The 56,887-nt window shown below is 56.5% G+C and carries 56 protein-coding genes, 1 other RNA gene, 3 pseudogenes and 1 other annotated feature (1 of these 61 only partly in view); of the genes and pseudogenes, 7 read left to right on the top strand and 53 right to left on the bottom strand.

What is annotated here, in order from left to right; translation table 11 throughout:
• Positions 1-111 precede the first annotated feature (111 nt).
• Positions 112-939, bottom strand: a complete 828-nt coding sequence (gene pdaA, locus DXB00_RS01495) for a delta-lactam-biosynthetic de-N-acetylase (protein WP_118728917.1) — start codon at positions 937-939, stop codon at positions 112-114.
• 145 nt (positions 940-1,084) lie between these two features.
• Between pdaA and DXB00_RS01490 the strand changes: the two genes are divergently transcribed.
• On the top strand, positions 1,085-2,833 hold the full coding sequence (locus tag DXB00_RS01490; RefSeq protein WP_118728916.1) for a copper amine oxidase N-terminal domain-containing protein: 1,749 nt from the start codon (positions 1,085-1,087) through the stop codon (positions 2,831-2,833).
• Positions 2,834-2,901: 68 nt separating this feature from the next.
• Here DXB00_RS01490 and pheT read toward each other — a convergent pair whose 3' ends face one another.
• The 28 genes and pseudogenes from pheT to DXB00_RS01350 all read right to left on the bottom strand — a co-directional run bounded on the left by pheT (position 2,902) and on the right by DXB00_RS01350 (position 27,104).
• On the bottom strand, positions 2,902-5,310 hold the full coding sequence (pheT, locus tag DXB00_RS01485; RefSeq protein ID WP_118728915.1) for a phenylalanine--tRNA ligase subunit beta: 2,409 nt from the start codon (positions 5,308-5,310) through the stop codon (positions 2,902-2,904).
• Between the two features lie 187 nt (positions 5,311-5,497).
• Positions 5,498-6,516: pseudogene (gene pheS / locus DXB00_RS01480) on the bottom strand (phenylalanine--tRNA ligase subunit alpha).
• A 102-nt stretch (positions 6,517-6,618) separates the two neighbouring features.
• Positions 6,619-6,853, bottom strand: a binding site (T-box leader).
• Positions 6,854-7,583: 730 nt separating this feature from the next.
• Positions 7,584-7,769, bottom strand: coding sequence for a type Z 30S ribosomal protein S14 (locus tag DXB00_RS01475; protein WP_110435201.1), 186 nt, complete (start codon positions 7,767-7,769; stop codon positions 7,584-7,586).
• Between the two features lie 14 nt (positions 7,770-7,783).
• On the bottom strand, positions 7,784-8,329 hold the full coding sequence (gene rplE, locus DXB00_RS01470) for a 50S ribosomal protein L5 (protein ID WP_117555184.1): 546 nt from the start codon (positions 8,327-8,329) through the stop codon (positions 7,784-7,786).
• A gap of 19 nt (positions 8,330-8,348) precedes the next feature.
• On the bottom strand, positions 8,349-8,666 hold the full coding sequence (rplX, locus tag DXB00_RS01465) for a 50S ribosomal protein L24 (RefSeq protein ID WP_110435203.1): 318 nt from the start codon (positions 8,664-8,666) through the stop codon (positions 8,349-8,351).
• Positions 8,667-8,681: 15 nt separating this feature from the next.
• A complete protein-coding gene (gene rplN / locus DXB00_RS01460; RefSeq protein WP_116704662.1) occupies positions 8,682-9,050 on the bottom strand; it encodes a 50S ribosomal protein L14 in 369 nt (122 codons plus the stop codon).
• A gap of 12 nt (positions 9,051-9,062) precedes the next feature.
• Positions 9,063-9,320 carry a 30S ribosomal protein S17 gene (gene rpsQ / locus DXB00_RS01455; RefSeq protein WP_054326963.1) on the bottom strand — a complete coding sequence of 86 codons (258 nt, stop codon included), beginning with the start codon at positions 9,318-9,320 and terminating at the stop codon, positions 9,063-9,065.
• An 18-nt stretch (positions 9,321-9,338) separates the two neighbouring features.
• A complete protein-coding gene (rpmC, locus tag DXB00_RS01450) occupies positions 9,339-9,539 on the bottom strand; it encodes a 50S ribosomal protein L29 (protein WP_110435205.1) in 201 nt (66 codons plus the stop codon).
• Positions 9,539-9,964 (bottom strand): 50S ribosomal protein L16, encoded by a 426-nt coding sequence (gene rplP / locus DXB00_RS01445; RefSeq protein ID WP_110435206.1) that lies wholly within the window; start codon positions 9,962-9,964, stop codon positions 9,539-9,541. The genes rpmC and rplP overlap by 1 nt, the downstream gene beginning before the upstream one ends.
• The gene (gene rpsC / locus DXB00_RS01440) at positions 9,964-10,731 is read right to left on the bottom strand and encodes a 30S ribosomal protein S3 (protein ID WP_116704663.1); all 768 of its coding nucleotides are present in this window, start codon (positions 10,729-10,731) and stop codon (positions 9,964-9,966) included. Before rpsC ends, rplP begins: the two co-directional genes overlap by 1 nt.
• Before the next feature lie 13 nt (positions 10,732-10,744).
• Positions 10,745-11,080: a 50S ribosomal protein L22 gene (gene rplV / locus DXB00_RS01435; protein WP_110435208.1), complete on the bottom strand. Its 336-nt coding sequence runs from the start codon at positions 11,078-11,080 to the stop codon at positions 10,745-10,747.
• 17 nt (positions 11,081-11,097) lie between these two features.
• The gene (rpsS, locus tag DXB00_RS01430) at positions 11,098-11,379 is read right to left on the bottom strand and encodes a 30S ribosomal protein S19 (RefSeq protein ID WP_110435209.1); all 282 of its coding nucleotides are present in this window, start codon (positions 11,377-11,379) and stop codon (positions 11,098-11,100) included.
• An 18-nt stretch (positions 11,380-11,397) separates the two neighbouring features.
• Positions 11,398-12,231, bottom strand: coding sequence for a 50S ribosomal protein L2 (gene rplB, locus DXB00_RS01425; protein ID WP_116704664.1), 834 nt, complete (start codon positions 12,229-12,231; stop codon positions 11,398-11,400).
• A gap of 260 nt (positions 12,232-12,491) precedes the next feature.
• Positions 12,492-12,784, bottom strand: a pseudogene (gene rplW, locus DXB00_RS01420) (50S ribosomal protein L23).
• Positions 12,784-13,407, bottom strand: a complete 624-nt coding sequence (gene rplD, locus DXB00_RS01415; protein WP_110435212.1) for a 50S ribosomal protein L4 — start codon at positions 13,405-13,407, stop codon at positions 12,784-12,786. Before rplD ends, rplW begins: the two are co-directional and overlap by 1 nt.
• Positions 13,408-13,425: 18 nt before the next feature.
• Positions 13,426-14,121, bottom strand: coding sequence for a 50S ribosomal protein L3 (gene rplC, locus DXB00_RS01410; RefSeq protein WP_117491440.1), 696 nt, complete (start codon positions 14,119-14,121; stop codon positions 13,426-13,428).
• A gap of 126 nt (positions 14,122-14,247) precedes the next feature.
• Complete coding sequence (gene rpsJ, locus DXB00_RS01405) at positions 14,248-14,559, bottom strand: 30S ribosomal protein S10 (protein ID WP_054326972.1); 312 nt, start codon at positions 14,557-14,559, stop codon at positions 14,248-14,250.
• Positions 14,560-15,060: 501 nt separating this feature from the next.
• Entirely contained in the window at positions 15,061-16,020 is a 960-nt protein-coding gene (locus DXB00_RS01400; protein WP_119214419.1) for an anti-sigma factor family protein, read from the bottom strand.
• The gene (locus DXB00_RS01395; protein WP_110435214.1) at positions 16,013-16,627 is read right to left on the bottom strand and encodes an RNA polymerase sigma factor; all 615 of its coding nucleotides are present in this window, start codon (positions 16,625-16,627) and stop codon (positions 16,013-16,015) included. Before DXB00_RS01395 ends, DXB00_RS01400 begins: the two co-directional genes overlap by 8 nt.
• A gap of 46 nt (positions 16,628-16,673) precedes the next feature.
• The gene (gene dusB / locus DXB00_RS01390) at positions 16,674-17,642 is read right to left on the bottom strand and encodes a tRNA dihydrouridine synthase DusB (RefSeq protein WP_119214418.1); all 969 of its coding nucleotides are present in this window, start codon (positions 17,640-17,642) and stop codon (positions 16,674-16,676) included.
• A 150-nt stretch (positions 17,643-17,792) separates the two neighbouring features.
• Complete coding sequence (locus tag DXB00_RS01385) at positions 17,793-18,302, bottom strand: DedA family protein (RefSeq protein WP_158574603.1); 510 nt, start codon at positions 18,300-18,302, stop codon at positions 17,793-17,795.
• 117 nt (positions 18,303-18,419) lie between these two features.
• Positions 18,420-18,680, bottom strand: coding sequence for a hypothetical protein (locus DXB00_RS01380; protein ID WP_118647868.1), 261 nt, complete (start codon positions 18,678-18,680; stop codon positions 18,420-18,422).
• Positions 18,681-18,737: 57 nt separating this feature from the next.
• A complete protein-coding gene (locus tag DXB00_RS01375) occupies positions 18,738-21,092 on the bottom strand; it encodes a SpoIIE family protein phosphatase (protein ID WP_118728912.1) in 2,355 nt (784 codons plus the stop codon).
• A gap of 274 nt (positions 21,093-21,366) precedes the next feature.
• Positions 21,367-23,250: an ABC transporter ATP-binding protein gene (locus DXB00_RS01370; protein WP_243022612.1), complete on the bottom strand. Its 1,884-nt coding sequence runs from the start codon at positions 23,248-23,250 to the stop codon at positions 21,367-21,369.
• Between the two features lie 41 nt (positions 23,251-23,291).
• A complete protein-coding gene (locus tag DXB00_RS01365; RefSeq protein WP_118728910.1) occupies positions 23,292-25,022 on the bottom strand; it encodes an ABC transporter ATP-binding protein in 1,731 nt (576 codons plus the stop codon).
• Complete coding sequence (locus tag DXB00_RS01360; RefSeq protein WP_118728909.1) at positions 25,022-25,528, bottom strand: MarR family winged helix-turn-helix transcriptional regulator; 507 nt, start codon at positions 25,526-25,528, stop codon at positions 25,022-25,024. Before DXB00_RS01360 ends, DXB00_RS01365 begins: the two co-directional genes overlap by 1 nt.
• Positions 25,529-26,173: 645 nt before the next feature.
• The gene (locus DXB00_RS01355; protein ID WP_243107126.1) at positions 26,174-26,578 is read right to left on the bottom strand and encodes an HD domain-containing protein; all 405 of its coding nucleotides are present in this window, start codon (positions 26,576-26,578) and stop codon (positions 26,174-26,176) included.
• 211 nt (positions 26,579-26,789) lie between these two features.
• Positions 26,790-27,104, bottom strand: coding sequence for an MGMT family protein (locus DXB00_RS01350; RefSeq protein ID WP_118728907.1), 315 nt, complete (start codon positions 27,102-27,104; stop codon positions 26,790-26,792).
• A gap of 217 nt (positions 27,105-27,321) precedes the next feature.
• On the opposite strand from DXB00_RS01350, the gene gdhA reads away from it, so the two are divergent.
• Positions 27,322-28,665 carry an NADP-specific glutamate dehydrogenase gene (gene gdhA / locus DXB00_RS01345; protein WP_118728906.1) on the top strand — a complete coding sequence of 448 codons (1,344 nt, stop codon included), beginning with the start codon at positions 27,322-27,324 and terminating at the stop codon, positions 28,663-28,665.
• A gap of 401 nt (positions 28,666-29,066) precedes the next feature.
• Here the strand turns inward: gdhA and DXB00_RS01340 are convergent, their stop codons facing one another.
• The 6 genes from DXB00_RS01340 to DXB00_RS01315 form a co-directional block, all read right to left on the bottom strand.
• A complete protein-coding gene (locus DXB00_RS01340) occupies positions 29,067-30,662 on the bottom strand; it encodes a peptide chain release factor 3 (protein WP_117491423.1) in 1,596 nt (531 codons plus the stop codon).
• A gap of 504 nt (positions 30,663-31,166) precedes the next feature.
• Complete coding sequence (recR, locus tag DXB00_RS01335; RefSeq protein WP_110435225.1) at positions 31,167-31,766, bottom strand: recombination mediator RecR; 600 nt, start codon at positions 31,764-31,766, stop codon at positions 31,167-31,169.
• Positions 31,766-32,119: a YbaB/EbfC family nucleoid-associated protein gene (locus DXB00_RS01330; RefSeq protein WP_118728905.1), complete on the bottom strand. Its 354-nt coding sequence runs from the start codon at positions 32,117-32,119 to the stop codon at positions 31,766-31,768. The genes recR and DXB00_RS01330 overlap by 1 nt, the downstream gene beginning before the upstream one ends.
• Before the next feature lie 14 nt (positions 32,120-32,133).
• Positions 32,134-33,759, bottom strand: coding sequence for a DNA polymerase III subunit gamma/tau (gene dnaX / locus DXB00_RS01325; RefSeq protein WP_118728904.1), 1,626 nt, complete (start codon positions 33,757-33,759; stop codon positions 32,134-32,136).
• 281 nt (positions 33,760-34,040) lie between these two features.
• Positions 34,041-34,307, bottom strand: an RNA gene (gene ffs, locus DXB00_RS01320) — signal recognition particle sRNA large type.
• A 55-nt stretch (positions 34,308-34,362) separates the two neighbouring features.
• Positions 34,363-36,753, bottom strand: a complete 2,391-nt coding sequence (locus DXB00_RS01315; protein ID WP_118728903.1) for a transglycosylase domain-containing protein — start codon at positions 36,751-36,753, stop codon at positions 34,363-34,365.
• Positions 36,754-37,102: 349 nt separating this feature from the next.
• Between DXB00_RS01315 and DXB00_RS01310 the strand changes: the two genes are divergently transcribed.
• From DXB00_RS01310 to DXB00_RS01290, 5 genes are all read left to right on the top strand, one after another.
• The gene (locus DXB00_RS01310; RefSeq protein WP_118728902.1) at positions 37,103-37,432 is read left to right on the top strand and encodes a BofC C-terminal domain-containing protein; all 330 of its coding nucleotides are present in this window, start codon (positions 37,103-37,105) and stop codon (positions 37,430-37,432) included.
• A gap of 159 nt (positions 37,433-37,591) precedes the next feature.
• Positions 37,592-37,837, top strand: coding sequence for an IreB family regulatory phosphoprotein (locus DXB00_RS01305; RefSeq protein WP_110435230.1), 246 nt, complete (start codon positions 37,592-37,594; stop codon positions 37,835-37,837).
• 405 nt (positions 37,838-38,242) lie between these two features.
• Positions 38,243-40,246, top strand: coding sequence for a YgiQ family radical SAM protein (locus tag DXB00_RS01300; RefSeq protein ID WP_119214416.1), 2,004 nt, complete (start codon positions 38,243-38,245; stop codon positions 40,244-40,246).
• A 67-nt stretch (positions 40,247-40,313) separates the two neighbouring features.
• Positions 40,314-40,967, top strand: coding sequence for a hypothetical protein (locus DXB00_RS01295; protein WP_119214415.1), 654 nt, complete (start codon positions 40,314-40,316; stop codon positions 40,965-40,967).
• A 139-nt stretch (positions 40,968-41,106) separates the two neighbouring features.
• On the top strand, positions 41,107-41,538 hold the full coding sequence (locus tag DXB00_RS01290; RefSeq protein ID WP_119214414.1) for an Lrp/AsnC family transcriptional regulator: 432 nt from the start codon (positions 41,107-41,109) through the stop codon (positions 41,536-41,538).
• Positions 41,539-42,052: 514 nt separating this feature from the next.
• On the opposite strand, the gene rsmA is transcribed toward DXB00_RS01290, so the two are convergent.
• From rsmA to DXB00_RS18055, 18 genes and pseudogenes are all read right to left on the bottom strand, one after another.
• Positions 42,053-42,919 carry a 16S rRNA (adenine(1518)-N(6)/adenine(1519)-N(6))-dimethyltransferase RsmA gene (rsmA, locus tag DXB00_RS01285; protein WP_119214413.1) on the bottom strand — a complete coding sequence of 289 codons (867 nt, stop codon included), beginning with the start codon at positions 42,917-42,919 and terminating at the stop codon, positions 42,053-42,055.
• A gap of 88 nt (positions 42,920-43,007) precedes the next feature.
• Entirely contained in the window at positions 43,008-43,535 is a 528-nt protein-coding gene (gene hpf, locus DXB00_RS01280; RefSeq protein WP_118359735.1) for a ribosome hibernation-promoting factor, HPF/YfiA family, read from the bottom strand.
• A gap of 195 nt (positions 43,536-43,730) precedes the next feature.
• Positions 43,731-44,573 carry a fumarate hydratase gene (locus tag DXB00_RS01275; RefSeq protein WP_118728899.1) on the bottom strand — a complete coding sequence of 281 codons (843 nt, stop codon included), beginning with the start codon at positions 44,571-44,573 and terminating at the stop codon, positions 43,731-43,733.
• A gap of 28 nt (positions 44,574-44,601) precedes the next feature.
• Positions 44,602-45,741: an amidohydrolase gene (locus DXB00_RS01270; protein ID WP_243107125.1), complete on the bottom strand. Its 1,140-nt coding sequence runs from the start codon at positions 45,739-45,741 to the stop codon at positions 44,602-44,604.
• Positions 45,742-46,101: 360 nt separating this feature from the next.
• Positions 46,102-46,566: a S1 RNA-binding domain-containing protein gene (locus tag DXB00_RS01260; RefSeq protein WP_118728896.1), complete on the bottom strand. Its 465-nt coding sequence runs from the start codon at positions 46,564-46,566 to the stop codon at positions 46,102-46,104.
• A 33-nt stretch (positions 46,567-46,599) separates the two neighbouring features.
• A complete protein-coding gene (locus DXB00_RS01255; RefSeq protein WP_110435240.1) occupies positions 46,600-46,881 on the bottom strand; it encodes an FtsB family cell division protein in 282 nt (93 codons plus the stop codon).
• A gap of 46 nt (positions 46,882-46,927) precedes the next feature.
• The gene (yabQ, locus tag DXB00_RS01250; protein WP_118728895.1) at positions 46,928-47,386 is read right to left on the bottom strand and encodes a spore cortex biosynthesis protein YabQ; all 459 of its coding nucleotides are present in this window, start codon (positions 47,384-47,386) and stop codon (positions 46,928-46,930) included.
• A gap of 6 nt (positions 47,387-47,392) precedes the next feature.
• A complete protein-coding gene (gene yabP / locus DXB00_RS01245) occupies positions 47,393-47,677 on the bottom strand; it encodes a sporulation protein YabP (RefSeq protein ID WP_110435242.1) in 285 nt (94 codons plus the stop codon).
• Positions 47,678-47,751: 74 nt separating this feature from the next.
• Positions 47,752-47,991 (bottom strand): RNA-binding S4 domain-containing protein, encoded by a 240-nt coding sequence (locus DXB00_RS01240; RefSeq protein ID WP_116704678.1) that lies wholly within the window; start codon positions 47,989-47,991, stop codon positions 47,752-47,754.
• Positions 47,988-48,269, bottom strand: coding sequence for an HU family DNA-binding protein (locus tag DXB00_RS01235; RefSeq protein ID WP_110435244.1), 282 nt, complete (start codon positions 48,267-48,269; stop codon positions 47,988-47,990). Before DXB00_RS01235 ends, DXB00_RS01240 begins: the two co-directional genes overlap by 4 nt.
• A gap of 11 nt (positions 48,270-48,280) precedes the next feature.
• Positions 48,281-49,078: a nucleoside triphosphate pyrophosphohydrolase gene (gene mazG, locus DXB00_RS01230; protein WP_110435245.1), complete on the bottom strand. Its 798-nt coding sequence runs from the start codon at positions 49,076-49,078 to the stop codon at positions 48,281-48,283.
• Positions 49,079-49,093: 15 nt separating this feature from the next.
• On the bottom strand, positions 49,094-50,719 hold the full coding sequence (locus DXB00_RS01225; RefSeq protein WP_158578258.1) for a putative polysaccharide biosynthesis protein: 1,626 nt from the start codon (positions 50,717-50,719) through the stop codon (positions 49,094-49,096).
• Between the two features lie 84 nt (positions 50,720-50,803).
• Entirely contained in the window at positions 50,804-51,196 is a 393-nt protein-coding gene (locus tag DXB00_RS01220) for a zinc ribbon domain-containing protein (protein ID WP_117751371.1), read from the bottom strand.
• 170 nt (positions 51,197-51,366) lie between these two features.
• The gene (locus DXB00_RS01215; RefSeq protein ID WP_118728893.1) at positions 51,367-52,290 is read right to left on the bottom strand and encodes a uridine kinase family protein; all 924 of its coding nucleotides are present in this window, start codon (positions 52,288-52,290) and stop codon (positions 51,367-51,369) included.
• A gap of 46 nt (positions 52,291-52,336) precedes the next feature.
• A complete protein-coding gene (hemZ, locus tag DXB00_RS01210) occupies positions 52,337-53,806 on the bottom strand; it encodes a coproporphyrinogen dehydrogenase HemZ (protein WP_118728892.1) in 1,470 nt (489 codons plus the stop codon).
• Entirely contained in the window at positions 53,803-54,435 is a 633-nt protein-coding gene (locus DXB00_RS01205; protein WP_118728891.1) for an MBL fold metallo-hydrolase, read from the bottom strand. The genes hemZ and DXB00_RS01205 overlap by 4 nt, the downstream gene beginning before the upstream one ends.
• 111 nt (positions 54,436-54,546) lie before the next feature.
• Entirely contained in the window at positions 54,547-54,999 is a 453-nt protein-coding gene (dtd, locus tag DXB00_RS01200) for a D-aminoacyl-tRNA deacylase (RefSeq protein WP_118285477.1), read from the bottom strand.
• Positions 55,000-55,462: 463 nt separating this feature from the next.
• Positions 55,463-56,887: pseudogene (locus DXB00_RS18055) on the bottom strand (RelA/SpoT family protein) (it continues 761 nt past the right edge of the window).

Below are 56,887 nucleotides of genomic sequence, written 5' to 3'. Positions count from 1 at the left end.
GTGCTCCCCTACGGGATAACGCATACCAATCGTTACATGCGGTGCGCCGAGTCGTACCCCATGGCACCTTCTCTTGCCCTTCGGGCAATTCACCTTGTCACACCCTACGGTTTAGCCGGATGTAAGGTCTGTCAACGAGCCAAAGGCATAACCCGCACTCTCCCACTTGGTCAGCAATTCATCGAGAATCCTCGCATTGGTCTCACTGGTGGAATGCAGCAGCACGATGGCCCCGTTATGTATCCGCGGAAGCAGCTTGGAGAATGCCTGCTCATCGGTCGGCTGATTATCCGTATACCAGTCCACATACGCGAGCGACCAGAAAACCGTGGTATACCCCAGCTCCTGCGCCTGCCGGAGATTCTCCTCACTGAACTTGCCCTGCGGCGGACGATAAAATTTCTGCATCGGCTGACCGGTCAGCGCGGTGTATTTCTCCTCAAGACCGTTCAGCTCCGCCGTAAACGCGCTCTTATCCGCAATGCCGGACATATCCGGATGGTGCAGCGTATGGTTGCCCACAATATGCCCTTCTGCGGCCATGCGCTTTACGAGATCCGGTGCGGTATCAATAAAGTTTCCCACCACGAAAAAGCAGGCAGGCGCGTTATGCTTTTTGAGCGCATCCAGAATAGCAGGCGTGCAGCCGTTCTCGTAGCCCGCGTCGAATGTCAGGTAGATGGTCTTTTTGCTCGTATCACCGACGTAAAACGCGTTGTACTGCCGCAGTTCCTCGGCGGAGACATTGCCGACCGGCGGCTGTCCCTCGGTCTGGAACGATAATCCCCAGTCACTGACAGACGCGGGAACCGCCTGTTCGGCGGCTGTTGGCTCAGTATTTTCGCGCGGAAACAGAATGAAAACCGCAGTCAGAACCGCAAAAGCGCTAAGTCCCACACCGATTCGGCGCAGACCCGTGCGTGTGATCGTGATAAACATAGCAGTGCCCTCCCTTGCTCTACCCTATGCGGCTGCATGGGCAATATGCCGATTTTTCTCTGCCAATTTGCGTCAGGTTACAGGTAGACAACCCCTACCGATTTCCTGTACAATGGTAGTAACACCAACATGAGGGGGTTACGACATGAAAAAGATGAAACGATTTGCCTCTGCGGCACTGGCGGCACTGCTGCTGGCAGGCTCTGCGCCGAGCGCGCTTGCGCTGGACACCACCCCGCCGATGTACAAGCAGTTCGGGTGTGACAGCGCTGAGGAGTACATGGATGAGGGACCGGGCTACGGCATTTTCGATTATGATACGCTCAGCGACCATTATCGACAGCACTGGGAAGCCATCCTCAAGGATCCCAATATCGCAGTCGATTACTGGGGTTATGGCAGTCTGGAGGATATGTCCCTTGGGTGGAATGATGACTTAGAGGAATGCTATCGTGCAACGGCGTACAACATGACAATCGCCGAGGAATACAAACTCCGCTGTCAGCCTTCCGTGCAGCTCAACGGCGCGTATGTCCACTTTGCGGACGCACAGCCGGAAAAGGTAAACGGGCGCGTGATGGTTCCCTTCCGCGCCATTGCCGAAGTGCTCGGCGCCGAGGTCACATATGACGCCGGAAAAATCACCGCGAAAAAGGACGGCGAAACGCTGTCGTTCGCGCTCGACGGCAAGCAGCTTACCGTCACGGACAGCGCGGGCAAAACCGTCAAAATCGTGCAGCTTGATACCGCGCCGTACAAAAAAGGCGGACGCACCTATGTTCCGGTGCGCTTTTTCGCGGAAGCGTTCGGACTGACCGTGCAGTGGGATCAGGATATGCAGACCGCCGTGCTGTATGACCGCGCGGCGCTTGTAAACGACATTGACAGCAAGTTTACCGTACTCAACAAGTGGATCAAGGCACAGCCGTCCACCGAAAACGCCAAGACACTGCGCACGGTGGCGACGATCGGCGCGGCGTATACCGCCTTCGACACCATCGACGGCAACAAGGATTACAAGGTCGATGTCAAAGCCGAAATTCTGGCGAACGGACAAGCCATTGAGGCGACCGTGACGGTCGATCTGCGCGTGCTGGCGTCTTATTTCCTCGGCGATTCGCAGGCGGATGACGTACTCACCGCCGCACAGGCAGCGCTCCTGCGCAGTGCGCTGAGCAATGTCAAGCTCGAGCTCCTATGCAGCGCAGACAGCGGCGACCTGTATTTGAAGTGCCCTGCCGTGGCGAAGATTCTGGCGATGGACGAAACGGGCGACGCCAATCTCAAGGCGCTGTCGAACGGCGCGTGGCTGCACATCAACTGGGCGGACAGCACATTCGGCGCTCTGTTCAGCGAAAATCTGAAGATTTTGAAGAACAATACCTTTACCTCGGTGGGCGAAAGCATCGTTGCCTCGAACGAATCCAACGTGACCGCATATGAGCTTGGCTGGGAGGATTTTTATCGCAACATAAAGAATAACGTAAACCGCCTGAACGACCTGCTGGGCGATGAACAATTCACCGCAAGCGGCTCGCGCTGCACGGCAAAGCTCGACAAACAGAATGACGACTACGGGCAAACCATGACCGGCAGCTACACGCTGAACACGGCGGACGGCTCGTTCTCGGGCACGCTTGAAAGCCGCTCCGATAGCTGGAACACCACCAAAACCGTTCTGACGTTCTCCGGCAGTGTGCAGAACTGCAAATTGAACGTGACCTACCACACCAAGAACACCGGCATTCTGTCGCTCGATATCACACTGACCACGACCGAATCCAGTGTCGAGCCGAAGAACACGCCGCCTGCAGGCGACAAAATCGTCGAATGGACGCAGCATGATTATTCCAATGACTGGGATTCTGTCAATCCGGACGGTTCTCTCGGATAACGCATTATAAAACCATAAAGAAAGAGCAGATACTTTCGTATCTGCTCTTTTTGTACTTTTTCGGAAACTTAACCGCGCAGCTGAGCGCCGAACTCGGTCTCAAGTGCCGAGATAGCGGCACGCATTGCCTTGTCGCACTCCTCGTCGGTGAGGGTACGGTCGGGTGCGCGCAGGGACAGCGAATATGCCACGGACTTCTTGCCCTCCGGGATGCCCTTGCCCTTGTAAACGTCAAACAGCTTGACGGATTCGAGCAGCTTGCCCGCCGCCTTCTCAACAGCGGCCTGCATGGAAGCCGCCGGAACGGCATCGTCAACCAGAACCGCGATATCGCGGGTGGATGCCGGGAACTTGGGCAGCGGATGATACAGCTTCTCCGGGTCGATGGCGGCCAGCAGCGCGTCCATCTGCAGCTCGGCAGCGAGCACCTCGCCGGACAGACCGTAGCGTGCGGCAACGGTCGGATGAATGGTGCCGAATACGCCGATCTCTTTGCCGTCAATGAGCACCTTGGCACAGCGGCCCGGGTGGTAGGACAGGTTGGCCTTCTCGGGAGCAAAGGACGCGCCCTTAATGTTCAGCTCACGCAGCAGCGCCTCGATTACGCCCTTGAACTGGAAGAAGGACAGGCGGCCGTAGCTGCCGAGGGTCAGGATCTTCTCCTCGTGCGGCAGTACGTCCGGGTCAGCCTTGCCGTCCTTGACGGTCGGGGTGTAGATGGTGCCCAGCTCGTACAGCGAAGCGGTCGGGTTGCGGTGTGCGTGGTTGTGCGCCAGATTATCCAGCATGGACGGCAGCACGGTGGTACGCATTACGCTGAAATCCTCACCAAGCGGATTGAGGATGGTGGTGGAGATACGGCGCGGGTCGTTCTCGTCCCAGCCGATCATGTCGTAGAACTTCGGAGAGATGAACGAGTGGCTCATGGACTCGTCAAAGCCCGCCTCGCGGCAAACCAGCGCGGCAGCGCGCTCCGCCTGCTGAGCCGGCGTGAACTCACCCTGTACCATCTCACCGGCATACAGCGTGGTCGGAATCTTGTCGTAGCCGTACATGCGGGCAACCTCCTCGGCTACGTCGCACATACGGTTGATGTCGGTGCGGAAGAACGGCACAACGACCTCGTTGTTCTCGATCTTGAAGCCCAGTTTCTCGAGCAGCTTTACCTGCTCCTCCGTGGACAGCTCCAGACCGAGCAGCGCGTTCATCTTGTCCGGCTCAAACGGCAGACGCTTGTGGTTCGGGTCGGAGTTGTCAACGTCGATAATGCCGTCAACGACCTCGCCTGCGCCGAGCATCTCGATCAGTTCGCACGCACGGTTGACCGCATCGAGGGTCATGCGCGGGTCAAGGCCCTTTTCAAAGCGGCCGGAAGCCTCGGTACGCATACCGAGCGCCTTTGCGGTGATACGAACGGTAGCGCCGTGGAAGTTTGCGGACTCGAAAACGACGGTCTTGGTGTCGTCCATAATCTCGGAGTTTGCGCCGCCCATAACGCCTGCAACAGCAACCGGCTTGTCGTTGTCGCAGATGGCGAGCATCTTATCGCTCAGGTCGTGATCCACGCCGTCCAGAGTCTGGATGGACTCACCGTTGCGGGCACGGCGGACAACAATGCGGCCATCGGACAGGCACTTGTAGTCGAACGCATGCATCGGCTGGCCGTACTCGAGCATAACATAGTTGGTGATATCAACGATATTGTTGATCGGACGAACGCCGCAGGCGTGCAGACGCTCGCGCATCCACGCCGGAGACGGCTCGATCTTGATATTCTTGACAATGCGGGCGGTGTAGCGCGGGCACAGGTCGGTATCCTTGACCTCAACCGACATATACTCGTTGATATCGCCGCCAACGCCCTTTACCTCCGGGGTCTTGACACTGAACGGACGGTCGAAGGTAGCCGCAGTCTCGCGGGCCAGACCGATCACGCTCAGGCAGTCCGGGCGGTTGGACGTAATCTCGAAATCGGAAACCCAGTCGTCCAGACCGAGCACCTTCTTGATGTCCTCGCCAACCGGGGTGCCGGCCGGCAGGAACAGGATGCCGTTCTCGCACGCATACGGTACGCAGCCGTGGGACAGACCCAGCTCCTGGAACGAGCACATCATGCCGTTGGACGGCACGCCGCGCAGCTTGCCCTTGGTGATCTTCACGCCGCCCGGCAGGGTGGACTTGTGCAGGCAGACCGGGCAGATCTCGCCAACGGACGCAGGCGTTACATTGGGTGCGCCGGTGACGATCTGCACCGGCTCCTCCTTGCCGACATCGAGCTGGCAGATCTTCAGATGGTCGGAATCCGGGTGATCGACAACCTCGAGGATCTTGCCGGTCACAACGTTGTCGATCTCCGCGCCGAGATAGTAAACCTCCTCGACCTTGGAGCCGGACATAGTCAGCTTGGCATCATACTCCTTCGGGGTGATGCCGTTCATATCGGTATAATCCGAAAGCCAGGATAATGGCAGTTTCATTGATAGGAACACTCCTTTTGGTGTTATTGTTGTCCGTAGGGCGCGACGACTCAGCGCGCCGTATTTGCCGCCTGCATATACTTACGAGCGGCGCGCCGGGGTCGTCGCGCCCTACGATAATACGTATCGCTTGTAACATGCGGGAGAGTGCGGCGGGATGAGGTCATCCCGCCCTACGGGTGCAGGTTTAGAACTGGTGCAGGAATCGAACGTCGTTCTCATAGAACAGACGGATATCGTCGATCTTGAAGCGGCCCATAACCATACGCTCCAGACCGATGCCGAAGGCGTAGCCGGAGTATTCATTCGGGTCGATACCACTCATCTCAAGCACCTTGGGGTGAACCATGCCGCAGCCGAGGATCTCGATCCAGCCCTCGCCCTTGCAGAGCGGGCAGCCTTCACCGTGGCAGCGGTAGCACTGGATATCCATCTCCGCAGACGGCTCGGTGAACGGGAAGTGATGCGGACGGAAACGAACAACCGTGTCCTCGCCGTACAGCTTCTTTGCGAACAGCTCGAGAATGCCCTTCAGGTCGCTCATGCGGATGCCCTTATCGACAACCAGACCCTCGATCTGATGGAACAGCGGAGAGTGGGTTGCATCAACGGCGTCCGAACGGTAAACACGGCCCGGCGCGATAATGCGGATCGGCGGCTTGCGCTTTTCCATCGTGCGGACCTGCATCGGAGAGGTCTGCGTGCGGAGCACAACATTATCCGAAATATAGAAGGTATCCTGCGTGTCGCGTGCCGGATGATCCTTCGGAATGTTTAGCGCCTCAAAGTTGTAGTGATCCAGCTCAACCTCCGGACCCTCAGCGATCGAGAAGCCCAGACCGAGGAAAATCTCCTTGAACTCGTCGAGCACGATGTTCAGCGGATGCTTCTTGCCGATGACAACGTCCTCACCCGGCAGGTAACGTCGATAGTCTCCGCCTCCAGCTTCTTCTCGAGCGCAGCCTGCTCGATCAGCTTCTTCTGCTTGTCAATGATGGTTTCGATCTCCGCACGAACGTCGTTGATCAGCTGACCAACAACCGGACGCTCCTCTGCGGCAACGTCCTTCATGCCCTTGAGCAGCGCGGTCAGCTCACCCTTTTTGCCGAGGAACTTAACACGGGCCTCGTCCAGCGCGCGCGAATCCTTCGCGGCAGCGAGCTGCTCCTTCGCGGTCTGCAAAATGCCTTGCAGCTTTTCTTTCATACCAATTCTCCTTCTTTGGCTTGTATATAAGGGATGGTCTCTTATACCAATTAGTAGTTAGTAATTCCTAATGAAACAAAAAACGCCTTTCATCCCTCTAAAATTAGGGACGAAAGGCGTAAAACTTCCGTGGTACCACCCTGATTCCCGAAAAAAATCGGGCACTCATTGAACGCCGGTAACGGAGCGTTACTTCGCCGGCGCCTACTGCATCTATTCAGCACCGGTGCTCACAGGGGAACTTCGCGCCATACCTCGATAAACGGCTTGCAGCCATGGGACCGTTCTCTCTGAGAAAGAGGAACACAGCGTTACTTTTCCTGCTCATCGCATTGAAATATTTATAACAGAATAATTAAAACACATTTTGCGGGAAAATGCAAGAGGCAACTACGAGATTTTCGTTTTAATAGTCAATATATTACGATTTTTTCATACTGAAACGACCGCCTCACCGTATATAAATAACAGCAGATCGTTAAAAACGGCGGGGTGAGGGCACCCCGCCCTACGATAACATTTACCCTCATGTATTACCCGCAGGAACTATCCGTAATAACGCACAAACGAATTGCGCGACACGGGCATGTCGCGCCTGCGCTGATAAAACCATCTGTGTAGCAGTACGCTATCTGTGAATTGCGAACATTTCACGAAAGACACACAACGGTCACCCGACTGCCGTTCCCTTTTTCGGAGCGGTCGCCGGTCTCTGGTCTGCGCCAGGCTAACAAATAAGGGAAAGGCAGGAGTTCAAAGAGGAAGGGAAACCGCAGGTGTCCCTTCCTTTTTGCCCTGCCGCGGGGCGCGGCACGTTCCCGCCGTCCGCAGACGGCGAATCCCCCGCTGAGGTGCAGCGAAAAACTCCCCGCCCGGAAAGGGCGAACACGCCTGCGGCAGTTCGCGTACCCCGCTCAGCCGGTGCTGAAAAAGGCTGCCGCCCGTTAGGGGCGAACCCGCTTACGCAGTTCGCGTGCCCCGATCAGTCGGTGCAGAAATGGTCTCTGCCCACCGTTAAAGCATAAAAAAAGGAACCCTTACGGGTTCCTTTTTGAAATCGCTCTTCCTTACCAGGATGCCTTGCGGACACCCGGGATCTGGCCCTTGTAAGCCAGCTCGCGGAAGCAGATACGGCAGATACCGAAATCACGCAGGTAAGCGTGCGGACGGCCGCAGATCTTGCAGCGGTTGTAAGCTCGGCTGGAGAACTTCGGCTTAGCCTGCTGCTTGAGAACCATCGACTTCTTAGCCATTTAACTTCTCCTCCTTACTTCTCAAACGGAGCGCCCATCAGAGTAAGCAGCTCCTTTGCTTCTTCATCGGTATTTGCAGTGGTGCAGATAACGATGTTCATGCCGCGGATCTTGTCGATCTGATCATAGGAAATTTCCGGGAAGATCAGCTGCTCGTTCAGACCCAGAGCGTAGTTGCCACGGCCGTCAAATGCGTTGCCGTTGATGCCGCGGAAGTCGCGTACACGCGGCAGAGCTACGTTGAACAGACGATCCAGGAACTCCCACATACGGTCACGGCGCAGGGTTACCTTAACGCCTACCGGCATGCCGTCACGCAGCTTGAAGTTTGCGATGGACTTCTTAGCGTGGGTGATGATCGGCTTCTGGCCGGAGATCAGGGTGATATCACGGACAATAGCCTCGATAACCTTGGAGTTACCGTTTGCTTCCTTACCGCAGCCGACGTTGATTACGATCTTGTCGAGCTTCGGGATCTGCATTGCGCTCTCGTACTGAAACTTCTTCATCAGAGCAGGCGCAACTTCCGCAGTATACTTTGCTTTCATATTCGGAACCATTTATTGCAACCTCCTCTTCTTAAAGCGTTTCGCCGCAGTGCTTGCACACCGTCAGCTTAGTGCCGTTCTCGGTGAACTTGTGCGCTACACGAGTCGGCTTGTCGCACTTCGGGCATACGCGCATTACCTTGCAGGCACGCAGCGCACCCTCGCGCTCGATGATGCCGCCGGTTTCACCCTGACGGCGGGGCTTGGTGTGGCACTTGATCATGTTCACACCTTCGATTACTACCATACCCTTCTTCGGGTTTACGGACAGGATCTTGCCGCGCTTGCCCTTTTCCTTGCCGGAAAGAACGACTGCGGTGTCGCCCGTCTTAACGTGCAAATTGTTCATTTGTTGGCGACCTCCTTACAGTACTTCCGGAGCAAGCGACAGGATCTTCATGTAATCCTTGTCACGCAGCTCACGAGCGACAGGCCCAAAGATACGGGTGCCGCGGGGGTTTTTGTCATCACGAATGATAACGCCAGCGTTCTCGTCAAAGCGGATATAGCTGCCGTCAGCGCGGCGCAGGCCCTTAACGGTGCGGACGATAACTGCCTTAACGACATCGCCCTTCTTTACGCCGCCGCCCGGGGTGCACTTGCGCACCGAGCAAACAACTACGTCACCGATGTTGCCGTACTTGCGTGCGGAGCCGCCGAGAACACGGATTACCTTCAGTTCCTTTGCGCCGCTGTTGTCAGCTGCACGCAGAAAGCTTTCCTGCTGAACCATGTGCTCTCCTCCTTACTTTGCCTTCTCGATGATCTCGACCAGGCGCCAGCGCTTGTCCTTGGACAGCGGACGGGTCTCCATCACCTTAACCTTATCACCGATGCCACACTCGTTGTTCTCGTCGTGTGCCTTCAGCTTATAGGTGTGCGGAATAACCTTCTTGTACAGAGGATGTGCTACACGATCCTCAATTGCTACGACAATGGTCTTATCCATCTTATCGGAAACGACCTTGCCTACTCGCGTTTTGCGTAATGCTCTTTCGCTCATAATATTCGTTTCCCTCCCTTATGCCTTCTCCGCGATCTGCTTCTCGCGGATAACGGTATTGATACGAGCAATGTCGTGCTTGACTTCATTGATCTTGTTGGTGTTGTCGAGCTGATTGGTAGCGAGCTGCAGACGGAGGTTGAAGAGGTCCTTCTTCAGCTCACCGAGCTTTGCAGACAGCTCCTCAGCCGTCAGTTCTCTGATCTCAGATGCCTTCATCATGCTTCACCGCCATTCTTCTCACGGGCAACGAACTTGGTCTTGCAGGGCAGCTTGTGGCTTGCCAGACGCAGTGCCTCACGAGCAACTTCCTCGGAAACGCCTGCGATCTCAAACAGTACACGGCCCGGCTTAACTACTGCAACCCAGTACTCGGGTGCGCCCTTACCGGAACCCATTCGAGCACCAGCCGGATGCTTGGTAACCGGCTTGTCGGGGAAAATCTTGATCCATACCTGACCGCCACGCTTGGTGTAACGGGTCATAGCGATACGGGCTGCCTCGATCTGATTCGAGGTGATCCAGCACGGCTCGGTAGCCTGGATACCGAACTCACCGTTCGATACGAAGTTACCGCGGGTAGCCTTGCCGGTCATACGGCCGCGATGAACGCGACGATACTTAACTCTCTTAGGGAGCAGCATTAACGGTTGCCTCCTTCCTGACGGGGAGCACGACGCTCGCCACGGTTGAAGTCACGACGGCCGCGACGGTCACCGCGACGATCGCGGCGCTCGAATGCCGGCTTCGGAGCTTCAATGGAGCGACCCAGACGCGGACCGCCGTGGAGAACCTCACCCTTGTAGATCCATACCTTAACACCGATGCGGCCGTAGGTGGTCGCAGCTTCAGCAAAACCATAGTCGATGTCCGCACGCAGGGTCTGCAGCGGAATGGTGCCCTCGTGGTAATGCTCGGTGCGTGCGATTTCCGCGCCGCCCAGACGGCCGCCGCAGGAAACCTTGATGCCCTTGGCGCCCATGCGCATTGCACGGCCCATGGACTGCTTCATTGCACGGCGGAAACCGATGCGCTTCTCGAGCTGAGCTGCAATGTTCTCAGCAACCAGGGTAGCGTTGGTGTCCGGGTTCTTGATCTCGATGATAGAGCAGCGAACCTTCTTGCCGTACTTCTTGGTCAGCTCTTCTTCGAGCTTCTTGATGTCCTCGCCGCCGCGGCCGACAACCATGCCGGGACGTGCGCACTGGATCATGATCTTGATTTCGTCGTTCTTGCGCTCGATCTCGATCGCCGGAACGCCTGCGTCGTACAGACGCTTCTTCAGATCCTTACGGATCTCGTAGTCTTCCACGAGGAGGTCGCCGAACACATTGTCCTTAGCGAACCAACGGGAATCCCAATTCTTGATAACGCCGACACGGAGACCGTTCGGATTTACTTTCTGGCCCATTGATTACCCTCCCTTATTCTTTCTCGCCAAGAACCAGCGTTACGTGCGAGGTTCTCTTGAGGATTCTGAATGCACGGCCCTGTGCACGCGGCATAACGCGCTTCATGATCGGACCGGGACCGACGTGAACTTCCTTAACGTAAAGCTTGTCGGTGTTCATGCCGTGATTGTTCTCGGCATTGGCAACTGCGCTCTTGAGGAGCTTCTCCATCGGCTCGCATGCTGCCTTGGGGGTATTCATGATGATGGCCATAGCTTCGCCCGCATCCTTGCCGCGGATCAGATCGCAGATCAGCTTGATCTTTCGCGGGGTCATGCGTACGTTGCGTACAATAGCTCTTGCTTCCATGTTACTTTAACTCCTCCTTACTTGCCGTTATTGGAGGTCTTGCTGCCCGCGTGACCCTTGTAGGTACGGGTGGGAGCAAACTCGCCCAGCTTGTGACCAACCATGTCCTCGGTAACGTATACCGGAACGTGCTTGCGGCCGTCGTGTACTGCGATAGTATGACCGACGAACTCAGGGAAGATCGTGGAAGCGCGGGACCAGGTCTTGAGGACCTTCTTCTCGCCCTTTTCGTTCATTTCAACGACTCTTTTGATAAGCTCAGGAGCCACAAAAGGGCCTTTCTTAACACTTCTGCCCATATTAAGATAACTCCTTTCTTACTTGCCGTTGCGACGACGAGCGATCTGCTTGTCGGTGCGGTGGTTCTTCTTGCGGGTCTTGTAACCCATAGCCGGCTTGCCCCACGGGGTAACCGGAGACGGACGACCGATCGGGCTCTTGCCTTCGCCGCCGCCGTGCGGGTGATCACACGGGTTCATTACAGAACCACGAACGGTCGGGCGGATACCCAGATGACGGGTACGGCCAGCCTTACCCAGCTGTACGTTAGAATGATCAGAGTTACCAACAACGCCGATGGTAGCCTTGCAGTCCAGACGGACGTAACGCAGCTCACCGGAGGGCAGACGAACCATTGCCTTGCCGCCTTCCTTAGCCATCAGCTGAGCGCCGACGCCTGCGGAACGAACCAGCTGTGCGCCCTTGCCCGGGTACAGCTCGATGTTGTGGATCATGGTACCAACCGGAATGTTCTCAACCGGCAGGCAGTTGCCGGGCTTGATGTCGGCATCCTTGGAAGAAACGACCTTGTCGCCGATCTTCAGGCCCTCGGGAGCGAGGATATATGCCTTCTCGCCGTCCTCGTACTGAACGAGAGCGATGTTAGCGGAACGGTTCGGATCATACTCCAGGGTCTTAACCTCGGCGTAAACGTCGAGCTTCTGACGCTTGAAGTCAATGATACGGTACTTCTTCTTGTTGCCGCCGCCGATGTGGCGAACGGTGATGCGGCCGTAGCTGTTGCGGCCAGCGGTCTTCTTGACCTTTTCGAGAAGGCTCTTCTCGGGCTTCACCTTAGACAGACCCTTGTAGGAAAGCACAGTCATATTTCTGCGCGAGGGCGTCGTCGGGTTGAAAGTCTTGATAGCCATTTGGAATTTCAACTCCTTGATACGTTATTATCGGGGTGGCTTCCCCATACAAATGCTTCATTCAAACTACAGTTTTGAATGAGTTGTTAATCACCCCGCAGGGGTGTTCGTAAAAGTGCGGCTGCGCCGTACTTTTACACCACTGCCCGCGCCTTAGAGGCGCGTTCTCGAATGTATTCATTCGAGAGGGGGTTATCCGAAAAAGTTTCTGAAGGGAACTTTTTCGGTATCTAAGGGGGAAGGATTCCCCCTTAGAATATTTACATCATGTTCTCGAAGATCTCGATCTTCTTGGAGTCAGCGGTCAGGGTTACGATCGCCTTCTTGATGTCGGAACGCTTGCCAACGTGAACGCCCATGCGCTTCCACTTGCCCGGCAGCTTGATGGTGTTAACCTTGGCAACCTTAACGCCGAAGATCTCCTCTACAGCCTTCTTGATCTCTACCTTGCCGGCATCGATCGCTACTTCGAGGTGTACTTGTTGTCCTGTGCGCCCATCATAGAACGCTCAGTGATGATCGGCTTCTTGATAATGTCGTATGCGTACTTCATTATGCGTATACCTCCTGCAGCTTCTCAACTGCTGCCTTGTCGATGATGAACTTGTCAGCATTGAGGATGTCGTATACATTGAGGGTAGACGCGATCGTGGTGCGTACGCCCGGGATGTTTGCCGCAGACTTAACTACGTTAGTGCGAACTTCCGGAGTAACTACCAGGCTCTTGCCGGTTGCCTCAACTGCGTTCAGGAAACCAACGAAGGACTTGGTCTTGATCTCGCCCATATCCAGGCCATCGATTACGATGATCTCGCCTGCTGCTGCCTTTGCAGACAGAGCGGACAGCATAGCCAGACGCTTGGTCTTCTTGGTCAGGCTGTAGTTGTAGGAACGGGGCTTCGGGCCGAGGGCAATACCACCATGGGTCCACTGCGGAGAGCGGATAGAACCCTGACGAGCACGGCCGGTGCCCTTCTGACGCCACGGCTTGATGCCGCCGCCACGAACCTCGGCGCGGGTCAGCGTGGACTGAGTGCCCTGACGCTGGTTAGCCAGATAATTCTTTACTGCAGCGTGTACAACGGTCATGTTCGGCTCGATACCGAAAACAGCCGCGTTCAGCTCCATCTCGCCGGTCTTCTTACCGGTCATATCAAAAACTGCTACTGTAGGCATGATTTGCTCCTCCTTCCCTTACTTTCTTGCGGAAGCCTTCTGCGGGTTCTTGCTGATGCCAGCCTCGCCCTTGGCAACCTTGTTGTTCTTAACGGTGTTCTTCAGCACTACGATGCCGCCCTTCGGGCCCGGAACTGCGCCGCAAACGGCGATCAGGTTAAGCTCAGCGTCAACCTTTACAACGTCCAGGTTCTGAACAGTAACCTGCTCAGCGCCCATGTGACCCGGCATCATCTTGCCCTTCATGATCTTGGACGGATCAGAGCAAGCGCCCATAGAACCCGCATGGCGGTGTACAGGGCCGGTACCGTGGGTTTCCTTCAGGCGGGATGCGTTGAAGCGCTTGATTACGCCAGCGTAGCCCTTGCCCTTGGAAGTGCCGGTAACGTCAACATAATCGCCGGTAACGAACATGTCAGCCTTAACAACATCGCCGAGCTGGAACGGAGTGCAGTCCTCAAAACGGAACTCCTTCAGGTACTTCTTCAGGGAGTCGCCAGCCTTCTTCAGGTGACCCTTCTGGGGCTTGTTCAGGCGAGCTTCCTTAACATCCTCAAAACCGAACTGTACAGCATTGTAGCCGTCCTTCTCTTCGGTCTTGAGCTGAGTTACAACGCAAGGACCTGCTTCGATTACGGTGCAGGGGATAACCTTGCCGTCAGCATTGAAGATCTGGGTCATACCGACCTTCTTGCCGATGATTGCTTTGTTCAGCATTTGTTTTTCCTCCTTAAAGGTTATTGGTTGACGGCATTTGACCGCCAACATGACCTCGCCGCGCGTGTCGCGGCAGGGCTTCAAACCGCCGGTGGGTTAATCCGGTCAGCTTGTTGACTTAAATTAGAGCTTAACCTCGAACTCGACGCCAGCCGGCAGGTCGAGAGTGGTCAGAGCCTCGATGGTAGCCTGATTCGGGTTGATGATGTCGATCAGGCGCTTGTGGGTGCGGCGCTCGAACTGCTCACGAGAATCCTTGTACTTGTGAACAGCACGCAGGATGGTAACGATCTGCTTCTCGGTCGGCAGCGGGATCGGGCCGGAAACCTTAGCGCCGTTGCGCTTAGCGGTCTCGATGATCTTCTCTGCGGACTGGTCGATCAGCTCGTGATCATACGCCTTCAGGCGAATGCGAATCTTCTGTGCGTTTGCCATTGTGGAATTTCCTCCTCGTATGTGTGCCATACATTAAATAATGTTTTGACTCGCTACGGAGAGAAACTGCAACTCCGCCGTGCGTATCACGCAACGGGCATGAAAATAACCGGGCGCACTGACTCCGCAGCGCAACAATCCGGTCACGATAAGAAACGTAAGTGGTTCAAACCATCGGCTTGACGGCGCACGCGCCGCGAGTCCCGAATTTACGCATGAACATTGCGTTTTTGCTGAATATCTGAATTCAGCTGATAGCAGTTATCTCAACCGCCCGATTGTCGGACCTACTCCACCGAAGTTACCTGCTCATAGCAGCAATCTCCGGTATCATCGCGTTTTACTTGCTCTCGCAAGTTCTTATACATAGTACAATACTTTCGGAGAAAAGTCAAGTGTTTGCACAAAATTTTCAGCGATTTTTTGTTGAAATCGGAATTTTTCGCGTTATGCACAAAAACAGACCCGAAAACCATCGTTTCGGGTCTGTTTTGCCCAATCTCAACCGGTAACAACCGCTAAGATCCACGAATCTGCATGGCTGTCGATCGTCAGATCGACCTTATCATAGGCAGTCACCGTGCAGCCTGCCTGTTCTACTGTCTGCAGCGTCTTTTCGAGCGTTTCCATACTGTTGTCCAGCCGGAACCACGAAACGCCGTTCTCCTGCGCGAGCAGCTCACCATCGATATCCGGCAGGCTGCTGCCGCCGATGGCCACATAGCAGTACGCGGTGTGTGCGCCGTGCAGGCTTTGCGGCAGCGTGAGCACCGGACGGGTCTGCACCTGTGTCTGTACCGGCTCCTCCGTGATCGGCTCGGGAGCTGCGATCGACCGATCGCTGTCTGCATACTGCTCGACATCGATGCCCGCATCGCTCTGCGTATTCGCCGCAGAGTCCCCGCCGGTGTCATTCTGTCCGCTGTATGCGCTGCCGTTCGTGCTCTGCGAAGCCGTGCCGCTCTGCTGCACGCTCGAATTCGATGCTCCGCTGCTCGACGCATCGGCGTTCTCCCGCACGGACTGCTCGATCTCATCCTGCATACCGCCGTCCGCCGTGCAGTCTCCTGCATCCGCCGAAGCGGAATCCGCTGCCGCCGTGCTGCCGCTGCCTACCGTACTGAACGCGGGCATCAGTCCGCCGCCGAGCACGACCAGCACGACAACCGCCGCAGCGGCTACCATCGTAAACACCGGCAGACGGCGCATCGGCTTTTGCGGCGCGACCACCCGAACGGTTTCCTCCTGCCGCAGACGTTCCATAATGCTGTCATGCAGTCCGGCCGGCGGCTCGGTTTCGTCCACCGCCAGCATACTGTGCATCTGCTCCAGATCCTCTTTCAGCGCGGCGCACGATGGGCACTCTGCCAGATGCTCCTCCAGCTTTTGCTTTTCGGAATCGGTCAGGGTTCCGTCCACACTGTTCGAGCAAAGCTGTTCAAAATATTCCTCCTCATTCATGCTCCTCGCCTCCTTCCATATCTTTAGACGAAGGCAAATGAAAAAGGTTCCCTCGTTTGAGTAAAATTTTGCGTAAAGCGATGCGTGCGCGTGACAGCCGCGACTTTACCGTACCTTCGCTGACCTCGAGTATCTCAGCGATCTCGGTGTAGCTCATGCCGGAAACGTCCCGCAGCAGGACGATTCTGCGGTGCTCGTCGCTCACCTCATCGAGCGCGGCGGCAAGCTCGCGTCCCAGCTCGCTGTTCTCCAGGTGCTCCTCGGGAGATGGAGCCGTATCCGGAAGCGGCAGTTCGCGTTCCTCGTCATCCTCGCCCTGCACGAGCGGCTGCGTTGGCGGCTGGCTCTGCTTATGCCGCGCATAATCGACGCACTGGTTCATCGTGATGCGGAACAGCCAGGTCGCAAAGCCGCTGTCCCCGCGGAAGTCCTTCATCGAACGCCATGCCCGAAGGAAAACCTCCTGCGTGATATCTGCGGCATCCTCCGGCGAGCCGGACGAGCGCAGCGCGATGGCATACACGCGCTTTTCGTAGCGCGTCACCAACTCCTCAAAGGCGGAAAGCTCGCCGCGCCGCGCCTGCGCCACAATATGCTTGTCATCCACTGCGTCTCCCCTCCCTTTCTCTTACCTTATTATTATACATTCTCCTTCACCGAAACGAGGCTTTCAGTTCGTCTGCGATTTCATACAGGTCACTCAGCTTGGTGAGTGCGCAAATGCGGTTCTTGAACATCTTGACACCGCTTTCCCGCTTGAGATAGCAGTTAACGTGTCGGCGTGCCTCGAGCATGGCGATATGCTCGCCCTTCTGCTCGGCGGCAAGCTCAATCTGCCGCACGGCCGTGTCAATGCGCTCCGCGAACGGCGGCAGCGCCGGACAGATGCCGGTCTCGAGCAGTGCATTCGCCCGTTCGAACAGCCACGGATCACCGAGCGAACCGCGCCCAATCATCACGCCGTCCGCGCCGGTGTGCGCGAGAATGCGGACCGCGTCCTCGGGTTCGGCCACATCTCCGTTGGCGAACACCGGAATGGAAACCGCCTGCTTAACTTCACGAATCGCATCCCAGTCGGCGTTGCCGCTGTACTGCTGCGAGCGCGTGCGTCCGTGCAGCGTGATCGCTGCCGCGCCGGACTGCTCAGCCATTCTGGCAAATCCCACACAGTTGACGCTCTTTTCATCCCAGCCCTTGCGGAACTTGACCGTTACCGGCACATCGACCGCGTTTACGACCGCTGCGATCACCTTGGATGCCAGCTCCGGCTCCTTCATCAGTGCGGAGCCGTCACCGTTGTTTACAATCTTCGGCGCCGGGCAGCCCATGTTGATATCGATGATATCACAGCCGGATTTCTCCAGTGCCAGTTTTGCGCCTTCGGCCATCGTGTCCGGCTCGTGCCCGAAGATCTGAGCAGCCGCCGGATGCTCGTCCGCACCGAGTTCAAGCAGACGCGGCGTTTTCTTATCCTGATAGCACAGCGCCTTTGCGGAGACCATTTCGGTCACGGTCAGCGCCGCGCCGTGCTCCCGGCAGATATGGCGGAATGCAAGATCGGTCACGCCTGCCATCGGTGCAAGCGCCAGTTTTCCGTTGATTGTTACGTTGCCGATCTGCATATCGTTCCTCCGTCTTATACATTATATAACGGTGTATATTTTACCATAACACGACTGCAAATGCAACGTATAGAATGGATTCACCCATTTTCCGACCAAAGAACGCAAAAACAGGGTAAATCCGAGGATTTACCCTGTCGATATATTCGGTTACATGACCATGCTGAGGATCTTCTCGCTGAAGAAATAGCCGAACGAGATCAGTGCGGTATTCCACACGGCAATGCCTGCCGCAGACCAGCCGACGAACCACTTGACCGGCATCCGGAGCAGTCCGGCCGGAATGGAAACAATGGTGCGGATACACGGGATCACACGGATGATCGCCAGTCCACGCCCATGCTGTGCGTCGATAAATTCGTGGCATTTACGCACGAGCGACTTAAATTTCTTGCTCCTGCCGAACAGCTTCTCCATCACCGGTTCGCCGCCCCAGTAGCACACGGCGTAGATGACCAGACTGCCGAGCACACCGGCGATCACGCTCAGAAAAACCGTCAGCGGCAGCGACAGCTCGCTCCGGGCAATCAGCACACCGACGCACGGCATGATAACGCCTGCCGGAAATCCGGGCAGGTTCATATATTCGCAGAAAACCACGGCACAGACCAGGATCAGTCCGTACTGGTTGAACAGCTGAAAAAAGGTTTCGGCCGTCATAATAGCCGCCTCCGTTTGATCTATAGTAGGCGAAAACCGAAATTTCCGTCTGTATACTATAGTATACCAACCAAAACCGGAGGGTACAAGAGAACGGCCGCTCATTTTATAATCTGTTTACAAAACGAGCGCCGTCAGCGCCCATATAGTGCCGATGAGCAGTGCGCCTGTGCAGAATCCGGCCAGCAGAGAAAGACCGTCCGCCTTTCTTCTCGACCGCCGTCTGCGCGGCAGATAGCTGTTTGCGATGCGGCAGGCCTCGCGCACCATGTCGCCGCGCGGCGCATTGTAGTCCCGCACAAGGAAAATAGCCTGCTCGAACAATGCCGGCTGCTCCGGCTTGACGACAATGACGCGGCGGCTGACGCCTCGTACCATACAGATTCCTCCTCTCTTTGTTCCATCATTCCCCTCTTTCGTGATTTTATACCAGTCTCATTCCAGCTTTTCGATTTTCATGACCATTACCGTTCGGTCGTCATCATGTCCTCGGCCTTTCGCCTCGTTCACAAGCTGTGCCGCGATCTCCTTTGGGCTGTCGCCTGCATGCGCGATGAGCAGCTGCCGCACCCATTTATCGTCCGTGCCGTCGGTCACGCCGTCCGAGAGCAGAACCACGATATCGCCGTCGTTCATCTGCAGCGGCACGGCATCGCCCAGCTCGTCCTCCTCCGCCAGACCGATGGGCAGCGCCGTGCCCGGCAGGATGGTCCATCGACCGTTCAGCCGCATGTAGGTCGGTGCGGCGCCGCACTTGAGGTTTTCCGCGCGTCCGCTGAACAGGTCGAGCGTGAATGCGTCCAGTGTGGTGAAGCGCATGCCGTCTGACCGCAGGCGCAGCGCCGGAGAGACCGCGTGCAGCGCGTCTCCGACCGAAATGCCTGCACGCAGGAACCGCTCGAGCGAGGTGATGAGCATGCGGCTGTCCCGCGACGCAGCGGCACCCGAGCCCATGCCGTCCGACAGGAGCAGGCATGCCGTTCCGGTGTCGGTGAGAAAGTAGCACGCGTTGTCGCCCGAGACCGACGCGCCCTCCTTCTGCTGACGGCCGATACCGACCACCGCACGGTACGGCGCCCGCTCGTGCATCTCAACGTGGATGCCCTGGCTGCCCTTTTTCTTCTCCGGCGCAGTCAGCGTCACGCCCAGCAGCGCGGACAGACCGGCCGAAAAGCCGTCCCCCTGCTTCATGATGTCGTCAATGCCCTCGCCGTATAACTCAACGGTCAGCCTGCCCTGCGAATCCCGCACCGCGCACACGCGGTCGATCCATCCGAACGCTGCCGCGTACCGGCGCACCTGCCGCTCCATCAGCGGCTGCGCCGTTTCATCCTGCGTGACCTCCGCGCCAAGCTGCCGAAGAATATCCGTAATGCCTGCGTATTGCCTGGCAAGCAGGCTCTGGTTTTCCTCCTGCTGCCGCCGAAGGCTTTCGCGTTCGCGCAGCGCAAACAGCGCACTGTTGATGGCACGCATCAGCTCGGGCAGGCGCGCACACCGTGCCGCAAAATGATAGGGAAAATCGCTCATTTCCGCTCGCCCGCGCTGCAGCATCGGCTGGGTCACATCATTGAGCGCCGCCAGCGTGCTCACATAGTCCCGCTGCCAGCACTGCGTACACAGCATGCAGTTTTTGCAGACATGATCGCTCGCGTAGTCGAATACCGCCCGAATATTCCGGTCTCCGGCGGCTTTTCCCTCGCTGACGCCATGCAGCATAGCAAGGTACAGCTCGTAGAACGCCTGCGCCGCCTCGGTCGCACAGGTGCCCGCGAGTCTGCGCACGCGCTGACTGGCGGCTTCGCCCATCAGGGTATCCGGCAGCAAGCTGCGCCGGATGGCCTCCCACACGAAGGGCGGCAGCGCCACGAACAGGAGGACCGCGCAGAACAGCTCTGCAATCAGCGGAATGAACAACGGATGCTCCACGCCGAGCATAGCCGCGCACAGTCCGCCGCCGAGCGCACAGACCGAAAACCAGCCGCGGCCGCTGTCGTGAAACAGTCCGGCAACGAGCGCACACAGACCGTAGCAGCAGGTGAACAAGGCTCCGTAGCCGATGTTGAGATCCATTGCCGCGCCGAACGCGACACCGGCTGCCGCGCCCGCCGCCGGTCCGCCGAGATACGCCGCCGCCAGCACAAGCAGCAGCGCCCCCGCTCTCGCGGGAGCGAACACACCGAACAGATTGATACCCGAAAGCGATAAAAGCACGGTCGCGGTCAGCACCAAAAGCGTTACCGGTCTGCGCCAGTCGTTTTCGTCGCGCGGCGGTGCGAAGGCCGCGCCGTACATCCAGCACACGCCGAACGTGATGCCCTGCACGAGCAGGAATGTCAGCACCGCCGGTGCGGTCAGTTCTGCACCGAGCGGCAGGAACACGAATGTACACGCCGCGCTTGCAAACGTCGCCACACAGGGCGCAAACCACCGCTCGGACATCACCCGCAGACCGGCGCACACGCTCATCACGCACAGCACCAGCAGCGCTGCCGCGGCGTAAATACCGCCGTGGAATCCGTCGCCGCGCAGCATAACGCCGCACACCAGACCGCCGAGCGCGGAAAGTCCCGCTCCTCGAGCCATCAAGGCCGCCGCCATCGCCAGTCCGAACGGCATGTACCCGCCGAGGATGGTTCCCTGTGCCAGCACCGCACACAGCACGAATCGCTGTGCGCCTGTGATGAGCGTCCGCAAATGCTCCTGTTTCCATAATCCGGCAGCCCATGCTGCTGCATGCCCGATCCGCACCGGTATCGACGCGGACCGCCTTGCCCTTTGTTTATCCATTTCGTTACGCCTCCCTTGCTGTTTTCCCAGTATATCCCAACGCAGGCGTGCCGCTTGGCGGGAAATAACAGCGGAAATTGCGTTTTGAAAAAAATTAAGCGCATATTCCAACTTTCGAGCGCGTAAAACGACGGCAAAGTGCGGAAAGCGGCTCTTTTGCCGCAGAAGCCCAACCGATAGACCGCCGCCGGCGGTTTTTCTGTTTCTGCGCACAAAAAAGAACCCGAAATCTTCGTTTCGGGTTCTGATTCTGCAGGTTTCGAGCAGAAAGCACTTATTCCAATTCAAACGCTCCGGTATAGAGCTGATAATATTTGCCGTGTTCCGCGATCAGCTGATCATGGTTGCCGCGCTCGATGATATGACCGAGCTGCAGCACCATAATAACGTCTGCGTTTTGAATCGTGGACAGGCGGTGCGCGATAACGAACACCGTACGTCCGTACATGAGGCCGTCCATGCCGGCCTGCACGATGGACTCCGTGCGGGTATCAATCGAGCTGGTCGCCTCATCGAGGATCATAACCGGCGGATCGGCAACCGCCGCACGCGCGATGGAAAGCAGCTGGCACTGCCCCTGCGACAGACTGCCGCCGTCACCGTCGATGACGGTATCGTAGCCGTCCGGCAGTCGGCGGATGAAGTCGTCCGCATTGGCAAGCTGCGCCGCAGCCACGACTTCCTCGTCGGTCGCATCCAGACGACCGTAGCGGATATTATCGCGGATGGTGCCGGTAAACAGGTTGGTATCCTGCAGAACGATGCCGAGCGAGCGGCGGAGATCGGCTTTTTTGATCTTATTGATATTGATGCCGTCGTAGCGGATCTTGCCGTCCGCGAGGTCGTAGAAACGGTTGATCAGGTTGGTGATGGTCGTTTTGCCCGCGCCGGTTGCACCGACGAACGCGACCTTCTGACCGGGTTCGGCGTACAGTGTGATGTCGTGCAGGACGATCTTATCCGGATTATAGCCGAAATCCACATCAAAGAAGCGGACATCGCCGCGGACCTGCGTATAGGTGGTGGTGCCGTCCTCGTGCGGATGCTTCCACGCCCAGATGTTGGTCTTTTCCGGGGTTTCAGCGAGTTCGCCGTTCTTGTCGTACTTGGCGTTGACGAGAGTAACGTAGCCGTTGTCTACCTCAGGCTCCTCGTCCATCAGCTCAAAGATACGCTCGGCACCGGCGAGCGCCATAACAATGGAATTGAACTGCTGCGAGATCTGCGTTACCGGCTGGGTGAACGACTTGGTCAGCTGCAGGAAGGACGCGATAACGCCGATGGTGATGCTGTTTCCGACCACGCCGGACAGCGCCAGCGCACCGCCGACGACCGCAACCAGAACGTACAGCAGGTTGCCGATGTTCATCATGATCGGCATGAGGATGTTTGCGAAGGTATTCGCGCTCGCAGCGTTCTCGCGCAGCTCATCGTTGAGCGCATCGAACTGCTCCTTGCACTTTTCCTCGTGGCAGAACACCTTGATGACCTTCTGGCCGTTGATCATTTCCTCGATATAGCCGTTGACCCTGCCGAGCGACTTCTGCTGCTCGAGGAAGTACTTCGCGGACTGACCGCCCAGTTTCTTTACCACCTTGAGCATGACGCACACGCCGAGCAGTACGAACAGCGTCAGCCATACATTCGTCACCAGCATGCCGATGAACACCGAGATAATGGTCATCGCTGAGGAAAACATCTGCGGCACGGACTGGCTGAGCATCTGCTGCAGCGTATCGGTATCGTTGGTGAAATGGCTCATCAGATCGCCGTGGGTATGCGTATCGAAGTAGCGAATCGGCAGCTTCTGCATGTGCGCGAACATCTCGTCACGCACCTTTTTGAGCACACCCTGCGAAATGCTGACCATCAGCCAGTTGTAGACAAACGTAGTCGCAATGCCGATGAGATAGATCACCGCCATGCTTATCAGCGCATGCAGCAGGCCGGTAAACACCGGAGCTGCCTGCAGCAGCAGCGGAGAAATATAGTCGTCGATCAGGCTTTTGAGGAACATGGAGCCGGCCACGTTTGCCACAGCCGACAGCAGAATGCAGATGAGTACAACCACAAACTGTACGCCGTAGCCCTTCTGAATATATTTCATAAGACGTCCGAGCGTCTTTTTCGGATTTTTGCTGCGCTTTCCGCCCCTCATGCCTCTGCGGCCGCCGGGTCCGCGCATCTGAGGTCCTGCCATTATTCCTCACCGCCCTTTCTGTTCTGCTGGTTGTAGATTTCCTGATAGATCGTGTTGGCGGCGAGCAGCTCATCGTGTGTGCCGACAGCCTGCACGGTGCCGCCGTCGAGAATGACGATCTGATCCGCATCCTGCACAGAGGAAACGCGCTGTGCAATGATAATCTTGGTCGTGTCCGGGATTTCCTCCGCGAATGCCTTGCGGATGAGCGCATCCGTTTTGGTATCGACCGCACTGGTCGAGTCATCAAGAATGAGGATCTTCGGCTTTTTCAGCAGCGCACGCGCAATGCAGAGTCGCTGCTTCTGACCGCCGGAGACATTCGAGCCGCCCTGCTCAATGTGGGTGTCGTACTTATCCGGCATCTGCTGGATGAATTCATCCGCCTGTGCCAGTCGGCATACGCGCTCGAGCTCCTCGTCCGAGGCGTTTTCGTCACCCCAGCGAAGGTTTTCCTTGATCGTGCCGGAGAACAGCACGTTCTTCTGGAGCACCATGGCAACCTGATCGCGCAGCGCCTCGATATCGTAATCGCGGACATCCACGCCGCCGACCTTGACCGTGCCGTGCGTGGTATCGTACAGGCGCGGAATCAGCTGCACGAGCGTAGACTTCGCGGAACCGGTGCCGCCGAGAATGCCGACGGTCTGACCGGCCTTGATATGCAGGCTGACGTTTTTGAGCGCCAGCTTGCGCTCATCGCCCTTGTAGCTGAAGGAAACGTCGTCAAACTCGATCGCGCCGTCCTTGACCTCGTGAATCGGGTTTGCGGGATTGTGCAGGTCGGGCTGCTCATCGAGGATTTCGGCAACACGCTCTGCGCTCGCCTTGGCCATGGTGATCATAACGAAAACCATCGCTACCATCATCAGGCTCATCAGGATCTGCATCGCGTAGGAGAACATGCCGGTCAGCTCGCCGGTGGTCATCGAGCCGCCGACGATCAGACGCGCGCCGAACCACGAAATCAGCAGCATGCACGCGTACATGCAGAACTGCATCAGCGGCATAACGCCTGCCATGGTCTTCTGTGCCTTGGAGAACGTGCGGTACAGCATACCGGAAACGCCCTCAAACTTTTCGGTCTCGTGATCCTCACGAACATAGGTCTTAACAACGCGGATGCCACGCACATTTTCCTGTACGACCGTGTTCATGCGGTCGTAGATTTTGAATGCACGCTCAAAGACCGGACCGACAACCTTCATCAGGATGCCCATGCCGATTGCCAGAATCGGCAGCACCGCGAGGAATACGAGCGCCATCCTGCTGTTGATCTTCATCGCCATGAACAGCGCAAAGACCAACATGACCGGGCAGCGCACCGCGATGCGCGTGCACATCTGAAAGGCGTTCTGTACGTTGGTAACATCGGTGGTCAGACGGGTGACGATCGAACCGGTGGAGAACTTATCAATGTTGGAAAACGAGAAATTCTGCACATTGTAGTACATATCGTGACGCAGATTGCGGGCAAAGCCGGTTGAGGCTCTCGCCGCAAAGGTGCCGGCCGCCGCGCCGAACACCAGTGCGAGCATGGCGCACAGCACAAGGATGATGCCGTATTTCCAAATGGCGGCCATATCCTGCCCGTCAATGCCCTTGTCGATCAGCAGCGCCATAACCAGCGGAATGATGACCTCCATCACGACCTCGAGCACAACGAAAAACGGCGTGAGCAGCGCGTCTTTTTTGAACTCACGCACACTTTTCAGCAGTCGTATTATCATTATTTCTGTTCCTCCCTGCACATATTGCATTGGTACTGCTCCAGATTGGAGCGGATTTTCTCACAGACCGCAAACCAGCCCTTCAGCTCGTCCTCGGTGATGTCCTGCCGCAGAAGCTGTTCCATCTGCTTCATGCGCTCAGTAATGTATTCATCCATTGCACGAGCCTGCTCGGTCAGCACCAGCCGTTTCAGGCGGCCGTCATGCTCCACCGGCTCACGGCGGATAATACCGTGCTGCTCCATCAGCTGCAGTATGCCCGTTGCGGTCGAGCGGCGCATCTGGAACGCGTTTTCCAGATCCTTCTGGAATATATCGCCCTGCTTTTCATGCATAATAATGTGATGGACAATCATCGCCTGCATACCGGTCACATTCGCTGCATTCACAGTCTTTTCGGTCATACACGCCATCTGCCGCCGAAGCAGATTATGCAGCATACCGATTTCTGCACCGATGCGGTCGTCCGAGTGAGCGCAGCATTCATTATGGTCACAGCAATTCATTGTTAGCCTCCTTACTGTTAGCTTGCTAACATATTATACACCGTCATTCGGCAATGTCAACGAGTTTCACGAAATGTTCACATTTCGTGAAGTGGTCGCTTGAGAAGCGAGAGGAATCTTGCCTACCCGGCAGGGGCACAAGAGGGTAGACACCAAGGTTTCTACCCTCTTGTGAATCACCCGTTTCCTAAACATAGCACGGCGAAAATCGGAGAGCGGCGACCGCTGCGAAAAGAAGAACGGCAGTCGGGTTATCCCTTTGTAGGGGCGCGCATTGCGCGTCCATTACTTTACCTCTACGCAATGCTAGATACCTTTCTACTACACATACCGGCTACTCTACGCAGGCGCGGCATGACAGTGCCGTGCAACTCGGTTACACGTTATTGCGCCCAACATCTACGAATTCCATTCATTTGTACTATTTACATATCATATCCGTAGGGCGGGGTGCCCTCACCCCGCCGTTTCTCTCTGATTTGCACCAATAAAATGAAAAAATGGAGAATGAAAAACCATCTGGTTCATTCTCCATTCTCCATTATTTCGCCTGATGTGTCGGTTTGAGAAACATTTCTTCAAGATACTGCTTGCCGGTTTCGGTTCGGAACACGCGGTCTTTCGCGGTTTTACACTGCTCCGCCGTCATGCCGTCCTCGTAGGCGTTGACAAGGAATCCGCTTCAAGCAGAATACGGAAATCTTTTTCCTCTCCGGCGGTATAGGTATGGTGATGCGCGATGAGCCACTGCACGCGCTCGCTCTCCCGCTCATCTGCGCCGCACTGCTGCAGCATGGGAGCCGCGACCGCCGGACCTTCCATCTCCTGCCAGTGTCCGCCGCTCGAGCCGTGCTTCCGTTCGGCTTCGTGGATGCCGATATCATGCAGAACGGCTGCAGCTTCCAGTACATTCTGCTTCTGCTCATCCAGACCTTCCCTGCGCCCGAGCAGGCGGCTGTATGCGTATACCTTTATAAAGTGCTGAATCCGTTTTGCGTCGCCTGCGTCATACGCGATGGCGAGCGCGGTCAGCTTTTCGATGTCGATCATGCGTGTCACTCCTTTGGCGCAAGCATAGCACCGCACGACCGGATTTGTCAAGTCAGGGTAATACCACATAATTGAACAAGAGCGATTTACGAGTAAATTTTGCGGTCTGACTATGCGTGATTTTGCGGTAATACTTTGTGTATTACCGTGAAAGCACAACGACGTCAGAGCACAAAATTTCCGTAAAGCGCCGCAGTTTAATTGTGCGGTGTTACCCTAATCCTGTCCAGCCGTATTTCGCCATATCCACGCGGCCGTCCTTGGTGAACTCGATGCCGTCCGCTTCGAGCAGTGCGCGCTGGATATCCGCGCCGCCGAACGCAAACGCCGGTGACGTTCGTCCGTCTTTCGTCACCACGCGGTAGCACGGAATACCCTCCGGATCGGGATTGGCATGCAGCGCGTAGCCAACGACGCGCGCCCATCTCGGATTGCCCGCGAGCAGCGCGACCTGCCCATAACTGGCCACCGTTCCGCGCGGAATTTTCTTCACCACTGCATATATACGGTCAAAGCTGTTTGCCATGGCTGTTGCCTCCTTCTTTTACTTTATTATATCAAGTCAGATTGCCAATATCCATAGGTTTTTCGGCCTAAAAAACTGTATAATTTTATCGTGCTAAAGTATTGCATATGCAAAAAAATTGCTATATAATAGAACCGTCACCAAATATAAAAGCATTCCACTCGGATTACTTACGAAAGTTAAGCGAGTGGTATAGAATGTAAGGAGGACAATAAAAATGGCACTTACCAATTCTTATCTGCAGGGCGTGTACGAAACCGTACAGAAGCGCAACCCGAATGAGCCGGAGTTCCAGCAGGCAGTTTACGAGGTTCTTGAGAGCCTTGAGCCGGTTGTTGAAGCTCGTCCGGAGCTCGAGAAGAACGGCATCATGGAGCGCATCGTAGAGCCGGAGCGCATGTTCATGTTCCGTGTACCGTGGGTTGACGATCAGGGCAAGGTTCAGGTTAACCGCGGCTTCCGCGTACAGTTCAACTCCGCAATCGGCCCCTACAAGGGCGGTCTGCGTCTGCACCCCTCTGTTAACGCATCCGTTATCAAGTTCCTCGGCTTTGAGCAGTGCTTCAAGAACAGCCTGACCACTCTGCCGATGGGCGGCGGCAAGGGCGGCTCCGACTTCGACCCGAAGGGCAAGTCCGATGCTGAAATCATGCGTTTCTGCCAGTCCTTCATGACCGAGCTGTGCAAGCACATCGGTCAGTTCACCGACGTACCGGCCGGCGATATCGGTGTTGGCGGCCGTGAGATCGGCTTTATGTTCGGTCAGTATAAGCGTCTGCGCAACGAGTACACCGGCGTTCTGACCGGCAAGGGCCTGTCCTACGGCGGCTCTCTGGCCCGCACCGAGGCTACCGGCTACGGCCTGTGCTACTACATGAAGGAAATGCTCGCATACAAGGGCACTTCGTTCGAGGGCAAGACTGTTGCAATCTCCGGTTCCGGCAACGTTGCAATCTACGCTTGCCAGAAGGCTACCCAGCTGGGCGCTAAGGTTGTTACCATGTCCGACTCCAACGGCTTCATCTACGATCCGAACGGCATCAACCTGGATGTTGTTAAGGACATCAAGGAAGTTAAGCGCGGCCGCATCAAGGAGTACGCTGAGCGCGTTCCGGGCAGCACCTACACCGAGGGTCAGCGTCCGTGGGGCGTAAAGTGCGACATCGCTCTGCCGTGCGCAACCCAGAACGAGCTGAACGAGGAGAACGCAAAGGCTCTGATCGCCAACGGCTGCAAGTTTGTAGCTGAGGGCGCTAACATGCCGTCCACCCCGGAGGCTGTTGCAGCATTCCAGGCAGCCGGCGTATTCTTCGGCCCGGCAAAGGCTGCTAACGCAGGCGGCGTAGCTACCTCCGGTCTGGAAATGAGCCAGAACTCCCTGCGTCTGTCCTGGACCTTCGAGGAAGTTGACCAGCGTCTGCACGACATCATGGTTAACATCTTCCACACCTGCATCACTGCAGCTGAGAAGTACGGCCACAAGGACAACCTTGTTATGGGCGCTAACATCGGCGGCTTCGAGAAGATCGCTGACGCTATGCTGGCTCAGGGCGTATGCTGATTTTCGATTGAAAGGGCGCAGCCCTTTCAATCGAGGGACGCCCTTGACAGGCGCTGCCTGTAAGGGCTACCGCAATAAAAGAGCACCGGAATTTCGATTCCGGTGCTCTTTTATTGTTTGCTAAAAATGACCCGGCAAAGTATCAAACCATACGATATCGCTTAACCGTAGGGTGTGCCGACTCGGCGCACCGTTGCGGGCCATTTGCAGATATACAGCCGTAGGGGCGAACATTGTTCGCCCAAAACACGTTCAATTTTACATTGCGTGGGAGCACACTGTGCTCCCCTACGGGATAATATGTACCAATCGTTTCATTCGGTGCGCCGAGTCCATCCCTCCCGGGCACCTTATCGCACATCATCAAAAAAAGGCCGCCGTAAGGCGGTCTTTTCCTTGTTTTACGCGTTTTCCGAGAAATCCGCAAGTCGCAGGTTCTCGTTATGGTCGGTTGCGTAGGTGATATTCCACGGCGAGGTAAACAGCAGCAGGCTATTGCCCTTGAGATCCTCGACGATCTTGGTATCGCTCGTGAGCTGGAGCTTCTTGATGTCGAAGTCCTCCTCGTCATTCTCAACCCAGCGAACGTGCTCATACGGCAGGTTTTCGCGGATGATCTCAACGTTATACTCGTTCTTCAGACGGTACTCGAGCACCTCAAACTGCAGCACGCCGACAACGCCGACGATAACCGATTCCATACCGGCATTCGGCTCGCGGAAGATCTGGATGGCGCCCTCCTGTGCAATCTGCTCGACGCCCTTGACGAACTGCTTGCGCTTGAGCGTATCCTTCTGGCGGACAACGGCAAACAGCTCGGGTGCGAACGTCGGGATGCCGGAGAACACGCACTTATGCTTGGGATCGCACACGGTATCACCGATGGAGAACACGCCCGGATCGAAAATACCGATAATATCGCCCGCATACGCCTCATCGACGATAGAGCGGTCCTGTGCCATCAGCTGCTGCGGTGCGGCAAGCACCATCTTCTTGCCGGACTGAACGTGCAGCACGTCCTGACCGCGCTCAAACTTGCCGGAGCAAATACGCATGAACGCAACACGGTCGCGGTGCGCCTTGTTCATGTTCGCCTGAATCTTGAACACAAACGCGGAGAAATGCGGGTCGAACGGGTCGATCACACCGATGTCAGCGGTACGCGCGGTCGGCGGCGGCGTCATCTGCAGGAACTTTTTCAGGAACGGCTCAACGCCGAAGTTAGTCAGCGCGGAACCGAAGAACACCGGCGACAGCTTGCCCTCGTGCACAGCCTTGAGATCAAACTCATCGCCTGCACCGGAGAGCAGCTCCACATCGTCGATCAGCGTCTGGTACTGATCCTCGGGCAGCAGACCCTCGAGGATCGGATCGTCGATCGACAGGCGCTGCGCCTTGACCTCGTGGCGAAAATCCGCGCCCTCAAACGCGATAACCTCATCGTCCATACGGTCGTACACGCCCTTGAAGCGCTTGCCCGAGCCGATCGGCCAGTTTACCGCATAGGTGCCGATGCCCAGCTCATTCTCGATGTCCTCGAGCAGCTCGTACGGGTCGCGTGCCTCACGGTCCATCTTGTTGATAAAGGTGAAGATCGGCACGCCGCGCATCGCGCAGACCTTGAACAGCTTGCGGGTCTGTGCCTCGACGCCCTTGGAGGCGTCAATGACCATCACCGCCGAGTCAGCCGCCATCAGCGTGCGGTAGGTATCCTCCGAGAAGTCCTGATGACCCGGGGTATCCAGAATATTGATGCACTTGCCCTCATAGCGGAACTGCAGCACCGAGGACGTTACAGAAATACCGCGCTGCTTCTCGATCTCCATCCAGTCGGAAACCGCATGACGGCTGTTTTTCTTGCCCTTGACCATGCCGGCCTCCTGAATGGCTCCGCCGTAGAGCAAAAACTTCTCCGTAATGGTGGTTTTACCGGCGTCAGGATGCGAAATGATTGCAAATGTGCGCCGATTTTCAATTTCTTTTTTCAGGTCTGCCACAGACTTTTTCCTCCCGATCTATCAAAAATCTAATATTGTTGTAGAATGTACACAGAATGTTCACAATTCACCAGTATTATAAATGACGTGGAAAGCGTAAGATCCCCCCACATGTTCTTGCTTTCTACTCTCTATCCTACCTTTTATTGCGGGAGCAGCCGGACGAAAGTTCGGCTGTTCCTGTTTTTTTACCTTTTTCAAAGGTAGAACGAAAGATGCGGCACCCGCCGCATCGGGGCAAAAGGGTAGACACCTACGGTTTCTACCCTCTTACTCCCGTTCCCCTTTTCGAAGCGGTCGCCGGTCTCTGATTTGCGTCAGGCTAACAAACAACAGGAAACTGGAGTCCCAAGAGGATAGTACTCGTTTAATCCGCGCACGGCGCGGGAACAAGGTTTAGTGGCCTACGGGCAAACCTTGGTGTCTATCCTTTTGGACCACCCAGCTGGACCAGCTGCACCGATTCGATTCAGCCGAACCGCCCATAAGGCTGCAAAGAAGCCATTACAGCTCCTTTCGCCCCTCCAGTGCACGGGTCAGCGTCACCTCATCAACAAACTCCAGATGCCCGCCAACCGGAATACCATACGCCAGCCGCGTAATCTTGATGCCGAACGGCTGCAGCAGCCGCGAAATGTACATCGCCGTGGCTTCGCCCTCGGTGTCCGGATTGGTGGCGAGGATAACCTCCTCGGTCTCCTCCTCCGCCACACGCTTGACCAGCTCACGGATACGGATGTCGTCCGGTCCGACGTGCCCCATCGGAGACAGCGTGCCGTGCAGCACATGATACAGACCCTTGTACTCCTTCGTGCGCTCGAACGCGATTACATCGCGCGGCTCTGCCACCACGCAGATCACCTTCTGGTTGCGCGTCTTGTCCGAGCAGATCGGACAGATCTCGCTGTCCGTCAGATTCTGACAGCGCTTGCAGGTGAACGTCTTGGCTTTTGCTTCACGGATGGCATCCGCAAACCGCTCGGCATCCTCTTTCGGCAGGTCGAGCACATGAAACGCCAGCCGCTGTGCGGTCTTCTGGCCAATGCCCGGGAGCTTTGCAAACTCCTCGATCAGCCGTTCGACCGGCGGTGCAAAAAGCTCCATTACAGCAGACCGCCCAGACCGCCGCCAATGCCGCCCGTAATCGCGGACATCTGGCTCTGCGACTTGTCGGAAGCCGCCTTGAGCGCCTCGTTGACCGCTGCAACGACCAGATCCTGCAGCATGTCGATGTCGTCCGGATCAACAACGTCCGGCTTGATTGCAATGCTCTTGAGCGTGGAAGTGCCGGTTACAGTCGCGGTAACCATGCCGCCGCCTGCCGTGCCGGTGGATTCCATCTGCGCGATCTCCTCCTGCGCCTTGAGCATGCTCTCCTGCATCTTCTGTGCCTGCTTCATCATCGCCTGCATGTTCATGCCACCGCCGAAGCCGCCGAAACCCTTACCCTTTGCCATAATAAAAGTCCTCCTTAAAGCTGTTTCACTTGAATATCCATTGATTTAGCGCGGTCGATCAGTTCATCGACTGCGATATTTTTTTTCACAACAAGCTCCTCGCCCGCTTCGCGCACCTTGACCTTGATGGGTGCACCGTTCAGCTTGGCCGCCTGCTCCCGGATGACCGAAATGGTCGGCTCCTTTGCCGCGAGAATGGCCGTCATTTTGTCCTCGCAGAGAATGACGAGCGCGTTGTCCTCGAGCACGCCTTTCGCGCTCAGCTTGATATTGGTGTGTGCGCCGATGTTGATCTTGCCGGTCAGCGCTTCGAGCAGCGGCTGCCACTGGCTCCACAGCGTCACTTCCTGCTTAGGCGTGTCTGCGGTCCCGTCTTCCTCTCGCGCCCAGTCAGGCGCATCCTCGTCGTCCGGAAGCGGCGGTGCATCATCGTCACTCGGCGGAGGCGGCACATCGCCTGCCTGCTGCGCTGCTGCTGCAGGCATCATCTGCACCGGAACACCGTTCTTCAGCTTTTCCTCGAGCGCTTCTACACGCCCGCCGAGCGTGTCATAGCTGTCAGCCCCCAGACTGCACAGCCGCACCGCGCACAGCTCAGCCTCAACGCGGCGGTTGGCTGCCGTGCGCATATGGTCGAGCGAATCGCTGATAATGCGGCTCCACGCGATGAGCGTGGACGACGCCAGACCGTCACACAGCGCCTGCAGCGTCTTTACGCTGTACGCCGGAGAAATAAGCGCGGAAACGTCGGTCTTGCTGGTCTTGACCAGCAGTGCATCGCGGATCAGGCCAAGCATCTGATCATATACGGACGCCAGATCACGGCCTGCGTTGTAATATTCGTCCAGCAGACCGACCGCCGCCGCGAGATCACCCGTTTTCAGGTGCTCGGCCAGGCGAATGCCATCGTCCTGACCCATGACGCCAAGCGCCGCCGTGACCGTTTTCTCGTCCACCGCACCGGCTGCCGCCGCACGGTCGAGCATGGAAAGCGCGTCTCGCATGGCGCCGTCCGCCAGCCGAGCGATCAGGCGTGCCGCACCTTCGGTCAGCGCAATGCCCTCACCTGCCGCAACATCCAACAGCCGGCGGGCAATATCCTCCGCACCGATCCGGCGGAAATCGAACCGCTGACAGCGCGACAGAATGGTCGCAGGTACCTTGTGCAGCTCGGTGGTAGCCAGAATGAACAGAACGTGCTCCGGCGGCTCCTCGAGTGTTTTGAGCAGCGCATTGAACGCACCGATGGACAGCATGTGTACCTCATCGATGATGAACACGCGCTTGCGAACCTGTGCAGGCGTGTAGCGCGTCTCATCGCGCAGGTCGCGGATATTGTCCACACCATTGTTGGACGCCGCGTCAATCTCGGTCACGTCCAGCACCGAGCCGTCCAGAATGCCGCGGCACGCCGCACACTCGTTGCACGGATCGCCGTTCACCGGATGCTCGCAGTTGACTGCGCGCGCGAGGATCTTCGCACAGGTGGTCTTGCCGGTGCCGCGCGTGCCTGTAAACAGATATGCATGGCTCAAACGTCCGGACTGCAGCTGCGCGCGCAGCGTGTCTGTGACATGCTGCTGCCCGATCACATCCGCAAACGTCTGCGGCCGCCATTTGCGGTATAAAGCCTGATACATTACGAAAATCCTCCCCTCAATAAATAAAGAGGCGGGCGTAAGCCCGCCTCAAAGCGTCCTCTCGCGGACTTTGTCCGCCATTCAATAGAACATTTCGGCAACGCCGGAATGTTCATAAAAACCCGCGACATGTGCGTGGGTTTTTATGCAAGACGGAGCAAAAGTTTCGACCATCGGGAGGAACTTTTGTCCCGCCGGGATTTGTCCGAGCCGCAGGCTCGGCATATCCCCTTCGATCGAAAGCGTGGTTTCAATCGAGATTCGTTCAGCGCCCCACAAGACCGCACACAGGTAATTCGAATACACACACCCGGCTGCCTTTCCGCATTTCGGGCTCAGAATCGGCAGATCTGCGGCACACGATGGTTTCTGCTTAATGCTGCTCGGTTCCCCGCCTGACATGGTTCACAGTCCTCCGTTGCGCAGTACCGGTCCCTCATCGCCCTGTGAGTGGCTGCCTCGCCGCATGTGTGCTCCTTGTTACCCGCATAGTCCCCGCTGAAGCGGATTGCGGGTTCAAGGCACCGCTAACGCCCCGACTTGTGCGGCCTTGTGCGGCGCTGAACGATTTTCAGTTTTCAGTTTGTGCCGAACAATTCGGCTTTATGCTTCCGGATCCTCCGAGCTGTCTCCGCTGTCTCCGCTGTCGCCACCGGAATCGCCGCTGTCGCCCGAATCGTCTCCGCTGTCACCGCCGTCTCCGCTGTCGTCACCGGAATCGCCGCTGTCGCCGCTGTCATACGATCCGCCGTCACCGGAATCCTCATTGCCGGTGCCGGTATCCGAAGAGCTGCTGTCCGAATCGCTGTCATCTTCTTCATCGTCGTAGTAATAATTATCTACGCCCATGCTCTCGAAATCATACTTGTTTTCGATATTCTGATGACTACAGGTCTCGGTCGGAGCCTTGCCCTTCCAGAATCGGCCGGTTGCAGCACGTCCCGCAGCGCGGCACGCACCGGATGCCAGCAGACCGGTATCCATACAGTAGGTGACTTCCTCGAAATCCTGCGGATGCGAGTCAAATACCAGACCGGAATCACCCGCATGCACCTTCTGCATAACGGCCAGCCAGATATTCGCCGCATTGCGGCCGTACAGGCCGTCCAGACGGTAGTTATGCTCGTAGCCTACCCATACCGCACCGGAATACTTCGGCGTGATGCCGCAGAACCAGATATCGGTATTGGAGGTGGTGGTACCGGTCTTGCCGCCGGTTTCTACACCGTCAAGCTGAATGCCGTAGGCGGTACCGTGTGCGGTAACGTTCTGCAGACAGTCGAGCATATAATAATCCGTGCGGACATTGGTAAAGCCCTTATCCGTGTTGGGTGTATTCTCCATTACGGTGTTGCCTTCGCTGTCCGTCACCTTGGTGTAGGTGCGGGTACCGCCGCAAACGCCATCATTGATGAAGGTCGAGAAACCGCCCGCCATCTCACGAACGGTAACACCGTCCGTCAGTGCGCCAAGCGCCAACGGTGCAAGGTCGATATCCGACTGCACGGTACCATCCTCGTTGGTGCGGCTGTCTACCAGCTTAAAGCCAAGCTGCTGGGTCAAAAAGTTAAACGATACCTGCGGTGTCAGCGTTTTGAGAAGCTGTGCAGAGACCGTATTGAGCGAACGGGTCATGCCCTCCTTAATGGTCAGCTGACGGCCGGTCGGATATTTGCCGTCGTTCATCGGCCACGGATTGCCCTCTTCATCCTCCATGAGCGCACGATCATAAATCGTGCTGTCCGGCGTGACGATGCCGTTATCCATCGCCGGTCCGTAAGCCGAGAGCGGCTTGAGCGAAGAACCCGGCTGACGGCGTGCGTCAGACGCATAGGAGAAACCACGGCTGCTGGTCTTTTCACCGCGGCCGCCGGCAATACCAACGATATTGCCCTGCTTGTCCGTGATGACCATGGCACTCTGCGGGATTTCGCCGTACTTCTCGGTGTTCGGGAAATTATCTGCGTTAGCCCAGACCTCATCGAGTGCATTCTGCACCTTGGTGTCGATGGTCGCATAGATGTTCAGACCGCCGGAGTAAACCATGTTCTCCGCAACCAGACGGGAATATCCCTTTTCGGTCATCAGGTCGTTGATCACGTCCTTGATAACTTCATCGGTGAAGTAGCTGTAGGTGGACTTGATCTCCTGCTGATACTCCTCGTAGGGGCGGTAGTTAAGCTCCTCTGCTACGGCAGCCTCATACTCCTCCTGCGAGATCATCTTCTGATCGAGCATCTGTGCAAGGATGGTCTCCTGACGCTTCTTTACCTTTTCGGGATGGTTATAAACGTCGTAAATCGACGGGTTGTTGGTAAGACCTGCCAGTACGGCGGATTCTGCCAGATCCAGCTGCGATACATCCTTGTCAAAGTACTGCATCGCCGCAGTCTGCACACCGTAGCTGTTGTAGCCCAGATAGATCGTGTTCAGGTACATGACCAGAATACGGTCCTTGTCGTCAATCTCTTTCTCGAGTGCAAACGCGCGGAAAATCTCGTTTACCTTGCGCTTTACCGAGTAATCGTTATCAGCCGTGATGTTTTTGATCAGCTGCTGCGTTATCGTCGAGCCGCCGTACTGCGTGCCGCCGAGCAGCCAGCCCTTGACCGCACCGATCGTGCGCACCCAGTCTACACCGTGGTGCTTGTAAAAGCGCTCGTCCTCGATTGCAACGACTGCGTTCTTGAGGGTATCCGGAATCTTGTCGCTGTCCACCCATTCACGGTTTTCCTTGCCCTTGATGGTTTCGTACAGCTTGTATTCATCAGAATCCGATTCCTTAGCATAGATGAATGAATTCAGATTCAGACCCAGTCCCTTGCTGATCTCCACCGCAGTTTCCTGCGCGGACGGATTGATATAGATGTGTACATACAGCGCAAACGCAATACCGCAGAAGCAGCCGCACAGCACACCGATCAATACCAGTGTAATCAGTATGCGGGAGAACAGATGTCCGATTCCCGTTCCTTTTTGATTGCCAGTTGCCAATTTGTTTTCCTCCTTGCCCTACGATATGCACCGCAGGGTCCTGTCGGGTAAGACGAAGAACACGTCCTATTTGTTCCCGCACACGGTCTTGTTTTTTTGAAGCACCGTGTATTGTTGGCAATACCGTAAAATTCATCGGTATTACCGTCTTATAAGGCTAAATGAATTGTACAATAGCTGCCTGTGCCGATTTTCTTCCGGCAGCTTACTGCCGAGGTAATAGGCACTCTGATAGCATTATACCACAGGACTTTGCAAATTCCAAACATTTTTTACGCTGCTTTTAGAATAGACCGTATTTTTGTGGGAATACTCAAAGCAAGTCCCACTGAGTGAAGGAGTTTTGACTATGATGCAGGGTTTTTATCTGCTTGCTATGCAGCAGGCGCGGCGGCGCACACAGCTCGCCGCGCTGGCGTGTCTTGCAGCAATGATCAGTCTGGTTCTGGCCGGACGTGCGCTTCTGGCTTCGCCGGCCGTTCCGGCGAGCGCATCGATTACCTATACGGTGCAGAGCGAAAACGACCGGCTTGTCATCCGGCAGAGCGACGGCTCGGTCCTGCGCACAGGCATCGACACGCGCACGCTGCCATCCGCCGAGCAGCAAGCGCTTGCGGACGGCATTACACTCGATAATGCAGAGGAGCTGGCGCGGCTGCTGGAAAATTACAGCTCGTAAAACACCGTCTCCTTTTCCATCGCCATACAGTGTATGCCACAGGCGGAAAAAGTTTTCATGCGAGTTTTGCGCGGATAAGGCTTTACTTTTTCTGCTTTTTGTATTATGCTGTAAGTAACGATAAACACCGACAGGTAGGATCGGAAAGGAGAACCAAATATGCTTGACGGAACGAGAAAATTCAGTCTGGTAGACGAGTCCAACAAGGAGATGAAGCGCACGCTTACCACTGTGTATGATGCGCTCAAGGAGAAAGGCTACAACCCGATCAACCAGATCGTCGGCTATCTTCTCTCTGAGGACCCGACTTACATAACCAACCACAACAATGCCCGCAGCCTGATCTGCAAGATCGACCGCGACGAACTCATGCAGGAGCTGGTTCAGTTCTATCTGGATAACTGAGTTTTTGCAGAATAACCGTATACCTTATTTGCGAAAAAATAACCGTTACCTTGGGCGAGGGCGGTTATTTTTTATTTTGCAAAACATTTCCGTGCTCTGCGGCTTGACTTTTACCGCAGATTTGCTATACTTATAGATAGAAAAGGGCAATCCGGCAGAAGACGGTTGACCTGGGTTCAATTATTTTGTTGAAAAAATAACCGTTACCTTTGGCCGAGGACGGTTATTTTTTTATGGTTTTAACGATTTCAAGCAGAATGATCAATGTAATAATCTGCAGAATCTGATCCACAATACCACCTCCCTTCAGGGAGTATGGTCAACCGTCTTCAACATCTTTTGCCGGATTACCCGTATTTTTATTGTAACCTATAATTTTCACCTTGTAAAGCCAAAGAGGTATATATGAACGGTTTTCTCCCTATTTCCAAACAAGATATGGCCGATCGCGGATGGTATTACTGCGATTTTCTCATCGTCACCGGCGATGCGTACGTCGATCATCCGTCGTTCGGCACGGCGATCATTTCACGCGTGCTGGAGGATGCAGGCTACAAGGTCGCTATCCTCAGCCAGCCGGATTTCCGCGATGAGCACGACTTCCTCGAAATGGGCCGTCCGCGCTACGCGGTGCTCATCAACGGCGGCAACATCGACTCGATGGTCGCGCATTACACCTCGGCGAAAAAGCGCCGTTCGGACGATGCATACACGCCGGGCGGTGTGGGCGGCAAGCGGCCGGACCGTGCGGTAACCGTCTATTCCATGCTTGCGCGGCGCGCCTTTCCGGAAACGCCGGTCTATCTCGGCGGCATTGAAGCCAGTCTGCGCCGATTTGCGCACTACGATTACTGGGCTGACCGTGTTATGCCGTCCATTCTGGAATCCACCGGCGCGGACGGCGTGATGTTCGGCATGAGCGAGCACTCGGTCGTTGAGCTGGCAAACAACCTCAAGCACGGCAAAAAGGGCGCAGACGCGTGCAAGGGAGTCCGCGGCACGGCCTATATGGTGCATGATACGGACGATCTGGAGTATGATGCGGTCGAATGTCCCTCGTACGAGGATGTCTGCGCCAGCAAGCCAGACTACGCCCGTTCGGTCAAAATCCAGTACGACGAACAGGATGCCGTGCGCGGCAAGGCGATTCTCCAGCGGCACGGCAAGCGCATCCTTGTGCAGAACCCGCCCGCAAAGCCGCTGACCACGGAGGAGATGGACCATGTTTACGCGCTGCCGTATATGCGAACTTATCATCCGTCCTACGAGGCGCTCGGCGGCGTGCCCGCCATTCAGGAGGTACAGTTCTCCATCATCCACAACCGCGGCTGCTTCGGCGCGTGCAACTTCTGCGCGCTCGCGTTCCATCAAGGACGCTACATTCAGGTCCGCAGCCACGAGAGCGTGATCGAGGAAGCAAAAAAGATCACCCAAATGCCCGGATTCAAGGGCTATATCCACGATGTCGGCGGCCCGACCGCGAATTTCCGCTTTCCGGCCTGCAAAAAGCAGGAGAAATACGGCTGCTGCAAGGACAAGCGCTGCCTGTTCCCCACCACCTGTCAGAACATCGAGGCCGACCACACGGATTACCTCGAACTGCTGCGTGAGCTGCGCCACATCGAGGGTGTCAAGAAGGTGTTCGTCCGCTCCGGTCTGCGCTACGACTACATGATGGCCGAGAAGAACGATGCGTTCTTCCGCGAACTGGTCGAGCACCACATCTCCGGTCAGCTGAAGGTCGCGCCGGAGCACATGAGCGATAACGCCCTGTACTACATGGGCAAGCCGTCCTTCAAGGTGTACGAGCAGTTCCGCGAGCGGTATGCCCGCATCAACGAAAAGCTGGGCCGCAAGCAGTATCTTGTGCCCTATCTGATGAGCTCGCATCCGGGTGCAACGCTTGATGACGCCATCATGCTCGCGCAGTATCTCAACCGCGTCGGCTACATGCCCGAGCAGGTGCAGGATTTTTATCCCACGCCGGGTACGCTGTCCACCGCGATGTACTACACCGAGATTGATCCGCGCACCATGAAGCCGGTTTTCGTGGCGAAAACGCCCGAGGACAAGGCCATGCAGCGTGCACTCCTGCAGTGGCGCCGACCGGACAAACGCCCGATCGTCATTGCCGCGCTCAAAAAGGCGCACCGTGAGGATCTCATCGGCTTCGGCAAGGAATGTCTCATTCGTCCGGGCAGAAGCAGCGACCAGCGGATTCCGGGCAGCAAGCAGCACAGCGTCAGCCGCCACGGCGTGTCCAACGGCGGCAGACAGCAGAATAACGACCGCCGTCATTCTGCGCCTAATAACGGCAAGCACAGTACACCGAACGGCAAACGTCCGACACAGGGCAAGCCGAATCAGGGTAAAAAATCTGGCTGGGCAAAACCGAAAAAGAAAAAATAATTTTATACGGAACTTTTTACGCCGTCTTTCGTCTATACTATCAGAGTTACGAAAGGCGGTGTTTTTTATGACAAAACGTACTTTAGCAATGCTTCTTGCACTTCTGGCGCTGCTGCTGACCGGCTGCGGCAATGCCGAGCCGAAAAATGCGGAAGCCGAAATCGGCAGCCAGAGCACGGATGACGCAGCTGCCCTGCCGGATACCACCGAGCAGAAGCCGGTCGCGGATGCACCCATGATGGTGATGGTGGATAACACGCTGTATCAGTCTACCGGTGAGGTCAGCACGGTCGATGGCCGCTGCGGCAACATGGACGGCGAGATCACCTCGCAGACGGCGAACGGCACGGACGCGCCCACCGAGAACGGCCAGTCCAACTTCGGCACGGGCTACGGCTATCAGCGCATAGACGACCATATCGAGGTGCTGATTGATAACCAGTGGATCGTGTTCGAGCAGGATGCCACCGTACCGCGGATGGTCATGGTGGATGGCAAGCTGTATCAGGAGACCGGAAACCTGCCTTCCGAGCCGTTCTGCGGAACGCCTGACGGTTCGATCACCTCGAAAACGGCAAACCGAAACGATGTTCCGACCGAAAACAACCAGTCCAATTTCAGCGATAACCGGGATTTTGTGTTCATTGACGAGGATACCATTTACGTTTCCGCAACGCCGGACTGGATGGAATTCAAGGTCATCACCGACTCGGATGTATAAAAACTTTTGTCCGAAGGCTTATTTTATTTGACAACAACCCGGTCGTGCTTTATAATAAACAGTGAACAAAGGAGTTCGTCCCGCGAAGGCGGGTCGGACTCCTGTTTTTATTTTCAGGATAAGGAGGGCTATTTGCCCCATGGACGAAATTGATCTGAAGCTCTTGCGGCTGCTGCAAAAGAACGCCCGCACCCCCATCAAGGCCCTTGCAGGTGAGGTTCGCCTTTCCTCCCCTGCGGTTTCCGCGCGTATTGAGCGGCTGGAAAAACAGGGCGTTATTCGTGCGTATACGCTCGATCTGGACCCGCTGCAGCTTGGCCATCACATTCTCGCGTACATTCATCTGGATATGCAGCCCATCCAGAAAGAGGAATTTTATCCGTTCATTGCTGCGTGCTCGAATGTGCTCGAGTGCAACTGCGTGACCGGCAACTACTCCATGCTGATCAAGGTGTCGTTCGCCTCGACGCAGGAGCTGGACGGCTTTATCGGACGTCTGCAAAAATTCGGCAAGACCGAAACACAGATCGTGTTTTCCTCGCCGGTGCCGCCGAGAGCCATTGTGGTATGAGAAAAAGCCTGCATGTGCAGGCTTTTTTCTTTTGTCCACAGGGTGGGGGTAATTTTGATTTATCTGCTTGCTAAAGCAGCGGGAATGGGCGCCAACCTTTGGCGGGGAGGTTCGCCGCATCCGCGGCGGGGACAAGAGGGTAGACACCTACGGTTTCTACCCTCTTAACTCCCGTTTCCCTTTATTTGTTCGTCTGGCGCAGACCAGAGACCGGTGACCGCTCCGAAATTTGGGAACGGCAGAGGATTTTTTCTTCCGTAGGAGCGGCCCGTGGCCGCCCATTTCTCTACCTCTTCGCAGTGCCAGATTCCTTGCTGTTACACATGCGGTTTAGTCTCCGCAGGCGCAACACAAGGTGAATTGCCCGAAGGGCAAGAGAGGGTCCCCTGGGGGATAACAGTGTTGCGCAACTCGTTTGCGCGTTGTTATGCACGGCACCTGCGAATATTTCTTTGCAAACACGCTTTATCTTACAAACTCTTCACTCTAATTCTCAATTCTCCATTTTCAATTCTCAATTACTGAGTTTTTCCACCGCGAGATCTGCCAGTTTCGCATACTCTGCAAGGCTCAGCCGTTCACCGCGAACGCGGGCATCCAGACCGGCTGCTTCTACGAGTGCGGTGATCTCCTCCTTGCTCATCGACGAGCCGAGCACCGGACCGAGCGCGTTCACGAGCGTCTTTCTACGCATATTGAAGGCTGCACGCACAAGGGAAAAGAACAGCTTTTCGTCCTTGGTCTCAACCGCCGGCTTGTCGAGCGGCACGAGCTTGAGCACCGCCGAATCCACCTTGGGTCTGGGCACAAAGCAGTCCGCCGGAACATCAAACAAAATTTCCGCCTTAGCGTGGTACTGCACATAAATCGAGAACGCCGAGTACGCCGCCGTGCCCGGCTCTGCACAGATGCGCTGCGCGACCTCCTTCTGCACCATGACCGTCACCTGCTCGAACGCGCCGCTCTCGAGCAGCGCCGTAATCGCCGGTGTGGTGATGTAATACGGCAGATTGGCGCACGCGATCGCCTTTCCGTCACCGAATTTCTCCTTGCAGAGCGCGGCAAGGTCGGTTTCGAGCACATCGCCGTGCACGACCTCGAAGTTATCGTAATCCGCAAGTGTCTCTGCCAGAACCGGCATGAGGGCACGGTCCAGCTCGACCGCTACGACCTTATCCGCGCGCCGGCACAGCTCCGCCGACAGGCAGCCCATGCCCGGGCCGACCTCAATCGCGTTGCCGCACTCGGCCGCGCCGCTCATCTCCGCAATGCGGCGCGGCACGCTTTCGTCCGTCAGAAAGTTCTGTCCGAGCGATTTGGAAAAATGGAATCCGTGACGGCCCAGAACCGCTCGGATTGTCTCAATATCACATAAATTCATTCGTTTTCCCCTTTTAACCGAAAAGAACCGGCGGCAGAACGCCGCCGGTCCCTATGTAATGCAACTTTTTTACTGTTTGACGCGGATTTTACTCCTCGCCCTCGATCAGACCGTAACCGCCTGCCGCACGCTTGTAAACAACGGCATGGATATTGTCGTTGTCGGCGTTGCGGAAGAAGTAGAACTGGTGGTCAAGCAGGTTCATCTGCAGGATAGCCTCGTCCACGCTCATCGGCTTTACGTCGAAGCGCTTGCGGCGTACTACATCGAAATCCTCCTCGGTCAGTGCGGCCTTCTGCTCTGCCATCTTGTCGAATGCACCCTCACGCAGGCGCTTCTCCAGACGGGTCTTATGCTTGCGGATCTGGCGCTCGATACTGCTGATGGCACCGTCTACGGAAGCATACATATCAGTCGTCGTTTCCTCGGCGCGGACAACCAGACCAACCTGACGCACCGTGATCTCGACCGTCTGCTTGCCGCGCAGCTCGCTGAATGTAAGCGTGGTATCCGAATCCTGCTGGAAGTAGCGATCCAGCTTCTCTACCTTACGCAGTGCGTACTGACGCAGCTCGTCCTCGATCTTGATTTTTCTTTCGACGATAGTGAACTTCATAAAATCATCTCCTAACAGGCGTGAACCGCCTTTGATGGCTTTATCCGCGGCCGCCGTGGTGTGGCGGAAACGGTATTGGGTTTTTGCTATCTTCAGTATAGCACAACCTATGCAACTTGTCCAACAATTTTTCAGAAGTTCACAATTTGTTCAGCATATTTCCCAAGAGGTTTTACAATTTCTTGTCAAGGTTGCTTACAGCTCGCCCTCTGCGTGACGGGTAACGTGGCAGGAAATATTAACCACGCACGGCAGACCGGCGATATGCGTGCCGAATGGCTCAATCGCGCACGCAAGAGCGGTAACCGTACCGCCGAGTCCCTGCGGGCCGACACCGGATGCGTTGACCTTATCGAGAATCTGCTGCTCCATCTCGGCGTACAGCGGATCGGCGTTGTGCTGATCGACCGGACGCAGCAGCGCACGCTTGGCGAGATATGCCGCCTTATCGCTCGTGCCGCCCAGACCGACACCGATAACGATCGGCGGGCACGGGTTGGAGCCGGCATGGATGCACGCATCCGCGATGAAATCCACGATCTGCGCCTTGGTAGCGGCAGGCGTGAACATCTTCATCTGGGTCATATTCTCCGAGCCGAAGCCCTTCGGTGCAACCGTGATCTTCACCTTGTCACCCGGAACGACCGAGGTGTACAGGATACACGGCGTGTTGTCGCCCGTGTTTTCGCGGCGCAGCGGATCACCGACCACCGACAGGCGCAGATAACCGTCGATATAGCCGCGGCGAACACCCTCGGTGACTGCATCCTCGAACGAGCCGCCGGTCAGATGCACGTCCTGACCGATCTCCGCGAACACGATCGCCATGCCCGTATCCTGACAGACCGGCACATTATTCTCGCGTGCAAGGTCGCAGTTGGCGATCATTTCACCGAAGATGGTCTTGCCGAGCGGAGACTCCTCCGCGTTCTGACCATCCACGAACGCCTGCCGCAGATCTGCGGGCAGATAGTAGTTGGCATCAATGCACAGCTGACGCACCAGCCTGGTTACTTCCGAAACCTCAATCGTCCTCATTTTGTCCTCCTATATTCCGGTGTGCCGTTTACAAAAACAGCCTGCACCTGGGTTGCAATATCCAGCGGATCGCCGCTCCACAGCACACAGTCTGCATCCAAACCGGTTTCAGGCTGCCGATTCTGTCCTGCATGCCCGCAATTTTCGCGGGTACCGATGTGACCGCGCGCAGCGCGTCCGTTTTATCCATACCCGCACGCACCGCCAGCATAAGCGCCATCGGCAGCAGCCGCAGCGGAATTTCCGGGTGATCGACTGTAATGGCGGTTTCGATTCCGGCCTTGCACAGCAGTCCGGGCGCGGCATCCGACAGGTTGCGGATCTCCGGCTTGGAACGGTCGGTCATGTACGGGCCGCTGACCACCGGAACGTGCTCCTCGGCCAGCAGGTCGGCCACAAGATGCGCCTCCGTGCCGTGAATGATAACCGCCCGCAGACCGAACTCCTTCGCAATACGCAGCGCGGTGAAAATGTCATCCGCACGGTGCGCGTGAAAATGTGCCTCAGCCTTGCCCCAGAGAAGCGGCTGCAGCGCTTCCATCTTGATGTCGAAATCCGGCTCGTCCTGATCCGGGTCATTCTCCGCACGCGCCTTGCGTGAGAAATACTCCTTCGCCTTGTACAGCTCCTCGCGGATGATGCCCGCGGTCGCCATGCGCGTGACCGGCGTTTCGTCCTTGTCGTGATAGACCGACTTCGGGTTCTCGCCCAGCGCGAACTTGATCGCCAGCGGCGCTTTAAGAATCATGTCGTCCACACGGCGGCCTGCCGTCTTGAGCAGCGCAATCTGTCCGCCGATGGGGTTTGCGCTGCCCGGGCTGACTGCGGCAGCCGTCACACCGGCCTCAAGTGCCTCGCGGAAGCTGCGGTCGAACGGGTTGACACCGTCCAGTGCACGCAGATGCGGCGTCGCCGGATCGGTATCCTCGTTGCCGTCCGCGCCCTCAAAGCCGAGGCCGTCCTCGTACAGACCGATGTGCGAGTGAATGTCGATAAGGCCGGGGGTCAGCACGCCGCCCTCGCCGTCTATGACGTTTTCGCAGTCCGGCGCTTCGCCCTCGCCCATCGAGGTGATTCTGCCGTTTTCAAGCAGAATCCAGCCGAAAAAGCGAGAATCCTGCTCGTCCATCGTCCAAATATTGATATTTTTGATCAGTGTTTGATTCATGGAAAACCTCTTCCAAAAACTGTTGACAAGTGTGGTAATTTATGGTATATTTATTATGGCGGTTGGGAAAGCCGCCATGCACCGTTCATATCTTTATCCCCACAATCCTACTTTTGGCGCTCTTTCGCAAGGAAGAGCGCGCTTTTTTTTGCATAAAAGCAGGATTTCGTTACTTTTCCAGCACAAGCTATGCCGGGCAGGCAAACTCCCGCTGAATCTCAGCGAAAAACGCACCGCCCGTCAGGGGGCGAACACGCTTACGCAGTTCATGTGCACCGGACAGCCAGTGCCGAAAAGCCCTGCCGACGCTTCGTGCACCGGCATATAAAAGCAAAACCGAGGTTCCCTCGGTTTTCTTCTTTATCTGCGGCGGCGCGAACCGTTCTTGCGATCGGTTGCGTGGCGCACATCGGCCTGACGGCTTTCGCTGTCCGACATAAACGCCTTCAGCTTATCCTCAAAGCTCATCGTGGACGGGTCCTTCGGTGCCTGCTGCACACGTCCGCGCGGTGCGGACGAACGCTGGAAACGCGGCTGACGCGGCGCAAAGCCGCCCTCACGGCGTTCGTGTCTCGGCTGACGCGGCTCCTGCGGCTGCGCCTTCTTGATCGAAAGATTGATACGACCTGCCTGATCAATATTGATGATCTTTACCTTGACCTGCTGGCCCTCCTGCAGGAAATCCTTGATGTCGTTTACAAAAGTCGAAGCGACCTCCGAAATGTGCACCATACCCGACTTTCCTTCGGGCAGCGCAACAAATGCACCAAACTTGGTGATGCCGGTTACCTTGCCCTCTACGATTGCTCCCACTGCCAAATCCATATAAGCTGTTTTGCCTCCGTTATTATTTCCCTTTTACCGGCTGGACGTATCTACAAAAATACGCTCGCCCGGTTCCGCATAGCCCAGTTCTGTCCGCGCCATCTCTCCGATATCCTCCTCGGAAATGCCGCTTTGCATTTCCTGCCGGAGCGTCTCGTTCGCCTTCTGATATTCCTCCACCCGCAGGGTCAGAGACGCGAGTTCATCCCGCTTGCTCTTGATCTGCGTGCGCAGGTTTACCACATTGACGACCGCGTAAAGCAGAAACACCACTACCGCTGCCCTGATAAGGATCATCCGCGTGCGCCTTGTCATCTGCTCACCTCATATCGTTTGCTTGCGCGTCAGACTGATACAGGTTTTATTTTATACCTTTTTTGCGAAAAAGAAAAGAGTCTTTTTCAAATTTTTTCGTCAAAAACCGAATTTTTACCGGACTGCACCGCTGTTTTACCACCGTTTGACAGTGCACCCGCAAGCCGTATACGGCGCGTCTCAGCTTCGCAAGCACCTGCAGGAGCCTCATAAGCACTTCCAGCATGGTTTCACTCAGTGCTGCAAGGTACAATCCCACGCCGCCTGCCGCCGTTAAAAGCACAAAGCCGCGCGGCTGACCGGCGGCCGCGATCAGCCCGAACTCGAATAAGGCCGCCAGCACGATCGCCCAGAACAGCGTATCGAGCAGCGCCACCCCTGCCCATCCGCACCGGAAATGCAGACGCAGTGCCCGCAGCATGTCATACACCGCCCCGATCCCGACGCCGAGCAGCAGGCTTTGCAGCACGAGTGTGACCTGCTGGCTGTTCGTAAACACCGGCATGGCCGCTCACCCGCCGAAGATCCGCCGGAACAGGCTGTCGCGCGGCTGCACGCTGTCGTCGTACTCAAGCAGGCCGATCTCACCCTGAATGATCAGTTCTCCGGCCTCGAGCTGCAGCCGCTCTACATGCAGTCCCTGACCGCGCACGACCAGCATGCCGCGCACGGTTTCGAGCAGCACCTGTTCCTCATCAAAGCTGTGCACGTCGGTCACACCGGAAATCGTCAGCTTCTCTCTCCCCTCCAGAATGACACTGTGCGGCATTTCACGGCTTCGTTCCTCCTGCGCCATATAACTCCCCTCCTGACTGCAAAAAAGTATCCCGCTCTGCAATATATGCGAGAGCGGGATACATTATGTTCGGTTTACAGTTCCTTATACAGCGCAGACGCATCTGCCTTGAGCGTATGCTCCGCGATATTCAGCACTTCCACCTTCATCGTGCGCTGACCGAATGCGATCTCGATCACGTCGCCGATCTTCACCTGATACGAAGCCTTGGCCGGCTTGCCGTTGACCGTGATGCGCGCTGCATCGCATGCATCATTCGCCACCGTGCGGCGCTTGATCAGGCGGGATACCTTCAAATACTTGTCTAATCTCACTTGTTTCCGTCTACCTTATCCTTCAAAACTTTGCCCGGCTTGAACACCGGCATGGTCGCCGCTGCAATATTGATCTCCTCGCCGGTACGCGGATTGTGTCCCGTGCGTGCTGCGCGCTCCTTGGTCTCAAACGTGCCGAAGCCGCTGATCTGCAGCTTGTCACCGGCTGCCATGATATCCGCAATGGCGGTAAACACGGTGTCGATCGTCTTTTCGGTATCCTTCTTGGAAAAGCCGGTCTTTTCTGCGACCAGCGTCACCAGTTCGCTTTTCTTCATGGTTTTGCTCCTTATGCGTGTTCCTCGTGCTTTGCGCTGTCCCACAGTGCGTCCAGCTCGGAAAGGGACAGGTCAGCCAGCTTTTTGCCTGCGGCAGTCGCCTGACGCTCCATCTCCGCAAAGCGGCTGACAAACTTGTTGCAGGTCTTTTCGGCAGCAGCCTCCGGGTCGATCTTCAGGTGACGCGCCACGTTGACAGACGCGAACAGCAGGTCGCCAATCTCCTCCTCCGGATCGCCGTCACCGTCGATGGCACGGCGGACCTCGTCAAGCTCCTCCTGCACCTTGTCAAGTGCATCCTTCACGTTATCCCAGTCAAAGCCGACCTTTGCCGCCTTCTTCTGCAGCTTTTCTGCACGGATCAGACTCGGCAGGCTCTTTGCTACGCTTTCGAGCGCCTGCGTATCGGTCTCCTGATGCTTCTCCTTGCGCTTGAGGTCATCCCAGTTCCTGAGGACCTCCTCGGACGAGGCGACCTCGACATTGCCGAAGATATGCGGGTGACGGAAGATCAGCTTTTTGCAGATGCCGTCCGCCACATCGTCGATGTCGAATGTGCCCTTTTCCTTCTCCATCTGGGTGTGGAATACCACCTGCAGCAGAACATCGCCAAGCTCTTCCTTCATGTGCTCGGTGTCCTCGTCGTCGATGGCTTCACAGACCTCGTAGGTCTCCTCGATGAAGTTGCGGCGGATAGAATGATGATCCTGCTCACGGTCCCACATGCAGCCGTCCGGCGCGCGCAGGATTTCCATAATGCGGAGCAGATCATCGAACTTGTAACAATCCTTTATTTCAAAATCAACCATTTTTGCACTTCCTGATTACTTTAGATGTAAAATATCTGCGATTTTCTCGCCCTTGGGCAGCAGCAGAACATCATCCCGCTCGACTGCACCGAGCGCGAGCAGCAGAACGGCATACACGACAACCGCCACGCCGATGCACGCGAGCGTGATCAGCTTGTCAGGCATGGTTCCGGGCGCCGCGTTCAACGCACCGTTCAGCACGCGCTGCACAATGAAAATCGCCGCACCCATGCCGATGGTGGCCGCCAGCGGACGGCAGACCGTTTTTCCGATCGGCGGCAGCGAACCCGTCAAACGCCTGATGTGGAACAGGTTGATGACCGCGATCAGCCAATAGCAGAGCGCCGTACTGATGGGCGCACCCATGATATTCAGTGCCGGATTGCCGATGAGAAAATAGTCACCGAGCATTTTGACAACCGCGCCTGCAAACATCGAGACAAGCGGCAGGTCAATGCGGCCGAACGCCTGCAGCGTCGAGTTGGTGACAGCCACAAGTGCCGCCGCCGGTACGGCAAAGCCGAGCAGACCCATCAGTACACCGCCAAGCTCCGTTCCCTGCGAGTACAGCATGCGCAGAATCGGTCCGGCGAGCATGATGAAGCCCGCGCCAGCCGGCAGGGTGATGATAACCGTCATGCGCAGCGTGGTACCCAGTGTTTTGGAAACCTTGGCATGGTTGCCCGCCGCGCGTGCGCTTGCGATGGTCGGCAGCACGCTGACCGCCAGTGCGGTGATGAGCGTCTGCGGCAGGTTGAAGAAGTTGATGGCCTGACCGGTGTAAATGCCGTAGGTGGACATTGCTTCTCTTGCCGTCATGCCGACCGCCGGACTTTGCAGACGCGTAGAGATCAGCGCCACGTCGATCAGGTCGGTCAGACTCATAACCGCTGAGCTGATCGTGATCGGAATGGACAGACTGAGCAGCGTTTTCGCCAGCTGGCCCGCCGGACGCACGCTGTCGTCCAGCGCGTGCACCGCCGAGCTGCTGCGATGCGTGATCGCACCCTGAATGAGCATGTAAACAGCGGCAGCCACCTCGCCGATGGTAACGCCGAGGACGGTCATTGCCGCGACTGCCTGATCGGAAAAGTTATGCTGAACCGCATAATACGCCAATCCAAGGCCGATAAACAGCTTGCCGAGTGACTCGATCACCTGCGAAACCGCCGTCGGCACCATGTTCGAGCGGCCCTGATAGTAACCGCGGAACACCGCCAGAACAGCAACCATCAGCACGCTCGGTGCGATGGCCATAACCGCCAGCCGGGAATCCGCGCTCTTGATCCAGGATGCAAACGTGCCCGCGCCGAGGAACAGCACGACCGAGCAGACCGCACCGAGCGGAATGAAAATGCTTCCCGCCACACGGACGGTGCGCCGCACCTCATGCTCTCTGCCGCAGGCTGTGGCCTCCGCGACCATTTTCGCCAGCGCCGCCGGAACACCGACGGTCGAGATCATCAGCATCGCCGTGTACACGCGGTACGCCGCACTGAACATGCCGAACGCCGGCGAATCCTTGCCGCCGATCATGTTGAGCAACGGTATCTGGAAGAATGCGCCAATCACCTTGACCAGCAGACTGGCCAGCATCAAAATGAACGCACCCTGAATGAAATTCTGTTTTTTACGCTGCAAATGCCGTACGCCCCTTCCTTTGATCAGAATGGGCATAGCTGCCCTTGCCCGATATTACAATATGATGCATCAAACCGTATTATGTTACAGCTCTGCACCGCAGGACGAGCAATATGCGTCATCCTTGCCGCACGGTTTGCCGCAGTGCGGGCACGCCGTTACCGAGCGCATTTCCGCCAGCTTGTCGCGCAGCGCGGCCAGCTTTTCCTGCTTGGCATCGACCTGCGCCATCTTTTCGTCCATTTCCTCGTTGGTGACCTCTGCACCGCGGTGCAGATCGTACACCAGCTTGCCGATTTCCTTGTACAGTGCTTCGCACTCGGTATTCAGATCGAAAATCTGCAGGTTGATGCGGGTCGCCAGTGCAAGGTCGTTCGCCTTTTTGCCGGCTACGCCTGCCGCATGACGGGAGACCTTGCCGGTTTTATCCGCCATGTCCTTTACCTTATCCAGAAAAGCCTGCATTTTCATATCCATAGCTTGTCGCTCCTTCCGACGGAATGTCTCCGTTTCCGGTCTCATGGTAATATTGCGTAATGGAACAAGGGCGATTTGCGAGAGAATTTCCGCAAAACGCCGCAGTTTCAATTATGTGGTATTGCCATTATACTTCATACCCTGCCAAAAAGCAAGAATCCGGACACTTTTCAGCCGATAAACTCATGCAGAACCGAATCCTCCGGCATATACGGCTTGTAGTCGATCGGCGAAACCTTATCCAAAATCGCGCTGAGCGGTGCAAGGTCAGCCTGCTCGAGCAATTTCTCCTCGCTCTGCAGCTTTTCGCTCAGGTACTGCATGAGGATGTTGGTCTCATACGGCAGATAGGTGTCCACCGTAAGATCAGCCTGCCCGCGGTACGGCGAAATATACAGTCTCTCGCCTCTCCGCACAGAGTTCCACTGCTTTAAGGTGTACTCCACCGGCGAGCTGCGGAACAGGCTGTCGCGCATGGCGCGGCGCAGGAAGCGCAGCATGTGCGGCTCAACGCGGACGTTGCGGTCGGTCAGCAGCACGCTCGCCACCGAAAGATAGACGCTTGTCGCATGCTTCTCCAGATCGCCCATGATGACCGGATTAAACGCGTGAATGCCCTCGATCATCACAATTTCGTCCTTGTGCAGCTGCACCGCACGCTCGTTGCGATGCGAGGTGCGAGTTTCAAAATCAAAGCGCGGCACCATGATTTCCTCGCCCGCCACCAGACGCGTCAGGTGGTCGCGGAGCAGATCCAGATCCATGCACTCTGGGCTTTCGAGGTCATTGACGCCGTTTTCCTCGTCAAACGGAATGTCGTAGGTGCCCGAGGTACGGTAATAGTCGTCCATCGAGATCATGTGCGTGTGAATGCCCGCCAGCTCGAGAATGCGGCCCAGACGGTCGTTCGTGGTGGTCTTGCCCGATGAGGACGGACCGTTGAGCAGCACGACCGGCTTGCGCTTGCAGTTCGCAGCGATCTGGTCAGCCACCAGATGCAGCTGACGATGATAATGATCCTCGCAGTCGTTCACAAAGGCTTCCGCGTCGCATTCGGCACGGTGATTGATGTATTTCAATGTGTATTCTGCCATAGACAGTCCCTTCTTACGGAATTACTCACTCATTTCCCTATCCTGATTATTTCTTGGGGAACAGCAGCTTTTTCTTGCCGTTGGCCAGTCTGTCTGCCGCCTGAATGTACTCAAGCGGATATTTCGGATTGTTCGCGCGCTCGATCCAGCCGGTCTCGCGCACGACACGCTTGGAAACGCCGCCGGCACCGAGCGACAGAATGGTCTGCAGCTCCTCCATCATGCTCACGTTATAGAAACATTCGGTGCCCGGCTTGCACCAGCCGACGTTCTCGAAGCCGCCTGCCATAAATTTCTGCCGGTAGAGATAATACGGGCCGTAGCCTGCGTTCTGCAGTGCATGCGCGGCACCGTCCAGCATTTGAGAAACGGTCTCGCGCTGTGCGGCGGCAGCCGCCTTATCGGTCAGATCAGCGCCGCGCTTGATGGCGAGCGTATGCACCGTGATATTCTCCGGCGAAAGATGCAGCAAAGTATCCACAGTCTGTGCAAAAGTTTCGGCGGTGTCGCCGGTCAGACCGGCGATCAGATCCATGTTGATCTCGTCAAAGCCCGCCTGCCGGGCCTCGTCAAACGCGCGGAGCACGTCTGCCGAGCCGTGTTTTCTGCCGATTGCGGCCAGAACGGCGTCATTCATGCTCTGCGGGTTGATGCTCACGCGGCCAACGCCCGCGCTTTTGAGCACACGCAGCTTTTCCGGTGTGATGGTATCCGGACGGCCCGCTTCTACAGTATATTCGCGCAAATGTGAAAAATCAAAGTGATTTTCGAGCGCCGACAGCAGCCGTGCCAGCTGATGTTCGTCCAGCGTGGTCGGTGTGCCGCCGCCGATGTAGACGCTCTGCACCTGCTTGCCCGCTGCGCGGACAAGCGCGGCTGTCTCCTCGATCTCGCGGCAGAGCGTGTCCAGATACGGCTCGATGAGTTTACCGGACTGCGCCGTGGTTGCCGATACGAACGAGCAGTAATAGCACCTCGACGGACAGAACGGAATACCGACGTACAGCGAAATATCGTTTTCACCGATGGTCTTGTCCATCTCCATCGCGGTTGCGGCTGCACGAATCGTCAGCGCCGTGCGCTCGGGCGAAACGTGAAAGTGCTCGCGCAGCTCAACCGCCGCCTCGCCGCGCGTCATGCCGCGCTCGATCATGCCGCGCGCCAGCTTGGCCGGACGCACGCCGGTCAGGCTGCCCCAGACCGGGGCCTGCGGCAGAAACGGCACGGCCGCGTCGTACACGGTCGTTTTCACCAGTTCGGTGATGGTGCGCTTGTAGTCCAGCGTTGCCAGTCCGGTGACGGACGCACGCTTTTCCGCCTCGTGCGTTACACCGTCCATGCAGACGATCGCACGCGCGGCGGCTTCGCCGTTCTCCTCGGTCAAAATGCTGCGGCAGTACGGCTCAGTAAGCTGCTCGGCCGAATCTGCCCTGCTCAGCGTTTCAGTCGGCAGCAGATGAAACAGCATTTCCTCTACCGCGTGTTTCAGTTCGTGATTTTCCAGTGTATAGATCATTTTCCCATCGCCTGCAGCATATACGGATTGTATGCGCGTTCCTCGTTCAGTGTGGAGATGCCCTCATGGCCGGGGAATACCTTGTAATCGCCGTCAAGGTCATGCAGACGCTTCAAAGAACGCAGCATGGCGGAGAAATCGCCGCCCTCAAGGTCGCAGCGGCCGCACTCGTGACGGAATAGCGTATCGCCGGTGAACAGGCAGTCGCCGATCCTGATGACGGACGAGCCGGGCGTGTGACCGGGCGTTGCCATGTAGGTCGCGGTCATGCCGCCGAACGTCACCTCGGTGCCCTCATTCGCCAGAATATCCGGCGTATCCTGCACATAATTGCGTGCCAGTCCGCGGAACTGACCCATGTTGTCGCGGCTCAGCAGCCAGATGTCCTTCTCCGGCACAACATACTGTGCGCCGGTGGCTTCGAGTACCTCGTGCGCCGCCAGAATGTGGTCAAAATGCGCGTGCGTCAGCAGCACATACCTGACATTCAGCTGTTCCTCGTTTACCGCGTTCAAAATCGACTTGGCGTTGTCGCCCGGATCGATCACCGCGGCTTCGCGGGTTGCTTCGTCATATACAATGTAACAATTCGTGCGGACCATGCCCACACAAAGCTGCAACAATTTCATAGTAATATCCTTTCAGGAAATTAGTAGTTAGGAATTGCGGTGGGCAGCTTCGCTGCCATTTTAATCATCGCGCTGTGCGCGATACCACAATTTTCAATTTTCAATTCTCCATTATCTCCGCATGTCCTTGGTGTCCATCCACAGCGTTACCGGGCCGTCATTCAATAGATCGACCTTCATATCCGCGCCGAACTCACCGGTCTCGACCGGCAGGCCGCTCTCGCGGCAGCGCGCGATGAATGCTTCATACAGCGGGATGGCGGTCTCCGGACGGGCAGCGTTCGTGAAACTCGGGCGGTTGCCCTTGCGGCAGTCACCGTAAAGCGTGAACTGCGACACGATGAGCAAGCCGCCGCCGACATCCGCGAGCGAGCGGTTCATTTTGTCGTTTTCGTCCGTGAATACACGCATTTTAACCGTTTTATCGGCCAGATAAACCGCATCGTCCACGGTATCACCGTCTGTGATGCCGAGCAGGACAAGGAAGCCCTGTCCGATCTGTCCGTGAATCCTGCCGTCGATCGTGACCGAGGCGTGAGAGACGCGCTGAACCAGTGCCCGCATTGTTTTTCCTCTTTTCGTAGTAAGTTTTGAATTTAATCTGTTGATTTTTTTGATTTGGAATGGGTGCCAAACCTTGGCTGGGGTTCCAAAAGGGTAGACACCAATGGTTTCTACCCTCTTGGGACTCCCGTTTCCTTTTTTGGATACCTTGAGTGCAGATGGTAGACTTCGCAAGCAGGAAAGGAACGGCAGAGGATTTTTTCTTCCGCATGGTATCCACTTATTCGCATTTCGGATACCGTACTGCTACATCCAATTGGGGTCTACGCTGGGCGCGGCATAGCAGTGCCGCGCAACTCCTTTGATGATACCAGTTAGATACATCGTGGGGCTCGATGACCCATCGAGCCTTTGTAAACCTTCTGCACCAGCCAATGCCTCCCCTTTTAGGGGAGCCTGAAACGCGCAGGCACAAGCGCTTTCCGCGTCTCATTTTCCATTCTCCATTCTCAATCATCAATTATCAATTCGTATCCACCGTTCTGGTCACATCCACAACGCCCTTGATGGAGCGCAGGCGGCTGATCATATTATCCAGCTGATGGACGCTCGTGACGTCAACCATGGCGTTGATAACGCCGTAGCCGTCGTTGAGGTCGCGTGCGGAAATCTCATGCACATTGATCTTACTCGAGGCAAACGCCAGCGTAACGTCACTCAGCACGCCGATACGGTTGCGCGTGGAAATCTGCAGGCCGGTAGAGAACTTATTGACATGACCGGCATTGGCCGCCATATCCTCATCCCACCAGGCACGGACCCAGCGGTCGGGCTCTTCCTCGATATGGACATTCACGCAGTCGCGGCGATGGATGGAAACACCGTAGCCGCGGGTGACAAAGCCGACGATCTCATCGCCCGGAATCGGCGTACAGCAGCGGGCAAACTTGACCAGACAGTTATCAATGCCTTCGACAACAACGCCGTCGCTGGATTTATTCTGGCGGCGCTGCTGCTGCTCGTTCTGCGGATGCGCGGCACGCTCGGCCTGCTCGCGCTGACGGCGCAGCTTGCCGACATCGTCCTTGACCTTATTGATGACCTTAGTCAGCATAATGCCGCCGTAGCCGATGGCCGCGTACAGCTCATCGACTGTGTTGAACGAGAACTTGTTGAGCGTGTTCTTCTGCACCTCTTCGTTCTCATAGAAGCCGTTATACAGCAGGTTGGCACGCAGCTCGCGGTCGAGATCCTCCTTGCCGTTGACGATATTTTCCTCGCGGCATTCCTTCTTGAACCACTGCTTGATCTTGTTGCGCGCCTCGGTGGTCTTGACGATCTTCACCCAGTCACGGCTCGGACCGTGCGCCTCCTTGGAGGTCAGGATCTCGACAATATCGCCGTTTTTCAGCTGGCTGTCGATCGGTGCGATACGGCCGTTCAGCTTGCAGCCGGTCATGCGGTTGCCGACTGCCGAGTGAATCGCATACGCAAGGTCGATCGGCGTTGCGCCTGCCGGCATATTGACCACATCGCCCTTGGGCGTAAAGACAAATACCTCGTCCGCGAACAGGTCAACCTTGATGTTTTTGATAAAGTCCTCGGCCTCGGTGTCCTGCTGGGCTTCAAGCAGCTGGCGAATCCACGCGAACGCTTCCTCGTTGCCCTTCTTATCCAGACCCTGCTTGTACTTCCAGTGCGCCGCAACACCGTATTCCGCCATTTTATGCATCTCTACGGTACGAATCTGCACCTCAAACGGGATGCCCGCTCGGCCGATGACCGTCGTATGCAGCGACTGATAGCCGTTCGGCTTCGGTGTGGATATATAGTCCTTGAAGCGGCCCGGAATCGGCTTGTACAGGTCGTGGACGTAGCCGAGCACGTTGTAGCAGTCCGCCACGGTATCGACAATGACGCGCACGGCGCAGATATCATAGATCTCGTT

This window comes from Butyricicoccus sp. OF10-2 (assembly GCF_003481925.1).
GTDB classification, from domain to species: domain Bacteria; phylum Bacillota; class Clostridia; order Oscillospirales; family Butyricicoccaceae; genus Agathobaculum; species Agathobaculum butyriciproducens.
Note: the sequence above shows the minus strand (reverse complement) of the source record. Positions and strands in the feature narration are given on the sequence as shown.

What these genes read in the sequence shown, in the direction of transcription:
- pdaA (WP_118728917.1), bottom strand. Translation starts at nt 939, where the DNA reads ATGTTTATCACGATCACACGCACGGGTCTGCGCCGAATCGGTGTGGGA.
- DXB00_RS01490 (WP_118728916.1), top strand. Translation starts at nt 1,085, where the DNA reads ATGAAAAAGATGAAACGATTTGCCTCTGCGGCACTGGCGGCACTGCTG.
- pheT (WP_118728915.1), bottom strand. Translation starts at nt 5,310, where the DNA reads ATGAAACTGCCATTATCCTGGCTTTCGGATTATACCGATATGAACGGC.
- DXB00_RS01475 (WP_110435201.1), bottom strand. Translation starts at nt 7,769, where the DNA reads ATGGCTAAGAAGTCGATGGTTCTCAAGCAGCAGGCTAAGCCGAAGTTC.
- rplE (WP_117555184.1), bottom strand. Translation starts at nt 8,329, where the DNA reads ATGGTTCCGAATATGAAAGCAAAGTATACTGCGGAAGTTGCGCCTGCT.
- rplX (WP_110435203.1), bottom strand. Translation starts at nt 8,666, where the DNA reads ATGAACAATTTGCACGTTAAGACGGGCGACACCGCAGTCGTTCTTTCC.
- rplN (WP_116704662.1), bottom strand. Translation starts at nt 9,050, where the DNA reads ATGGTTCAGCAGGAAAGCTTTCTGCGTGCAGCTGACAACAGCGGCGCA.
- rpsQ (WP_054326963.1), bottom strand. Translation starts at nt 9,320, where the DNA reads ATGAGCGAAAGAGCATTACGCAAAACGCGAGTAGGCAAGGTCGTTTCC.
- rpmC (WP_110435205.1), bottom strand. Translation starts at nt 9,539, where the DNA reads ATGAAGGCATCTGAGATCAGAGAACTGACGGCTGAGGAGCTGTCTGCA.
- rplP (WP_110435206.1), bottom strand. Translation starts at nt 9,964, where the DNA reads ATGCTGCTCCCTAAGAGAGTTAAGTATCGTCGCGTTCATCGCGGCCGT.
- rpsC (WP_116704663.1), bottom strand. Translation starts at nt 10,731, where the DNA reads ATGGGCCAGAAAGTAAATCCGAACGGTCTCCGTGTCGGCGTTATCAAG.
- rplV (WP_110435208.1), bottom strand. Translation starts at nt 11,080, where the DNA reads ATGGAAGCAAGAGCTATTGTACGCAACGTACGCATGACCCCGCGAAAG.
- rpsS (WP_110435209.1), bottom strand. Translation starts at nt 11,379, where the DNA reads ATGGGCAGAAGTGTTAAGAAAGGCCCTTTTGTGGCTCCTGAGCTTATC.
- rplB (WP_116704664.1), bottom strand. Translation starts at nt 12,231, where the DNA reads ATGGCTATCAAGACTTTCAACCCGACGACGCCCTCGCGCAGAAATATG.
- rplD (WP_110435212.1), bottom strand. Translation starts at nt 13,407, where the DNA reads ATGCCTACAGTAGCAGTTTTTGATATGACCGGTAAGAAGACCGGCGAG.
- rpsJ (WP_054326972.1), bottom strand. Translation starts at nt 14,559, where the DNA reads ATGGCAAACGCACAGAAGATTCGCATTCGCCTGAAGGCGTATGATCAC.
- DXB00_RS01400 (WP_119214419.1), bottom strand. Translation starts at nt 16,020, where the DNA reads ATGAATGAGGAGGAATATTTTGAACAGCTTTGCTCGAACAGTGTGGAC.
- dusB (WP_119214418.1), bottom strand. Translation starts at nt 17,642, where the DNA reads ATGCAGATCGGCAACGTAACAATCAACGGAAAACTGGCGCTTGCACCG.
- DXB00_RS01385 (WP_158574603.1), bottom strand. Translation starts at nt 18,302, where the DNA reads ATGACGGCCGAAACCTTTTTTCAGCTGTTCAACCAGTACGGACTGATC.
- DXB00_RS01380 (WP_118647868.1), bottom strand. Translation starts at nt 18,680, where the DNA reads ATGGTACGAGGCGTCAGCCGCCGCGTCATTGTCGTCAAGCCGGAGCAG.
- DXB00_RS01375 (WP_118728912.1), bottom strand. Translation starts at nt 21,092, where the DNA reads ATGGATAAACAAAGGGCAAGGCGGTCCGCGTCGATACCGGTGCGGATC.
- DXB00_RS01370 (WP_243022612.1), bottom strand. Translation starts at nt 23,250, where the DNA reads ATGAGGGGCGGAAAGCGCAGCAAAAATCCGAAAAAGACGCTCGGACGT.
- DXB00_RS01365 (WP_118728910.1), bottom strand. Translation starts at nt 25,022, where the DNA reads ATGATAATACGACTGCTGAAAAGTGTGCGTGAGTTCAAAAAAGACGCG.
- DXB00_RS01360 (WP_118728909.1), bottom strand. Translation starts at nt 25,528, where the DNA reads ATGAATTGCTGTGACCATAATGAATGCTGCGCTCACTCGGACGACCGC.
- DXB00_RS01355 (WP_243107126.1), bottom strand. Translation starts at nt 26,578, where the DNA reads ATGATCGACATCGAAAAGCTGACCGCGCTCGCCATCGCGTATGACGCA.
- DXB00_RS01350 (WP_118728907.1), bottom strand. Translation starts at nt 27,104, where the DNA reads ATGGCAAACAGCTTTGACCGTATATATGCAGTGGTGAAGAAAATTCCG.
- gdhA (WP_118728906.1), top strand. Translation starts at nt 27,322, where the DNA reads ATGGCACTTACCAATTCTTATCTGCAGGGCGTGTACGAAACCGTACAG.
- recR (WP_110435225.1), bottom strand. Translation starts at nt 31,766, where the DNA reads ATGGAGCTTTTTGCACCGCCGGTCGAACGGCTGATCGAGGAGTTTGCA.
- DXB00_RS01330 (WP_118728905.1), bottom strand. Translation starts at nt 32,119, where the DNA reads ATGGCAAAGGGTAAGGGTTTCGGCGGCTTCGGCGGTGGCATGAACATG.
- dnaX (WP_118728904.1), bottom strand. Translation starts at nt 33,759, where the DNA reads ATGTATCAGGCTTTATACCGCAAATGGCGGCCGCAGACGTTTGCGGAT.
- DXB00_RS01310 (WP_118728902.1), top strand. Translation starts at nt 37,103, where the DNA reads ATGATGCAGGGTTTTTATCTGCTTGCTATGCAGCAGGCGCGGCGGCGC.
- DXB00_RS01305 (WP_110435230.1), top strand. Translation starts at nt 37,592, where the DNA reads ATGCTTGACGGAACGAGAAAATTCAGTCTGGTAGACGAGTCCAACAAG.
- DXB00_RS01300 (WP_119214416.1), top strand. Translation starts at nt 38,243, where the DNA reads ATGAACGGTTTTCTCCCTATTTCCAAACAAGATATGGCCGATCGCGGA.
- DXB00_RS01295 (WP_119214415.1), top strand. Translation starts at nt 40,314, where the DNA reads ATGACAAAACGTACTTTAGCAATGCTTCTTGCACTTCTGGCGCTGCTG.
- DXB00_RS01290 (WP_119214414.1), top strand. Translation starts at nt 41,107, where the DNA reads ATGGACGAAATTGATCTGAAGCTCTTGCGGCTGCTGCAAAAGAACGCC.
- rsmA (WP_119214413.1), bottom strand. Translation starts at nt 42,919, where the DNA reads ATGAATTTATGTGATATTGAGACAATCCGAGCGGTTCTGGGCCGTCAC.
- hpf (WP_118359735.1), bottom strand. Translation starts at nt 43,535, where the DNA reads ATGAAGTTCACTATCGTCGAAAGAAAAATCAAGATCGAGGACGAGCTG.
- DXB00_RS01275 (WP_118728899.1), bottom strand. Translation starts at nt 44,573, where the DNA reads ATGAGGACGATTGAGGTTTCGGAAGTAACCAGGCTGGTGCGTCAGCTG.
- DXB00_RS01270 (WP_243107125.1), bottom strand. Translation starts at nt 45,741, where the DNA reads ATGAATCAAACACTGATCAAAAATATCAATATTTGGACGATGGACGAG.
- DXB00_RS01260 (WP_118728896.1), bottom strand. Translation starts at nt 46,566, where the DNA reads ATGGATTTGGCAGTGGGAGCAATCGTAGAGGGCAAGGTAACCGGCATC.
- DXB00_RS01255 (WP_110435240.1), bottom strand. Translation starts at nt 46,881, where the DNA reads ATGACAAGGCGCACGCGGATGATCCTTATCAGGGCAGCGGTAGTGGTG.
- yabQ (WP_118728895.1), bottom strand. Translation starts at nt 47,386, where the DNA reads ATGCCGGTGTTTACGAACAGCCAGCAGGTCACACTCGTGCTGCAAAGC.
- yabP (WP_110435242.1), bottom strand. Translation starts at nt 47,677, where the DNA reads ATGGCGCAGGAGGAACGAAGCCGTGAAATGCCGCACAGTGTCATTCTG.
- DXB00_RS01235 (WP_110435244.1), bottom strand. Translation starts at nt 48,269, where the DNA reads ATGAAGAAAAGCGAACTGGTGACGCTGGTCGCAGAAAAGACCGGCTTT.
- mazG (WP_110435245.1), bottom strand. Translation starts at nt 49,078, where the DNA reads ATGGTTGATTTTGAAATAAAGGATTGTTACAAGTTCGATGATCTGCTC.
- DXB00_RS01220 (WP_117751371.1), bottom strand. Translation starts at nt 51,196, where the DNA reads ATGGATATGAAAATGCAGGCTTTTCTGGATAAGGTAAAGGACATGGCG.
- DXB00_RS01215 (WP_118728893.1), bottom strand. Translation starts at nt 52,290, where the DNA reads ATGGCAGAATACACATTGAAATACATCAATCACCGTGCCGAATGCGAC.
- hemZ (WP_118728892.1), bottom strand. Translation starts at nt 53,806, where the DNA reads ATGATCTATACACTGGAAAATCACGAACTGAAACACGCGGTAGAGGAA.
- DXB00_RS01205 (WP_118728891.1), bottom strand. Translation starts at nt 54,435, where the DNA reads ATGAAATTGTTGCAGCTTTGTGTGGGCATGGTCCGCACGAATTGTTAC.
- dtd (WP_118285477.1), bottom strand. Translation starts at nt 54,999, where the DNA reads ATGCGGGCACTGGTTCAGCGCGTCTCTCACGCCTCGGTCACGATCGAC.